The organism is Stenotrophomonas sp. 01N47 (assembly GCF_056399165.1).
Genome location: NZ_JBFTQU010000017.1, coordinates 1 through 57,671, shown reverse-complemented (window position 1 = coordinate 57,671; position 57,671 = coordinate 1). Strand labels below are relative to the sequence as shown.

The following is a 57,671-nucleotide window of genomic DNA, read 5'->3' as shown; positions in this document are numbered from 1 at the left end:
GCCCGGCAGACACCTTGTGATACACGCTTTTCTGGCGTCAAAAATCCAACTTTTTCAACGAGATGCGCATTCATCTTCGCTTTGTTTGTGCACAGGCGAAAAGCGGCGCTAGAATCATCCCCAGCAGTCGCGCACGGGTTCCAACCGATGAAAAAGAACAGCCTGCGTCGTCCGATCCGTTCGGCGGCCACCGGTTTGCTGGGCATGTTGATGCCCCTTGCCTTGTCCACCACCGCGCAGACCCCGCCGGCGTTGCCGCCGATGCCGACCAACATCGAAACCGCCGCCGGTGGCGCCGTCGCCCACACCCAGCCTGCGGCCTACCGAACCGGGCTGGTGCCGCAGGTGCAGTTGCCCGCTGCCGGTTTCAACGTCGCCAACATCGAGTCGATGGCGCAGCAGCTCACCTATGGCGAGCGCGTGCCGGGCATGGCAGTGGCCATCGTGCAGGGCGGCCGCGTGCTCAGCGCGCGCGGCTACGGTGTCACCGACGTCAACAACCCGTTGCCGGTCGATGCCCACACCGTGTTTCGCCTGGCGTCGCTGTCCAAGGCCTTCGCCGGCACCATGGCCGGCCTGCTGGTCAACGATGGCACCCTGCGCTGGGACAGCAAGGTCACCGACTATGTGCCGGGCTTCCGCCTGAACTCGCCGGAGGCCACCGACCGCCTGACCGTGGCCGATGTACTCAGCCACCGCGTCGGTCTGCCGTACAACGCCTACGACCGCGACATCGAAGGCAACGCCGAGTACTACGCGCTGACCCAGAAATTGGCCAACACCGGCCTGAAGTGCCTGCCGGGCGACTGCTACGCCTACCAGAACGTGGCCTTCAGCCTGATCGGCGACGTCGTGTATGCCGCCTCCGGCAGCTTCTACGAGCAGTCGGTCGAACGCCGCATCTTCAAGCCGCTGGGCATGAACGATGCCAGCCTCGGTCTGGCCGGTATCCAGGCCAGCTCGCGCTGGGCGCGCCCTCACGTGCGCAGCCGCAACGGCTGGGTGTCGCTGACGCCGAAGCCGACCTATTACCGCGTGGCCCCGGCTGCAGGCGTCAACGCCAGTGCCAGTGACATGGCGCAGTGGTTGCTGGCCCATACCGGCCACCGTCCGGACGTGCTGCCGGCGCCGCTGCTGGCCACGCTGCACTCCAGCCTGATCAACACACCGGGCGAGATGCGTTCGGGCTGGCGCCGCGAACGCCTGCACTCGGCCGGCTACGCGCTGGGCTGGCGCACCTTCGACTACGCCGGTCACGATGTCGTGTTCCATGCCGGCGCGGTGCAGGGCTACCGTGGCCTTGTTGCACTGGTGCCTGAGCGCGACCTCGGCATCGCCATCATGTGGAACGGCGAAAGCGGCCTGCCCAGCGGCCTGCTGCCGACCGTGCTCGACGCAGCCCTCGGCCTGCCGTCGCAGCGTTGGCTGGACGTGGACACCGACTTCGGCAGCGACAACCTGATGGCCGAGGGCGCCGCCCCGGCGCAGCAGGACAAGCGCAAGGGCAAGGGTGCCTCGGGCAACCGCGCGGTGGCCTCGCCGCGCTGAGCTGGCGAGCTCGACGTGAGCGGAAGGGCGGCCCTGGGGTCGCCCTTTTCGTATGCGCCTGCGCGTCCTCCACGTGGCGCCACGCCCTGACCGATCGTGCCGGAGGCTAGTGGGCGAAGTAGTGCATTCCCCCATCCACCGGAATCACCGCCCCGGTGATGTACCCCGCCAACGGCGACGCCAGGAAGGCAACCAGGTGCGCCACCTCCTCCGGTTCGCCGAAACGCCCCATCGGGATGTTGCGGGCGATGAACTCACGTCGGCTCTCTTCGGTGGGATGCAGCCGATCCCGGATCTGCGCGCTGTTGATCCGCCCCGGCGCGATCGAATTGACGGTGATGCCCTCGCCCGCTACGTCGCAGGATAATCCCTTGCTCCACAGATGCAGCGCCGCCTTCGCCGGGCTCGCGGCATTCACCGCACGCGGCTCCATCGACCCGCTGAGGTTGATCACACGCCCCCAGCCATTGGCCCGCATCGACGGCAGCAACGCCTGCGTCAGCCGTCGTGCCGCCGAGAAGTTCAGTGCCATCGCCTCGTCCCACACCTCGTCTGCTGCGGCCACCCCGGCCAACCGTGCGCCACCAGCCGCGTTGACCAGGATGTCCACGTGCTGCAGCGCCTGCAGCGAAGCGCTGGCGATGCGCTGCACATCGTCGGCGTCGGTCAGATCGCCCATCAACACGACGGGTACCGGTCCACCCGCCGCCTCGATTGCGGCCGCCACCGATTTCAACGGCGCCTGCCGCCGCGCGGTGATCGCCACGCGCACACCCTGCGTCGCCAGTAACCGCGCAACACCTGCGCCGATGCCACTGCCTGCGCCGGTGACCAGCGCGGTACGTCCTTCAAGATCCAGTTTCATGTGTTGCCCTGCCAGGTTCTGCCGGCCCATCTGGCCGTGCGGACATGCTCTTTGAACACCCTCGATTGATAAACTCCGGCGAGGTTTCAACATTCAGAACCCGGGGTGTCAGATGAACCTGTTGGAGAGCATGCAGGTCTATGTGCTGGCCGTGGAAAAGGGCAGCCTCAGTGCCGCGGCATCGGCGCTGGACATCTCCGCAACGATGGCCGGCAAGCACTTGCGCGCCCTGGAGGGACGGCTGGGCATGCAGCTGTTGAGCCGCACGACCCGTCGGCAGCACATGACCGCTTTCGGTGAGGCCTACTACGGTCGCTGCAAAGAGATCCTGCGTCTGGTGGAGGAAACCGATGCGCAGGCACAGCATCACCATCTGGCACCGGCGGGCAAGCTGCGGATCAGTGCACCGGTGATCTTCGGCACGCATGCGCTGGTGCCGGCACTGTCGACCTACATGGACCGCTACCCCGAGGTCAGTGTCGAACTGGTCCTGACCGATCGCGTGGTCGAACTGGCCGATGAAGGATTCGAGGCCGCCATCCGCATCGGCACGCTGGCCGACGCCACGCATCTCGTAGCGCGTCCGCTCAGCGCCTACCGGCTGACCCTGTGTGCATCACCGGCCTATCTCACACGGCATGGCACGCCGCACAACGCGCAGGAGCTGCAGCAGCATCAATGCCTGTCGCTGGATCCGGCTGCGCTGTCGCACTGGCTGGGCAACGAAGCGGCATTGCCAGCGCCGCCTTCGGGACGGTTGCAGATCAACAACGGCGAAGCGTTGCGACTGGCCGCGCTGCAAGGCCAGGGCATCATCCTGCAGTCGAGCCTGCTGCTGGCAGCAGACATCGATGCGGGTAGCCTGGTCCCGTTGCTGCCGGAACATGGCCGGCACGGTCGGCCCATGCACGTGGTCTATGCGCACGACCGCTATCACTCGACCCGGCTGCGCAGCTTCGTGGATTTCCTGGTCGAGCGGTTTCCCTGTGAAGCAGCTGACCATCGCAGCTGGCCAGGCGCAGACGGCCCATAAAAAAACCCCCTCCCCGCTGGGCAGTCGGGGAAGGGGTCTCAGGGTGCGGCTATCGGGAAGTACTTAGATCAGCGGTGCCGGAGTTGCCGGAAGGGCCACCGGAGCGGCCTTCTTCTTGCGGGCGGCCGGCTTGCGCTTGGCAACCTTCTTGGCAGCCTTCTTCGGGGCAGCCTTCTTGGTCGCCTTCTTCGCAGTCTTCTTCACTGCCTTCTTGGCGGTCTTCTTTGTCGCCTTCTTCACTGCCTTCTTGGCGACCTTCTTGGCCGGCTTGCGGGCAGTGGTCTTCTTGGCGGCTTTCTTGGCAGTCTTCTTGGTGGCCTTCTTGGCTACCTTCTTGACGGCCTTCTTCGCGGTCTTCTTGACGGCCTTCTTGGCAGCGGACTTCTTGGCTACCTTCTTGGCCGCCTTCTTCACTGTCTTCTTCGCCGTGGCCTTCTTGGCGACCTTCTTGGCAGCCTTCTTCACTGCCTTCTTGGCGGTCGCCTTCTTCGCGACCTTCTTCACTGCCTTCTTGGCAGCGGCCTTCTTGGCGACTTTCTTCACCGCTTTCTTGGCGGCGGGCTTTTTCTTCGCAGCTTTCTTGGTTGCCATGGTGATGGCTCCTCGTCAGTGATAGGGAGTTGAAACGCCCAGGTGGATCAAACCCGCCCATGCTGCGTGCGGGGACCGCCGGCGCGTCGGGCGCGCCGTTACGGATGCGGTGATGCCCGCCACGATCGGCGGAGCAGGCATCGGAACAGGGGTCGCCTTGCATTTCTCCGGGGGAAGCGGAGCCATGTCCACCGTCTTGAGGATCGCGGTGGTCTTCGAGGGGCTGCTTCGCATCGGACGATTGATTCTGCGCACTCGGTTTGGCAGGCAAGGTCTGCTGAGGCGAAACCTAATCACGGTTTTTTTTACTGTCAACAACCCCCGCGAAAAATTTTCACATCCGCCGCGTCCCGGAAGCCCTTCCCGCGCCTGCCGATGTTCCTCCGCGAGCGCCGGCAAACACTGCATCGCGCATCGTCGCTGCCATCAACTGCGCACGAACAGCGAAGAAAAAACACTTGAAATAAGCACTCTGCGTCATGTAGGGGCCTGAAGCGGAACGCTACGCGGCGGCGCAGCCATGCATGGCAACGCACGCGCCAACGCCACCACAACGGACCTGCAACAAGGCCAAAAACTTTTCACATCCGGGCGCGCCGCCGCGGGGGTGGAAACGCGGATTTGCGCAAAACTGCGCACGCCTTTTGGCCGCGCTCAACACCGACTGATGCCATGGCGATGACATGCGGCGAACCGGCCGGCATAAGTTCGAAGCCTCCCCCAAAACGAAAACGGCCACCCGAGGGTGGCCGTTTTCGTTTTGGGGAAACGACGACTCAGTGCTCTTCGTCTTCCAGGCCTTCGGCGTACGCGTCCGGGTCCAGCAGCTCGTTGAGCTCGTCGCTGTTGGACACTTCGACGACGAACATCCAGCCATCGCCGTAGGCGTCTTCGTTGATGGTTTCCGGCTTGTCGGCCAGTGCCGAGTTGACCTCGACGATGGTGCCGCTGATCGGGCTGTAGACGTCGGAGGCGGCCTTCACCGACTCGACGACCGCGATCTGCTCGTTGGCCTTGGCGGTCGCGCCGACTTCGGGCAGCTCGACGTAGACCAGGTCACCCAGCAGGCCCTGGGCGTGGTCGGAAATACCGACGGTCACGCGGCCATTGCCTTCGACACGGGCCCACTCATGGGACTTGAGGAACTTGAGGTCGCCGGGGATCTCGCTCATGGGACTGCTCCAGAGATATGCAGGGGGTGGAAAAAACGGGGCTAGTGTAACCAACCGGCCGCCACTGCTGGCAGTGACGACCGGCATGATTGGATCAGGCGTCGCCAAGCACGCCGGGCTGGGCCTGGCCTTCGCGCACGAACGGGAACTTGACCACCCGCACCGGCACCTGACGTCCGCGGATGTCGACGGTGACCTGACCGAGTTCACCGGCCGGCACGCGCGCGAATGCGATGCCCTTGGCCAGGGTCGGCGAGAAGGTGCCGGACAGGATCTCGCCCTGGCCGCCGGCAGTGGTGACCGCCTGGCCATGGCGCAGCACGCCCTTCTCATCCATCACCAGGCCGATCATCTGACGCGCGTTGCCAGCCGCCTTCTGCGCCTCCAGCACGTCGCGGCCGATGAAGTCGCGACCTTCGTCCAGCGACACCGTCCAGGCCAGCGCCGCTTCGTAGGGGCTGATCGCTTCGTCCATGTCCTGGCCGTACAGATTCATGCCGGCTTCCAGGCGCAAGGTATCGCGCGCGCCGAGACCGGCCGGCTTCACGCCGGCAGCAAGCAGGCGGTTCCAGAACGCGACCACGGCATCCTGCGGCAGCAGGATCTCGAAACCGTCTTCGCCGGTGTAGCCGGTGCGGGCGACGAACAGTTCAACGCCGTCGTCGGACTGCACCTGCAGCGCGGCGAAACGGCCGAGCTTGCCAAGCGACTCACGGTCGGCTTCGCGGGCCAGGCCGATGACGATGTCGCGCGCCTGCGGCCCCTGCACGGCGAGGATCGCCAGGTCCGGACGCTGCTCGACCGAGACGTTGAACGGCGCAGCCTGCTCGCGCAGCCACGCCAGATCCTTCTCGCGGGTGGAGGCGTTGACCACCATGCGGAAGAAGTCCTCGCCCAGGTAATAGACGATCAGGTCGTCGATGACGCCGCCCTGCGGATTCAGCATGCACGAGTACAACGCCTTGCCGGTGGCCTTGAGCTTGTCGACCGAGTTGGCCAGCAGACGGCGCAGGAACGGCTTGACCTGGTCGCCGCGCAGGTCGACCACGGTCATGTGGCTGACGTCGAACACGCCCGACTCACGACGCACCAGGTGGTGCTCGTCCAGCTGCGAGCCGTAGTGGATGGGCATGTCCCAACCCCCGAAATCGACCATCTTGGCGCCAAGGGCGCGGTGGGTATCGTTGAGCAGCGTCTTCTGGGTCATGACCGGGTCCGGCAGCAGAGGAAACAAGAACGCGCATTATCCCAGATCGGTCGGCCGCAGGTCGCGCCGCAGCGCAGCGGGGGGATGTTGGCCGGCCTGCGGCCGGCGGGCGCTTTCTACAAGCCAGGGCGCAAAGCGCAAAGCCGAAGCGTGTCGGCTCTGGGTTCTCTCGGCTTGGTCGGAGCAGCGTGGGCACGCGGGGGACGCCGTAAACCCATCCCTGGGGGCTTGGCCGCCGCATCCATGCGGCGGACACCCCCGCGCGCCCACGCTGCCCCTCCCTTCCGGAGTTCCCGGTGACGGGACGGAAGGCAAGAGCGGTTGTGGATGTCGATACATATATGGAGAGAAGGGTCGGAGCCCTTTCCTGCGGAAAGGGATCCGACCCCGGGCACACAGAGCGCAGCGACCGGCGTTTGCTTCCCGCTTTTGATTTCTTTTCCGTGGTCTGGACGCGCACGGAAACTGTCGGGGGTCGGGCGGGTTGGGTTCGCGGGGGTGTCCGCGGCATGGATGCCGCGGCCAAGCCCCCAGGGATGGGTTCACGGCGTCCCCCGCGAACCCAACCCGTCCGACCCAACAAACAGACCCCGACGCATCAAGCGGCCAATCCACGAGGGGCTGCGCCGTTGGCTGGAAACCCTAGGCGACCGCCTCGACCACCAGCGCACTGCCCTGCACCGCCACCACCCGCACCAGCGTGCCGGCCGGCAGCTCCGGCCCACTCACCTGCCACGACGCGTCGTCGATGCTGACCCTGCCCTGCCCGCCAACGATGGCCTGCTGCAAGGGCACCACCCGCCCGACCAGTTGTTCAGCGCGGCGGTTCAGCAGCGGCGCGTCACTCTGCCGCGCGCGCGGCTTGCCCCAGTGCCGGTAGCACTGGATCGACAGCACGCTCAGCACCACGAAAGCGACCACCTGCCACAGCACCGGGATATCGGCGAACACCGCTACCAGCGCGAACACCGCCGCCGCACCGATGCCGATCCACAGCATGAACGCGCCGGGCGCCAGCGCTTCGGCGGCGAACAGCAGCAAGGCCAACGCACCCCAGGCAACGACTTCCCAGCGCATGTCAGCCTCCGATCGGTGGCGGCCGCCTTGCCGGCGGCCGGGTTTCCTGGTTGGACAGGGCCTGCTTGGCCAGCTCGGCCACGCCGGCGATCGAACCAATCACTCCGCTGGCCTCCATCGGCATCAGCACCAGCTTCTGGTTCGGCGACGTGGCCAGTTCCTTGAACGCTTCCACATACTTCTGGGCGATGAAGTAGTTGATGGCCTGGACGTCGCCGTCGGCGATCGCCGCCGACACCACCTGGGTCGCCTTGGCTTCGGCTTCGGCCAGGCGCTCGCGCGCTTCGGCGTCGCGGAATGCGGCCTCGCGCCGCCCCTCCGCCTCCAGCACCGTAGCCTGCTTCTCGCCTTCGGCACGCAGGATCTCAGACTGCCGCGAACCTTCCGCCTCGAGGATCTGCGCGCGCTTCTCGCGCTCGGCCTTCATCTGCCGTGCCATCGCATCGAGCAGGTCGCGCGGCGGCTGGATGTCGCGGATCTCGATGCGGTTGACCTTCACGCCCCACGGGTTGGTCGCATGATCGACCACGCTGAGCAGCTTGGCGTTGATCACCTCGCGCTGGCTGAGCGATTCATCCAGGTCCATCGAGCCGATCACGGTACGGATGTTGGTCTGCACCAGGGCGATCATCGCCACTTCCAGCACCGATACCTCGTAGGCGGCCTTGGCCGCGTCCAGTACCTGGAAGAACACCACGCCATCGACGCGCACGGCGGCGTTGTCCTTGGTGATCACTTCCTGGCCGGGCACGTCCAGCACCTGCTCCATCATGTTCACCTTGCGCCCCACCCCGTAGACGATCGGGATCAGGAAATGCAGGCCGGGCGACATGGTGTGGGTGTAACGGCCGAACCGCTCGACGGTCCATTCATAGCCCTGTGGCACCATCCGCACTGCCTTGAACAGGATGACCACGGCCACGAAGGCCAGCACCGCGCTGAAGAACATGGTCGGGAACATCGCGCTTTCCTTATGGGAGACGTCCGGAGCCCAGCATAGCGCGTGGATGCAGGCGATGCGGGTACCGCACGTTCCAGCCGAAAGCAGCCGAGCATGGCCCGGCACCGCAGGATGAACCCGGTCAGATCCGGGTCGTGGCCAGGAAGCGCTCGCGGTCCTGCTGGGTCTGCCGGCGGATCTCGGCCAGCGCCTGGCTTTCGGTCGCCTCCAGCATCGCCTCGAACAGGCGCTGGAAGTGATGGCGCATCGCATTGCGTGCAGCGACGGGATCGCGCGCGCGCAGCCCCTCGAAGATCGCCATGTGCTCGTCGGCGCGGCTGGCACCATCGTCATGGCACACCCGGGCATAGACCTCGGTCACCCGCGGCAGCTCGCTGCGCATGCGCCAGATCTGCTGCACGAAATACTCGACCACCGGGTTGCCTGACAGGCGGGCGATGGCCAAGTGGAAGCGGCGGTCGTAGTCGCCGGCCTCTTCATCGGTAAGGTCACGCCGGCACAGCGCTTCAGCCAGTACCTGCAGCTCGGCGATGCCGGCCTCATCGATATTGCTTGCCGCCAGCGCTGCAGCTTCCGCCTCGAACACGGCACGCGCCGCGGTCAGGTCGAAGGCGCTGATATCGGGCAGCCCGCCGGCAGCCTGGGCCGGGCGCGGCTTCACATAGACGCCCGAACCGATACGGATCGCGATCCAGCCCTGCGCTTCCAGGGCGATTTCCGCCTCACGGATGGTGACCCGGCTGACGCCGAAGCGCTCGGCAAGTTCACGTTCGCCCGGCAGGCGCGAACCCGACGGATATTCGCCATCCTCGATCAGCTTGCGGAGCTTGGCGGCGATGGTCTGGTAGAGACGGTTGGCGGACATGCGGCTGACCCTTGGCGGTTCCCTCCGGGCCCGTCCCCGGCCACCGGGCACGGTGCGGGTCCGGTTGGAGCGACGGCGCGACCATTGGCCGCGCCGCCCTGTTCAGAACTTGTATCGTACACCGAAATACGCGCGCCGCCCGTAGCTCACCACCTCGCGGAAATTCCCGTAAAGCGGCTGGTACGCCACGCGTGGCTCGTCGGTCAGGTTCATCAGTTCCAGCGACAGCGACAGCTGCTTGTTCACCCGGTAACGCAGGCGCAGGTCGACGCTGGTGTTGTCATCGTAGTAGCGGTTCTGCTGCGCCGTGTTGCCGGTGAAGTCCTGGTAATAGTGCGAACGGAACTTGCCGATGGCCTGGATGTTGAAGCGGCCCACATCCCAGTAGAGGGAACCGGACAGCACATGCCGCGAGAAGCCGCTCAGGCCGGCCGGCGGAACGATGGCCGGAATGATCGATCCATCGGCGGCCAACTGCTCGCCCAACCGCGAATCCTGCGTCTGGTAGTCGGCGTCGGCATAGTTGTAGCTGACCTTGAAGCCGAGGCCATCGAACGGCTTGGGCAGGTACGAGAACCGGTGGGTGGCACTGAGCTCGATACCGGTCAGGGTGCTGTCTTCATCGGTGGTCACCTGCTGGCGCACCGGCACGGTCACCGTCTGTCCGTTGAGGGTGTAGGTCTCCGGCACCAGCGCGGTGGCGGTGCCACCGTTGAACTGCTTCCAGTACACCGCACCGGCCAGCAGCGTATCCGGGTTCGCATACCACTCAAGCGAGACATCGCCGTTCCAGGACATCAGCGGCTGTGCAGCCGGATTGCCGCTGGCACTGATGTCGTCCAGCGCGTCGGCCAGGCCGGTATAGGTGGCATCGCTGCTGACATTGATGGTTCGCCCGGCACCGAGTGCGGCGATGTCCGGGCGTGACATCGCCCGGTACGCGCCCACCCGCAGCAACAGGTCCGGCTTCAGCTCGAACGCGGCATTCAGGCTTGGCAGCAGCTTGTCGTTGCCCGCCTTGAACACCTGGGTGGTGAAATCACCAGTGGGTTGCAGGCGGATCGTGCCGTCGCCGTTGTCGATGACCGCCAGGTCGGTGCGCACGCCTTCCGAACGCACGTCGGTCTTGACCCAGCGCAGGCCGACATTGCCGGTGACCGGCAGGCCGAACAGCGTGCTGCTGAATTCACCCATCAGGTACAGCGCGCGGGTTTTCTCGGTCACATCGACGTTGTTCGGGTCCTGGAAGTCCGGGTCCAGGCCACTGTCGCTGGTGCCGCGGAAGGACGCGTAGAGGCAGCTGGGATCGAAGTACGCCCACGAGGAGATCGTATTGCCGCTGGCCGCATCCATGAAGTCGTCCTGCGGGAACGGTGCACGGCAGGCACGGTTGGCGGCAATGATCTTCGCCTTGTCGGCCGCTACGCGCTGGTCGTAGTCGGTCACCAGGGTGTTGTCGCGCAGGCGGTAGTCGGCCTGGCTGGCGCGCACGCCGCCCTTGATGCGGGTGAAGAAACCGGACTCGGGCATGAAGCTGGCATCGAAGCGGCCGGCCTTGATCTTGTGGTCGTTCTCGGTCGCGCTGGAGGTCACCCGCGCCGCGCCGGTGTAGGCGTCCCAGTTGTTCGGGTCGAAGTTCGGCGCCAGCGCGACGCTCGGCACCTCGCCATGCCAGTCCCAGTCGTAGTCGACATAGCCGGTGGCGCCGCTGCTGATACCCGGCACGATGGCGTTGTTGACGTCGCGCTGGTTGGCGCGCAGCCGGGTCATGCGCTCGCTGTCCAGGCGGTTGGTATGCGAATAGGAAAGATCGGTGGACAGCTCCCAGGCCGGGCTCGGACGCAGGATCAGGTTCAGGCCACCACCGGTGTACTCCTCGCCGCGCCAATAGCGGTTGGAGGTTGAATCGATGGAGGTGCTGCCATGCAGGTGACGGACGATGCCGTCCTCGTCCACGTCACGCTGGGTGATGCCGCGACGTGCGTTGGAAAGGCTCAGGTCACTGCGGTCCTCGTCCCAGTTGCGCTCGGTATGTTCGAAATCGAGGTTGACCTCGACCACGTCGTTGGGCCGCCACTGGATCGCCGCGAATTCGCTCTGGCGATCATTGCGCTCCTGCTTCAGGCGATAGATGCGGCTGCTTGGCACCAGATAGTACGGCGCGCCGTTGGCGATGGCCTGGGCGCTGACCTCATTGCAGTTGGCATTGGCCACGTTCTGCCTGCCATCGCAGGCATACCAGGTGGAGCCGCTGGTGATGCTCTCCTCCGGATCGGTGCCCTCCAGCCGCTGGATGCCCAGCGAGATGCCGAGCTTCTGGCCGTTGCCGAATTCGAACTGGTCGATGTAGCTGGCGGTACCGCGATAGCCGATGCCATCGTCGTCGCGGTACTTCTTGTCATACTCGGCCCAGCTGCCACGCAGATCGATCTGCGCCGAGCGCTTGCCGTACTCCAGCGGCTTGACCGTCTCCAGCCCGATGGTGCCAGCGACACCGCCTTCGATGATGTCGGCACGCTGGGTCTTGTAGATCGCCACCGTATTGATCAGCTCGGCCGGGAACATGTTGAAGTTCACCGAGCGGTCGCCGCTGCCGTTGGTGATCTCGCGGCCGTTGAAATTGGTGCTGCTGAGGAAGGCGCCGAGACCGCGGATCGAGATTTCCGATGCGCCGGTCTTGTCGCGGGTCGAGGCGGCACCGGTCAGCGTTTCGATCGCATCGGCCAGTGATGGCGCGGGCAGGTCGCCGATGTCGTCGGCCGACAACACATCGGCGATCACCGTGTCGTCGCGCTTCTTGTTGATCGAGCTCTGCATCGATTCGCGGATGCCGGTGACCTGGACCTGGTCCAAGGTGGTGGCGTCCTGCCCTGAACCGCTACCGGCAGACTGCGCCTGCACGGCCGGTGAAGCCGCCAGCGCAGCGAGCAGTGCCACGATCAGCGGTGTGGGTGACAACGGTGTACGACGTACAACTCCGGCTGGTTGCCGCATGGTTTTCCTCCTCCCAAAGGATCGCCCGGACAGTAGGCGTGGGACGCAGCTTCGACACGCCGACACAGAAATGTCAACCAACTGGACTGGATTTTTCTTAATACCTTTGATTCAGACCGATTGCCCGGCATTTCATGTGCTGATGCAGCATGACTTTGCGCGCAACGTGGCTTACAACACACCTACCAAGTGGTATGCACACCCACTCCGAAACCGCGGCATCGCCGTCTCTGGAAGGACTTCATGCGCATTCAACCGACTTCGCACCGCCTTTCGAAACCCACCCTTGGATATTGCCTGGCAATTGGACTGGCAACATGCCTGACCAGTTTGCCGGCGCATGCTGCAAGCTGGCTGGTCCATGATGCCGCCGAGTTCGCCACCGCCGCTGCCGCGCTGCAAGCCGGCGATGAAATCGTGCTGGCCGATGGCACCTGGATCGATGCGCGCCTGCTGCTGAAGGGCCAGGGCACCGCCGCCGCACCGATCGTGCTGCGCGCGCAGACGCCGGGCAAGGTGATCCTCAGCGGGGGGTCGGACCTGCGCCTGGCCGGCAGCTACCTGCAGGTCTCCAACCTGGTATTCCGCAACGGCTACACCCCGGGCGACGCGGTGGTGGCGTTCCGCGAGTCAAGCAAGGCAGTGGCCAGCCACAGCCGTGTCACCGGCCTGGTCATCGATGACTACAGCAACCCCGATGGCAGCGACCAGGACTACTGGGTGTCGCTGTACGGCAGCAACAACCGCCTCGACCACAGCCAGCTGCGCGGCAAGACCAACGCCGGCCCGACGGTGGTGGTGGTGCGCGATGCCACCCAGGGCCTGGACAACCAGCACCGCATCGACCACAACTGGTTCGGCCCACGGCCGGCGCTGGGCGTCAATGGCGGAGAGACGATCCGCGTCGGCACCAGCGACACCTCGCTGAGCGATTCCAACAGCACGGTGGAGAACAACTGGTTCGAGGGCTGCGATGGCGAGACCGAGATCGTCTCCAACAAGTCCGGCGGCAATACCTTCCGCGGCAACGTGTTCTATCGTTCGGCCGGCGCGCTGACCCTGCGCCATGGCAACGGCAACCGGGTGGTCGACAACCTCTTCCTCGGCGACGACAAGGCCGGCACCGGGGGCGTGCGCATCATCAATGCCGACCAGACCGTCAGCAACAACTACTTCGAACGGCTGGCCGGCTCCAGCAACCGCTCGGCACTGGCGGTGATGGATGCACAGGCCAATCCGCCGTTGTCCGGCTACGCGCCCGTGGTCAACGCGACCATCAGCCGCAACACCTTCGTCGACGTGGCGAAGATCAGCTTCGGTGTGGGCCATGACGAAACCAAGGGCATCGTGGTCGCCGCCAGCAACAGCCACTTCAGCGGCAACCTGATCGTCAACCGCACCAGCAAGAATCCACCGAATGCGGCCAGTTCGCTGGCCGGCATCGCCTTCAGCAACAACGTGCAGTCGCCGCAGGCCAGCAGCGTGTTCCCCGGCGGGGTGAGCAGCGCCAGCATCACCCTGCAGCAGGCCGCCAGCGGCCTGTGGGTGCCGGCAACGCCCCTGCCTACCATCGGCGCCGATCCGGCGCTGGCAATGACCCCGCGCGAACAGACGGGGGTGGACTGGTATCCCAAGGTGGGCGAGGTTGCCCTGTCACGCACCAGCACCGGAGTTGATCGATGAGGTTGCAGCCGCTGTCCCTTTGTTCCCACCGTCTGGCGCTCGCCCTCGCCCTGGCCGCTCCCTTCGCCCTGTTGCCGACGGCACCGCTGCATGCGGCACCTGCTGCAGCTGCGCGACAAGGCGATACCGCGCCGGTACTGGTGACCGCCGCACAGTGGCAGCAGATGGCCAGCGAAGGCAGCCGCTATCCGTGGTTCGCCAAGGAACAGGCGCGTACGGAAAAATCGCTGCAGAAGATGATGAAGGCCGGCATCGACGTGCCGGTGCCGAAGGACAAGGGCGGCGGCCGCACCCATGAGCAGCACAAGCGCAACTACCAGGCACTGCTGGCCGCCGGCACCCTGTATCGGCTGACCGGCGACAAGGCCTATGTCGCCTATTCGCGCGACATGCTGCTGCAGTACGCCAAGCTCTACCCGACCCTCGGCCCGCATCCGGAAGGACGCGGACAGATTCCCGGCCGGGTGTTCTGGCAGGTGCTCAACGATTCGGTCTGGCTGGTCAACGCCATCCAGGGCTACGACGCGATCCGCGATGCCCTGTCGCCGCAGGATCGGCAGATCATCGAGTCGCAGGTGTTCCGGCCGATGGCCGAGTTCCTGGCCAGCGAGCCGAAGAACTACGACCAGATCCACAACCACGCGACCTGGGCGGTGGCCGCCACCGGCATGACCGGCTACGTGCTGCGTGATCGGGAGCTGGTGGAGAAATCGCTGCGCGGCAGCCGCAAGGATGACCAGTTCGGCTTCCTGCGGCAGATCGACCTGCTGTTCTCGCCCGATGGGTATTACGAGGAAGGCCCCTACTACCAGCGCTATGCGCTGGCGCCGTTCCTGCTGTTTGCCAACGCGATCGAACGCAACGAGCCGCAGCGGAAGATCTTCGCGCGCCGCGACGGCGTGCTGCTGAAGGCGGTGGACGTACTGGTGCAGACCAGCTACGACGGCCTGTTCTTCCCGATCAACGATGCGATCCTGGACAAGGGCATCGATACCGAAGAGCTGGTGGCTGGTATCGGCATCGCCTATGCGCAGGCCGGCGATGACCGTCTGCTGTCGGTCGCCCAGCAGCAGAAACGCCTGCTGCTGTCGCCGGAAGGGCTGCAGGTGGCGCAGGCGTTGGCAGCCAACAAAGCCAAACCGTTCGACTACCGCCCGATGCTGCTGCGCGACGGCCCGGACGGTGAACGCGGCGGTCTGGCGATCCTGCGCATGGGCGGTGAACGCGGCCAGGCACTGGTGCAGAAGGACACCATGCAGGGCATGGGCCACGGCCACTTCGACAAGCTCAACTGGCTGTTCTACGACAATGGCAACGCCGTGGTGACCGACTACGGCGCGGCGCGCTTCCTCAACGTGGAAGCCAAGCGCGGTGGCATCTATCTTGCCGAGAACCGCAGCTGGGCCAAGCAGACCGTGGCCCACAACACGCTGGTGGTGAACGAGCAGAGCCACTTCAAGGGCGACTGGAAGCGCGGTGAGGAACTCGCCCCGCAGGTGCGCTTCTTCCAGGCCGACGCAGATACCCAGATCGCCTCGGCGACGATGCGCGATGCCTATCCGGGCGTGGTGTTCACCCGCACCCAGGCACTGCTGCGCCACCCCGAACTGGGCCTGCCGGTGGTGCTGGACCTGCTGCAGGTGCACGGCGACAAGGCTGCACGCTACGACCTGCCACTGCACTTCAACGGCCATATCGTCACCACCGGTTTCGAGGCGGAGCATTTCCCCACCCAGCGCCCGGTACTCGGCAGCGACAACGGCTACCAGCACCTGTGGCTGGACGCACGCAGCAAGGCCGGCAGTGAGCCGCGCACGCTGGCGTGGCTGCTCGACGGACGCTTCTACACCTACCGCTTCGGCAGCAGCGCGCCGGCGCAGGCGTTGCTGGTGGAGAGCGGTGCCAATGATCCCGAGTTCAACCTGCGCCGTGAACCGGCGCTGCTGCAGCGCGTGGAAGGACAGAAGGATGTGACCTTCTTCAGCGTGCTGGAGCCGCATGGCGAGTACAACGGCACCGCCGAGTACGTGCATGGTGCCGACAGCCGCATCAAGCAGATCATCCGCACCCGCGGCAATGATGCCGAGGTGCTCGAGCTGCGCCTGGCCAGCGGCGCCCGCATCGCACTCGGCGTGGCCGACGACAGCGACGCGAAGGGCGAACACAGCGTGACGGTGGATGGCCATGCCTATCGCTGGAGCGGCAGCCATGCGCGCATGGACCGCAGCAAGGGTGATGCACGATGAACGGGCCCTCGGCCGTGGCCACGCTGCGCAAGGTGCCGGTGCGCTCGGCCGTGCGCTGGCTGATCGTCGGCCTGATCGCGGTGGCCACGGTGATCAACTACATCGACCGCAATGCACTGGCGGTGATGTGGCCGGAGATCGCCAGGGAAGTCGGCGCGACCAAGGACGATTACGCACTGCTGGTCACCGTGTTCATGCTGTTCTATGCCGCCGGCCAGTTCCTGTTCGGGCGCCTGTTCGACATGATCGGGACGCGGCTGGGGTTCGCGTTGTCGATCAGTGTGTGGTCGATCTCGATCGCGCTGCATTCGGTCACCCACTCCATGCTCTCCTTCAGCGTGGTGCGGGCGATGCTGGGCATCAGCGAAGCCGGTGCCTGGCCCGGCGCGGTGAAAGCCAATGCCGAGTGGTTCCCCGCGCGTGAGCGTGCCCTCGCACAGGGCATCTTCAACGCGGGCGCGTCCATCGGTGCCATCGTTTCAGCGCCGGCCATCGCCGGCCTGTACCTGTGGCTGGGCTGGCGCGGCACCTTCGTGCTGGTCGGTGCACTTGGTTTCCTGTGGCTGCTGCCATGGCTGTTCGTCTATCGCGCCGGCCCGGACAAGCATCCGTGGGTGAGTGACGCCGAGCGGCGCCTGATCATGGAAGACCAGGCTGGCCAGCAACGCGTGGATGCACCGAAGGTCAGCGTGCGTTCGCTGCTGGCCCACCGGCAGAGCTGGGGCATGCTCGCCTGCCGTTTCCTGCTGGATCCGATCTGGTGGCTGTTCGTATCGTGGCTGCCGATCTATCTGGCCGAGACCTTCGGCTTCGACATCAAGCAGATCGGCCTGTTCGCCTGGGTGCCCTTCGTCGGCGCCATGCTCGGCAGCCTGAGCGGCGGCTGGCTGTCGGGGCGCCTGATCAATGCCGGCCAGAGCGTGGACCGTGCGCGCAAGCTGTCGATTTCGCTGGGCTGCGTGATCATGGCACCGGCCCTGCTGGGCGCGGTACTGGCCAACCAGCCGCTGTTTGCGGTGCTGGCGATTGCAGCAGTGCTGTTCGGTTTCCAGATCGCCATCGGCAACATCCAGACCTTGCCCGGCGATCTGTTCGATGGCCGCTCGGTGGGCACGCTGGCCGGTCTCGGCGGCCTGGCCGCCGTAGCCGGAACGTTGATCACCACCTGGCTGGTGCCGGTGCTGACCCGCCATTCCTATGCACCGATCTTCATCCTCGTCGCCGCACTGGTGCCGCTGTCGCTGGCCGCACTGTGGTGGTGGACCGGACCGATCCACAAGCTCGACCGCACCGACGGTTGAGCCCCCATTCCCTCGCATTCCCCCGCAAACCAAGGAGTTTCCCGCATGTCGTTCCAGGACAAGGTGGCCATCGTCACCGGTGGTGGCCGTGATATCGGCCGTGCCGTCTCGATCAAGCTGGCTGCGGCCGGCGCACGCGTCTGCCTCAACTACGCCAACGACGAAGCCAGCGCGCAGGAAACGCTGGCGCTGATCAAGGCGGCCGGTGGCCAGGCCATCGCCCACCGCGCCGACGTCACCGATCCCGCCGCCGTGGCCGGCCTGGTCGCGGCGACGCAGGCTGCATTCGGCCAGCGCATCGACGTGCTGGTGAACGTGGCCGGCGGCATGGTCGAGCGTCGTCCGCTGGCCGACATCGATCCGGCGTTCTTCCACAAGGTCATCGACCTCAACCTGACCTCCACCTACCTGACCACCCACGCCGTGGTACCGCACATGGGCGAAGGCGCGGCGATCGTGAACTTCGCCTCGCAGGCCGGTCGCGATGGCGGCGGCCCCGGCGCGGCGATCTACGCCACCGCCAAAGCGGGCGTGATGACCTTCACCCGGGCCATGGCCAAGGAGCTGGGGCCGAAGGGTATCCGCGTCAACGCACTGTGCTGCGGCATGATCGCCACCCGCTTCCATGACGAATTCACCAAACCGGAAGTGCGTACGGCGGTGGCCGGCGCGACGCCGCTGCGTCGCCAGGGCCTGCCGGACGAAGCCGCCGATGCAGCGGTGTACCTGGCGTCGGATGCAGCAGCGTTCATCACCGGTGCCAATCTGGACGTCAACGGCGGCACCTACTTCTCCTGACCGGACCGAAGCCCATGCAGCGCTGGATCACCCTGCTTTCCCTGGCCATCGGCACCGCCGTGGCCGCCCCCGTGGCGCTGGCCGCACCGGTCTGGGTCACCGCCTGGACCGCTTCGCCCGCGCCTGACCGCAAGGATGGCAGCGCTGACGCGCCCGTGCAGTTCGCCGCGCAGACCGTGCGCCAGGACATTCGCCTGGGTAGCAAGGGCGATGCGCTGCGACTGCGCATCAGCAACGAACTGGGCACCACGCCGCTGCATGTGGAAGACGTACGGGTGCGCGTGAAGGATGGCGAGGCGGCAGCGCTGCCGGTCACCGTCGATGGACGCACCTCCATCGACGTACCCGTGGGCGCAGCGCTGCTCAGTGATGCACTGCCCTTGCGGGTTACCGCCCTGCAGGAGATCAGCGTAACCGCGTACTTCCCGCAGCCCACCCGCCCCGCGGTGCGCCGTACGGTGGTGCGGGTGGCCGACGGAAAGCAGGACGCGGTGGCCGACAGTGTGCGCGTGGGCTACCAGCAGAACGTGTTCTCTGCGGTACTGGTGCAGCGCGCGGACCGGCCGCAGGTGATCGTGGCCCTGGGTGATTCCATCACCGAGGGCGCGACGGCTTCGCGTGGCTCGTTCAACCAATGGCCCGAGCGCTTGGGCCAGCGCCTGCAGCAGGCCTGCCCGGACCGCTTCGTGGTGCTCAACCAGGGCATCAGCGGCAACAAGCTGCTGGACCACGGCCGCAGCCACAGCGCGCTGTCGCGGCTGGATCGCGACGTGATCGCAGTGGCCGACGCCGACCAGGTGATCCTGTTCGAAGGCATCAATGACATCCGCCACGGTGGCGGTGCACAGCCCCTGCCGGGACGCAGCGCGACGGACATGCTGCTGGGGTACCGTCAGGTGGCCGCGCGGTTGCATGCGCATGGCATCCGCGCTCATCTCGGCACATTGACGCCCTTCGGCGATTCGGAGCGCTACGAGCCGGTATCGGCCGCCACCCGCACCGCGATCAACCAGTGGGCGCGTGGCCAGGACACCGGATTCGATGGCGTGGTGGATTTCGATGCGGCGCTGCGTGATCCGAAACAGCCGGAATCATTGCCGGCGGACATCACCCGCGATCATCTGCACCCGAACGACGAGGGCTACCGGCGCATGGCCGACGCGATCAACCTGGCGGCGCTGGGCTGCAACGCGCGTTGAGTCGTACGGCGCCGGCCGGCGCGCACGGCGAGATCACCACTTCACCCTGCCACGCAGGATGTCGGCGAACATCACCCAGTCACCGATGAACGAATACAGTGGATGACGAAATGTTGCAGGGCGGTTCTTCTCGAAGAAGAAGTGACCGACCCAGGCAAAGCCGTAGCCGCAGGCCAATGCCGCCAACAGCAGCAGCGGCTGCCCTCGCAGCACGGCGATGGCGACCAGCAGCAGTACGCCGCAGCTGCCGATGAAGTGCAGCCGACGCGAGACCGTGTTGCGGTGCTCGCTGAGATAGAACGGGTAGAACTCGCGGAAGCTGGCGAAGCGGGACATGCGCGTGCTCCGTTCGTTGAGGGTGGTACCGAGCCACGCCTGGCTGCTGTTGCCACAACAGCGGCCAAGCATTGCTCGACTCTACACCTGCCCGGTTTACCCCGGCTGCCGCGGCCCGAACATGATCACCGCCATGCCGGCCAGGCAAAGCGCAGCCCCCAGCATGTCCCAGCGGCTGGGACGGATGCCGTCGACCAGCCACAGCCAGAACAGCGCCGTGCCGATGTACACGCCACCGTACGCTGCGTACACGCGCCCGCTGGCGGTCGGGTGCAGGGTCAGCAGCCAGGCGAACAACGCCAGGCTGGCCGCCGCCGGCAACAGCAGCCAGATACTGCCACCCTTGCGCAGCCACAGCCACGGCAGGTAGCAGCCGACGATCTCGGCCAGCGCGGTCAGCAGGAACAGACCGAGCGTTTTCACGCTTTTTCGGTGGCCTTGGCGTGCCGCCAGAGCGCTTCCTGCGCATCCAGATCGAGTGCGGCCAGCGAATCGCCTTGTGCCTCGGCCTGCGCCTCCATCGAACGGAAGCGACGTTCGAACTTGTGGTTGGCCCCACGCAGCGCCGCGCCCAGATCGATGTCCGCATGCCGCGCCAGGTTGGCGCACACAAACAGCAGGTCACCCAGTTCCTCCTGCAGGCGCGCCTTGTTGCCGGCGATATCGCCGCGCTCGAACTCTTCGCGCAGTTCCTGCAGTTCCTCGGCCGCCTTGTCCAGTACCGGCAGCGGACCGGGCCAATCGAATCCGACCTTGGCCGCGCGCGACTGCAGCTTCACCGCCCGCTGCCATTCCGGCAGGCCACGGGAGATCCCGGCCAGTGCCGAGGTGTCCTGATCGCCCTTTGCCGCGCGTTCGGCGCGCTTGATCGCGTCCCAGTTGCGCATCACGCCGTCCGCATCGTCGACGCTGACATCGGCGAACACATGCGGGTGCCGCCGCTGCATCTTGTCGCTGATCGCGCGCGCGACCTCGGCGAAGGCAAACGCGCCCTGCTCTTCGGCCATGCGCGCATGGAACACGACCTGCAGCAGCAGGTCGCCCAGTTCATCGCAGAGGTCGTCGAGGTCGCCCCGATCGATCGCATCGGCCACTTCGTAGGCTTCCTCGATCGTATAAGGGGCGATGGTCGCGAAGTTCTGCTCCAGATCCCAGGGACAGCCCCCCTGCGGGTCACGCAGGCGCGCCATGATGGCCAGCAGGCGCTCCAGCTCCGCGCTGGCGTTGCCGGTGGCAGGGGTTTCGTGCGTGCTCATGCGTTTCTCCTGGATCAATCGGACAACCAGTCCCGCCACGGCAGGCTGGTATCGCCCAGCGCCATGAAATCGCCGTTCAACAGCGTCGGCCGGCGGTTGTAGCGGAACGGCTTGCCGGTCCCGACCGAGAGCACCGCGCCACCGGCCGCGTGCAGCACGCACTGGCCAGCAGCGGTATCCCATTCGGAGGTCGGGCCCAGCCGCGGATAGACATCCAGTCCGCCTTCGGCGATCCGGCAGAATTTCAGCGAAGAGCCCTGGACCACGGTCTCGATGTCTCCCATACGGGCCAGCAAGGCATTGGTCTCCGCTGAACGATGCGAGCGGCTGGCGGCGACGCGAAGGGGCGCAGTCGCGGGTGTACGGGTACGCAGCACGGTGTCATGTACACCCTGCCGGCGATACGCCAGCTCGCCCCGCATCGCGTGCCAGACAATGCCGGTGACCGGCGACTGGACCACGCCGAAGGCCGGGGCGCCCTGGTAGATCAGCGCGATGTTGACGCTGAACTCGCCATTGCGCTTGACGAAATCGCGGGTGCCATCAAGCGGGTCGACCAGCCAGTACGCGCCCCAGTGCTGACGCTGCTCCCAGGGCACCAGCGGCGACTCTTCCGACAGGATCGGCAGGTCCGGGGTCAGCTGGCGCAGCCCCTGCTGGATCACCCGGTCGGCAGCCAGGTCGGCAGCGGTGACCGGGCTGTCGTCGTCCTTGAGTGTCACGTCGAAACCGTTGCTGTAGATCTGCATGATCGCCTGCCCGGCTTCCTGGGCAATGGCGATCGCGGTCTCGCGCAGTTCCGTGGTCAGCTTGATCATCGTGCTCCCTGCAGCCACTGGCGGGCAATGAACAGTGCCGCCAGCGAACGCCCTTCGGAAAAGTCCTCGCGCAGCATCAGCTGGTCCAGATCGGCCAGCTTCCATGGCACCACTTCCAGTTCCTCCGGCTCGTCGCCGGCCAGCTTCTCCGGGTACAGGTCGCGCGCGACCACCAGCCAGGACTGATGGCTCATGTAGGTCGGCGCCAGGGTCATCGCGCGCAGCACGTCGACCTGCCGAGCGCCGTAGCCGGCCTCTTCCTTCAACTCACGGTCGGCGGCCTGCTCCGGCGTTTCGCCGGCATCGATCCGGCCCTTGACCAGGCCAAGCTCGTAACGGTGCATGCCGGCCGCGTATTCACGCACCAGCAGCACGGTTTCATCATCGAGCATCGGCACCACCACCACCGCGCCATGGCCACGGCTGACCAGGCGCTCGAAGCGGCGGCGTTCACCATTTGAGAACTCCAGGTCCAGGTGCTGGCGCTGGAAGGGCCCGTTCTCCTCGTCGGTGATCCGATGGATGATCGGCAGAGGACGCCTGGCGCGGTCATCGTTCATGCGGAATCTCCGTGGCAGCCGGCGCGTGCGCCGAGGCCGATAGAATGTGCAGGCAGCAACATGTTCATGAGCCCGAAATGCTAGCAGACCCAACCCCCTCTCCGCTGGTCCAGCACTGGCGGCAACGCGACCTCAAGGTCCTGTGGCACCCGTGCACGCAGATGCGAGAGCATCCGGACACGTTGCCGCTGGTGCCGATCGCCCGCGGCGAAGGCGCCTGGCTGATCGATCACGACGGCAACCGCTACCTGGATGCGGTCAGCAGCTGGTGGACCAACCTGTTCGGCCATGCCGAGCCGCGCATCGGCGGTGCCATCGCCGCCCAGGCCGGACAGCTGGAACAGGTGATGCTGGCCGGTTTCGGCCACGAGCCCGCGATCACCCTGGCTGAGCGCCTGTTGGCCCTCGCGCCGCGCCAGCCCGGCCGCGCGCCACTGGCCAAGGTGTTCTACGCCGACAACGGGTCGGCCGGCGTCGAAGTGGCGCTGAAGATGGCCTTCCAGTATTTCCAGAACCGCGGTGAGACCCGGCGCACGCGCTTCGTCTCGCTGGAAAACGGCTACCACGGCGAGACGCTGGGCGCCCTCGCACTGGCCGACATTCCGCTGTACCGCCGGGTCTATGCACCGCTGCTGGCCGAGGGCCTGTTTGCGCCCTCGCCCGACGCCTACCTGGCCGAGCCCGGGCAGAGTGCGGCCGACCGCGCACGCCAGGCCGCCGATGGCCTGGCCACGCTGTTCGACCAGCATCCGGGCGAGATCTGCGCCGTGATCCTGGAGCCACGGCTGCAGTGTGCCGGTGGCATGCGCATGCACGATCCGGCCTATCTGCAGCGCGTACGTGAACTGTGCGATGCCCATGGTGCGTTCCTGATCGCCGACGAGATCGCCACCGGCTTCGGCCGCACCGGCACGATGTTCGCCTGCGAGCAGGCCGGGGTGATGCCGGACCTGCTGTGCCTGTCCAAGGGCCTGACCGGTGGCTTCCTGCCCTTGGCTGCGGTGCTGGCCACGCAGGCGCTGTACGACGCCTTCCTTGATGATTCGCGCGAACGTGCCTTCCTGCATTCGCACAGCTACACCGGCAACCCGCTGGCCTGCGCGGCGGCGCTGGCCACGCTGGACATCTTCGGCGAGGACGATGTTATCGCGCGCAACCGCGGCATCGCCTCGGTGATGGGCACCTTGGCCGCACCGTTCGCCGACCATCCGCACGTGGCCGATGTGCGCCAGGCCGGGATGGTGGTGGCCTTCGAACTGACCCGCAACGGCGACAAGCGCACGCCCTTCGATCCGGCGCTGCGGCTGGGGCTGCACGCCTACAAGGTGGCGCTGAAGCGCGGCGTAGTGCTGCGCCCGCTGGGCAACGTGCTGTACTGGATGCCACCGTACTGCGTGGACGACGAACAACTGGAGCTGCTGGCGCATACCACGCTGGCGGCCATCGACGAGGCGATTGCATGCGCGTGACCCGCTGCCCCATCGACCTGGCGCTGCACAGCGGCCAGACCGTGACCCTGCCGGAAGAGACGGCCAACCACTTGGTACGGGTGATGCGCCTGCGCGAGGGTGACACCTGCGTGCTGTTCAACGGCGATGGCCATGACTACACCGCGACGCTGACCATGGCCGGCAAACGCGAGGTACAGGTACGCATCGACGCGGTGCAGCCGATCGCCAACGAATCGCCGCTGACCATCACCCTGCTGCAGGGCATTGCACGCGGCGAAAAGATGGACCTGATCCTGCAGAAAGCCACCGAACTGGGGGTGAGCGCCATCGTGCCGGTGAATGCCGAGCGCACCGAAGTTAAGCTGGATGCAGCACGCGCGGAAAAACGCGTGGCGCACTGGAACAACGTCGTACAGTCGGCCTGCGGGCAGTCCGGTCGTGCGCGCATTCCGCAGGTAGGACCGCCGCAGTCGCTGGCACAGGCCAGCGCGGCGCTGCCAGACCATACGTTGCGGTTGACCCTGGACCCGCTGGGAGCGCACCGGTTGTCGACACTGCAGACGGCACCGGCCGGCGGCGTGGTGATCGCCATCGGGCCGGAAGGCGGCTGGTCACCGCGTGACCGTGAGCAGTTGGCCACCGCAGGCTTCCAGGGCCTGCAGTTGGGCCCCCGCATCCTGCGCACGGAGACCGCAGGCCTGGCCGCGATCGCGGCGTTGCAGGCAAGGCTGGGTGATCTGGGGTAAGCGACGGATCGCGCGACCACTGCGTTGACCGTTGACCGGGCATGGCCCGGCGCCAACGCTCTTGATCCCATGGCTGCCGGCCAGCGGCCGGCACTACCGTTCGGTATTCATGCCGTCACGGCTGCGCGATCTGGGGTAGGGCCTCACTCTGTAACCTCTTGATCCCGTGGCTGCCGGCCAGCGGCCGGCACTACCGATCGGCAGGATTCAGGGCGTCAGCGAATCCAGCGCAGCTTCCAGCGCGTCGAGATTCGGCAACAGCGCGCTCTGTTCACCCAGCAGCACGCGCATGTGCACGATGTCGGGCAGGGTTTCTTCGGACGCGTCGGCCAGCAGGCCGTCGCGCGGAACCGAAATCAGCTGCGGGAAACTCTGCGTCAACAGTGCGTAGTAAGGGCGCTGTGCATTGCCGTTGAGGGTCTTGAGCACCACCACCTTGTTGTGGCCGGCCACCGTCTCTTCGCCCAAGCCGGAGAGCCGTGCGAACGACACCAGGGGCACCTGCCAGCCGTGCCAACCGATCTCACCCACCAGCCAGCGCGGCGCGTCGGCGACCGCCTGCACCGGCACCCGTGACATCATCTCGGCCACGGTTGCATTGGGCAGCAGGACCCGTTCGGCACCGGCCGAGATCAGGACGCCGCGGATCTCATCATTGCTGGCGTAACTCATGCGGCATCTCCGTCGTCATCCAGGCCCCAACGCGCGGCGATCACCTGCGCCAGTTCCTGCGGTTCACCGGCCACCATGCCGGCAGCGACCACGGCCGTCGCCGCAGCCGGGTCGTAGCAGCCTTCGCCCACCTGCCCGGCTACCCAGGCGCCGGCGGCGGCGAGGTCCAACGCCGGGCCCACATGGGCCAGGTCAGCACCGCTGAGCAGCACCAGCGCGCTGTGCTCGGCCGACAACGCGGCAATCGAGATGCCCTGCGCTTCGCTCTGGAAATACAGGCCATCGGCAGCAGCGTGCACGCCGATGTCATCGGCCAGCACGTGCACTTCGCCAGCGGTGGCGCGCTGGCCGGCTTCGGCCAGCTGCACCGGCAGCGGCGATACGCGCGCCATCTGCTTGACCAGGTTGCCGTAGCGGCCGCCGTCCAGGCGCATGTGCACCAGCACCGGCACGGCCAGCCCGCTGGGCAGTGCAGCGAGCAGGCGACGCAACGCATCGGGACCGCCGATACCGGCCAGTACCAGCAGTGCGCCGGAGCGACTGCCTGCAGGCGCGGTAGCGTCCAGGTCGACCAGTGAAAGATGTCCGGTATCGAATGCAGGTTCCGCCGATTCGGTCGAGGTGGCAGCCGATGCAACTGCCGGCGCGTCGCTGGCCTCGTCAACCAGCGACCAGGCCGTGTGGTCGTTGAATACCGACGGCGCAGCTGCCGGTACCGGCGGCGGTTCCGGTGCTGCTTGCACGGGCGCTGCCCTTTCCGGCAGCACCGGCTGCAGCGCAGCCAGCGCCTGCTCCAGCGCAATCGGCTCGTGCAGATGTGTCGGCGGCGAATAGAGGCCATCAGCCGGCACGTCGTCGGCCCACGAACGGGCCTGTTCCAGGTGCGGTTGCAGCGCGGTTTCCTTCGGCACCGGCGGCGTCGACGGCAGGCCCGGCTCCAGCTGCAGTGCCGGTTCGTCCTCGGCGCCGGGCGGCAGCACCTGCTGGTGGCCGTGCAGCTTGGCGGCAAGGTGACGGCCCCAGCGCTGCGCTTCCCAACCATCGCGACGCGCGGCCAGTTCAGCCTCATCGAACACCAGGGTCAAGCCGGGCGCCGACAGCGCCGGTTCCAGGCGCTCCAGCGCGTCTTCAATGGCCGCTTCCAGCGCGATCACCACGAACTGCGGGCGCGCATCATGCAGCGCCTGCGGTTCCAGCGTCATGGGATCGTCTTCCAGCACGATCTGCACGTCGGCATGGGCCAACGCCTCGCGCAGGCGCTCACGCGCCGCACCCGGGCGGGCCAGCAGGGCTACGGCCGGAACCGGATCGAGGTCACTCACGGACACGGGCAATCCCCAGCAAGTCGTACACGTTGCGCATCAGGTCCAGCTCCTGGTACGGCTTGCCCAGGTAGCGCTGCACACCGATTTCGAAGGCGCGCTGGCGGTGCTTGTCGCCGCTGCGCGAGGTGATCATCACGATCGGCACGTCCTTGTAGCGCGGGTCGGCACGCATCGCGGTGGCCAGCTCGTAACCGTCCATCCGCGGCATTTCGATGTCCAGCAGCATCAGGTCCGGCACGCGTTCTTCCAGCTGTTCCAAGGCTTCGACGCCATCGCGGGCGACGCTCACCTCGAAGTTGTGACGCTCCAGGATGCGGCCGGTGACCTTGCGCATGGTCAGCGAATCGTCCACCACCATCACCAAGGGCACCTGCCGTTCCTGGCGCGGTGCATTGATCAGCACTGGCGCGGTCGGGTTGGCCAGGAAGCGGCGCACCAGCGGGGCCACGTCCAGGATCACCACCACGCGGCCATCGCCGGTGATGGTGGCACCGTAGATGCCCGGTACCGAGGCGATCTGCAGGCCCACCGGCTTGACCACGACTTCGCGGTTGCCCAGCACCTGATCAATCGCAACGGCGGCGCGCAGGTCACCGGCGCGGACCAGCAGCAGCGGCACCTGGGCCTGGCCGTCTGCGCGCGCCGGGGCCTGGCCGACCAGACTGCCGAGGTCATACAGCGGATAGTCTTCGCCGCCGTAGCGGTAGCTGCTGTCGGCCGCTTCGAAGCGTTCGTGCGACAGCCGTCCAATACCGCTGACCGACGCCACCGGTACTGCGAAGGTGGTTTCGCCGATCTGCACGAACACCGCCTGGGTGACCGCCAGCGTCTGCGGCAGGCGCAGGGTGAAGCGCACGCCCTGGCCACGCACCGACTGGATGTCGACCGAGCCGCCGAGCTGGCGCACTTCGTTGCCGACCACGTCCATGCCGACGCCCCGGCCCGCCAGCTGGCTGACCTGGTCGGCGGTGGAGAAGCCCGAGGCGAAGATCAGGTTGTCCAGTTCCTGCTCGCTCGGCTGCGCATCGGCAGGCAGCAGGCCGCGCTCGATGGCACGACGTCGGATCGCCTCACGATCCAGGCCAGCGCCATCGTCGGCCACGTCCAGCACGATTTCCGAGCCTTCGCGGTGCAGGCGGATGGCGATTTCACCTTCTTCCGGCTTGCCGGCGGCACGACGCTGCTCCGGTGCTTCCAGACCATGGGCAACCGAGTTGCGCAGCATGTGCTCCAGCGGCGCGACCATGCGATCAAGCACGTTGCGGTCGAGTTCGCCGTGGGTACCTTCCAGGGTCAGGTGGACCTGCTTGCCGGTGTCCATGCCGGCCTGGCGGACCACGCGGCGCAAGCGCGGCACCAGGCCGTCGAACGGCACCATGCGCGCGCGCATCAGGCCATCCTGCAGTTCCGAACTGACACGCGACTGCTGCTGCAGGAGCGAATCGTACTGGCGCGACAGATCATCCAGCACACCCTGCAGGCCACCCAGATCGGCGGCCGACTCGTTCAGCGCGCGGCTGAGCTGCTGCAGGGTGGAGAAACGGTCCAGTTCCAGCGGATCGAACTTCTGGTCGGCCTGATCCTGCTCGCGCTGGTAGCGGGCAACGATCTGCGCCTCGGTTTCCAGGTCCAGGCGACGCAACTGGTCGCGCAGACGCGCGTTGGTGCGCTCCAGCTCGCCCATCGCGCCGCGGAAGGCGCCGAGCTGCTGTTCCAGACGCGAACGGTAGATCGCCACTTCACCGGCGTGGTTGACCAGGCGGTCGAGCAGGTCGGCGCGCACACGCACCTGTTCCTGCTGCGGACGGGCCAGCGGGTCTTCCTCGCTGGAACCTTCCACCGGCAACGGTGCCGACAACGGGGCGTCGACCACGGCCACGGCCGGAGTCGCCTGCGGGGTCTGCTCTGCCACGGCGGCGGCGGCAGCAGCAGCGCCGGCAGCAGCGATGTCGGTTGTGGTGCGTGCTTCAAAGGCATCGAGCAGATCCTGTGCCGGCTCGACAACGCGGTGTTCGCCAGTACGGGTCAGCAGCTGGTGCAGGCGGTCGAAACCGCGTTCCAGCAACTGCACGTCACGACGTTCGATCTCGGTGCGCCCGCCAGCGACGGCCTCCAGCAGCGATTCGATGCTGTGGCCGAGATCGCCGATGGGGTTGATGCCCGCCATGCGCGCGCCGCCCTTGAGCGTATGCAGATCGCGCTGCAGGCCGGCCAGGGCTTCGCGATCCTGCGGCGCTTCGCGCAGTTCGCTGATCAGCCCATCGCAATGATCCAGCAGGTCCTTGCCTTCCTCGACGAAGATGTCGACCAGCTCGCGGTCATAGATGCTGAAGTCGAGCAGGTCGGCGCTGTCTTCGGATTCGGATTCGGATTCGGATTCGGATTCGGTCTCAGCACCGAGCAGAACCGCATCCGCCGGCACCACCGCATCGGCGCTGTCGACAGCAACAGGTTCGGCGTTGATTGCCGCTGCCTCCGCCGCGATCGGCACCACGATCATGCCGCTGTCCGCCGCGGCATCCTGGCCCGGAGCATCTTCCAGTTCGAAGAAACGCGAGGGCGAAATGGCGTCCTGCGCCGTCTCCACGGGCCCGACGTCTTCCACCGTCGCCGGGGACGGCTGGTCGGTGCTCTCTCCTTCACCGACCGCCGCCTCCCCGCCGACGTCCGCATCCTCGGCAAAGGCTTCCGCCTCGCCAGGCGCGAGTTCGCTGGCCTGCAGGCCGAGCACGGGCCATTGCCCGTCTTCGTCCTGGCCCTGCTCCTCGTCGATCACGTGCAGGCCGGCCTCGAGCGCGGCTTCCAGCGTGACCGGGTCTGCGAAGCCCGGCACAGCCATTTCATCCTGCAGGCTGGACAGCTCGCTGTCGAGCGGCACTGCAGCAGCGTCATCATCCACCGCCGTTTCAGATGTAAACGGCAGCGACGTATTCAGGTCGTTTGCGACATCCAGATCGCGGTCGTCAACCGGCAGTGCGCTGGCATCCAGATACGGCGACAGATCATCCACCGCAGTCAGCGCGGCGTCTTCCAATGCGGTGTCTTCCGATGTCGCCACCGCCTGTCCGGCTTCAATCTCCTCGGCAACGATCGTGGAAGCAGCCACTTCCAACGTCGACTCCGGCGCCGGGGCGTCCGGCATCGAAGGCCACCCTGCATCGAAGTAGCGCGACAGATCATCGCTGCCCGTCAATTCAGCGGACTCCAGGCCCGCATCGCTCAACGCGTCCTCGCTGAGCTGCAGCGCCTCCAGCACCTCGGCATCGGTGACATCGGCGCCATCGGTGTCACGGCCGGCTTCCGGCTCGATCTCAAGCCCATGGGGCGACTCGACCACGTCGGCATCGGCGACCAGCGAAAGCAGCTGATCGTCTTCGTCTTCATCGAGTTCCAGCCCGGCCATCGGCCAGCGTGCTTCCGGCAGTTCACCGGCCAGCGCCTGCAGGCGCTGCGCCAGTTCAGCCTGCGGCGCAATCCGCGGCTGTTCGGCCTGCAGCGCGTCCATGGTCGCGTTGATCGCCTGTGCGGTCTCGTCCAGTGCCGCCACGGCGTCATCACCGGGCACCACCTCGGCGGCCAGGGCGCGCTTGATGTACGACTCGGCGCCGCCCGTAACGGCGGTGATTTCCGGCACTTCGGTCATCGCGAAGGCGCCATTCATGGTGTGCACCGCACGCAGCAACGCGTCGCTGACCGGCTGTGGCGCCTGCTGCGCCGAGCGCAACCAGCCCTGCAGGGTGGCCTGGTGCAGTTCCACCTCGGCCTCCAGGATTTCGCGCAGCACGCTGTCGATGTTGGCCGGAGTACCTGCCACTTCGACAGCGCTCTCTGCCGGCACATCGACAAGCGGCTCAGTGCTGCCCAGCGGTTCGACCGCATCGGCCGGCGCCACGGCCATCGGCGCAGTGGCGCCCGGCAACGCAACGTAGAACGTCTCTTCGCCTGCAGCCACGCGATCGGCGATGGCCTGCATCGCCTGCAGGTCGACGCTGACCCGCTGGCCATCGCGCAGTGCCGCGTTCAACTGCGGCAGTGCCGCATATGCGTGATCGACCATCGCCAGCACCGCCGGCGTGGGGGCACGGCTGCCGTCGAGCACGCGATTGAGCATGCCCTCGATCTTCCACGCGAACTCACCCAGGGTACGTGCGCCAACCAGGCGGCCACTGCCCTTCAGTGTGTGGAAAATGCGCCGGATCGGCCGCAGCCGGTCCATGTTGTCCGGTTGCATGCGCCATGCCGGCAGCAGCGTGCCGAGATTGCCCAGTTCGTCGTCAAATTCCTCCAGGAACACCTCGCGGATGTCCTGGTCGATGTTTTCGGCATCGTCGTCGAAACCCGCATCGAACCCGCCCTCGGCCACGGTCGGCGGCACGGTTTCACTCGCCACGACGGTGGCCGGCATGGCCTGGGGATTGAAGCCGGCGGCGGCAGCATTCAGCTCTGCGAAGAACTGCGCATCGGCTTCGCTGAAGTCGATCGGCGCGATGGTATCCACATCGACCAGGGCCACGGTCGGCACAGCCGCCGATGCCGGCAGGTCTTCGGACGCGCGCAGATCAGCGGTCGGCGCGACGTAAGCGTCAGCATCGGTCCCAGCGCTGGCGTCGGTCAGCTCTGCGATGGCCAGGCCATCGTCGGCCTGGGACACCGCAACTGCGTCAATGAGCTCCACCGCCGCAGGCGACTCCTGTTCATCGTCCAGCGACAGGGTCTCCATTGCCTCCAGCGACAACACGTCATCGGCGTTGTGCAACAGGCTGCTGTCGAAACGGAACACCACGTCGTCGCTCAGCGACGTCTGGCCGTCCTGCTCGGCGGCAACCGGATCGAATGCCGGTGAAACGACTGCATCCAGCGGCGCGGCAAACGTCGACTCATCCAACGACGTCGCCAGCAGGGCGTCATCGTTGCCGTCTACGGCGGCTAGCTGGGTGTCGCCCTCATCCAGCACCGGCGCTTCGGACAACATCCAGGCAGCAGCGTCGGACTGTTCGGCTGACACAGGGTCGAAACTGACCGGATCGAAGCTGTCGAACGTCGGCGCACGCTCGTCGCGGCGTTCGGCAGCACTCCCTGCCGGCGCGTCGAATCCACCCAGTTCCCACTGCGGCACTTCCGGCGCGGGGGCGCTGGAGGCAGCGAACAACAGGGGCGGCGGGGTGCCGTGCGGTTCGGCCGACAACGCTGGCGTACCCAGCGATCCGAACATCAGGCCGTTGTCGGCGGGCGTAGCCTCCGGCAGCGGGTCGAAGGTGAAATCGGGCAGCGGCGCCGGCACGTCACCCGGTGCCGGCGCGGAGGCCTGCACGTCGATATCCAGCGGTTCGATCTGCAGTGGCGCGGCCGGCACGGCCACGGCCTCACGCACGACCGGCTGCACGGCTTCGGCAGTGACCACGTCACGCTCGGGCAGCGGCCAGTAGCGCAGGGCCTCCAGGCTGCTGCGGGTGATGTCGAGGATGTCCTCGCGACCCGGACGGCGGTCACGCAGGGCCTCCAGGTAGTACTCCAGGCTGGCCATGGCGTCGGCCAGGGTGTCCAGCTGGCGTCCACTGGGCACGCGCTGGCGGCCGATCAGCTCAGCTTCGATGTACTGCTGCACGCCACGCAGATAGTCTGCTGCGGTGCCCAGGTCGAGCATGCGCAATGCGCCGGAGACATCGCCGAGCAGGCGTGGCACGTCCTGCAGTTCGGCGTGGTTCCAGCTGGTTTCGATGAAAGCGACGAAATGCTCGCGGGCGGCGGCGAAATTGGCGATCGCCTCGTGCGCCAGCACTTCCACCGTGCGCCGGTTCTCCACCGCGCTCGGATCATCCTGGCCACTGCCACTGGCACCCAGGTGTGCAACCTGGTCGTCCAGCGATGCATCGACATAGAGCAGCGCACCGGCGATATCCAGCAGCATGTCTTCGTCGATCTGCTGGCGGCCTTCGACGACTCCGCGCAGCGCGTCGCGCTGCTGCACGACCACGCCCCGCGCAGCGCCCAGGCCGAGCATGCCCAGCGTATCGGCCACCGAACCCAGCTTGGTCACCTGCTCCTGCAGCTGCTGCGGCGAACCGTCGGTACGCAGGTGCAGGTCCAGCGCGTCCTTGACCTGCAGCAGTTCTTCCTTGACCGCGTTGCCAACGGTGTCCAGCAGCTCGCGGTTGCGGCCGCTGAGGCTGCCGCGTGCATGGTCCAGTTCCGCTTCGGTGGCGGTCACCGAATCGGGCGCGAACGCGAACAGCACACTGTCGTTGATCAGCGCTTCGCCACGGGCGGCGCGGATCTCGTTGAGCAGCGGCTGCAGCACGATCGGGATGTCACGGTGTCCGTTCTGCAGGCGCTCCAGGTAATCGGGCAGCAGCACGCTGCCGCGCATCAGGGTGGCACAGGCCTCGTCGCGCTCGGCGACCTCGCCCTTGCCGACGGCGATGGCGAGCTGTTCCAGCTCCTCGGCCACCATCGCCGGTGCATACAGTTCGACCATGCGCAGCGTGCCCTGCACCTGGTGCAGGTAGCCGGCGCAGATGCGCATGCGGCTGCTGTCGGCCGGATCTTCGGCGAAGTACTCGACCTCGTTGCGCACCAGGCGCAGGGTCTCGTCCAGCTCGGGCTTGACCCAGCCCAGGGCTGCGTGGCTCATCGCATCGCGCAGGCTGCTCATGGATGCGCTCCGGTCGCCGCCGCGCGACGGTCGCGCGGATCCTGGCGTGGGGAATGGAAATGCTTCATCGACTGGTTCCTTGCTCGCCGCCCTGCCCGTGTCACGCCGGCAGCTTGAAGTCGGCGACCGAACGACGCAGGTCGGCCGCCAGCTGCGCCAGGTGGCCGATCGACTCGGCGGTCTGCCCGGCACCCTGCGAGGTCTGGCCGGTGATCTGGCGGATCACGCCCATCGTGCGGGTGATGTCCGATGCCGCCGACGACTGCTGCTGGGCGGCGATGGAGATGTTCTTGATGAGCGTATTGAGTGCGTTGGACACGCGCTCGATCTCGGTCAGCGCGGTGCCGGCGTCCTCGGCCAGGCGTGCACCGGACACCACTTCGGCGGTGGTCTGTTCCATCGAGGTGACCGCTTCGTTGGTGTCGGCCTGGATGGCCTGCACCAGGTTCTCGATGCGTCGGGTCGCGCCGGAGGTGCGCTCTGCCAGGCGCTGCACTTCGTCGGCCACGACCGCGAAACCACGACCGGCTTCACCGGCCGAAGCCGCCTGCACGGCCGCGTTCAATGCCAGGATGTTGGTCTGCTCGGAAATGTCGTTGATCAGTTCCACGATCGAGCCGATCTCCTGCGAGGATTCGCCCAGTCGCTTGATGCGCTTGGAGGTCTCCTGGATCTGGTCGCGGATCTGGTCCATGCCCTGGATGGTCTCGCGGACCACGCCGGCACCTTCGGCGGCGATCACCACCGAACGCTGTGCCACGTCGGCCGACTCGGCCGAGTTGCGCGATACCTGTTCGATGCTGGCGGCGATTTCGCCGATCCGGTCCGATGCCGAGGTGATCTGGTTGGCCTGGTGGCCGGCCGCTTCGGCCAGCTGCATCGCGGTGGCCTGCGTTTCCTGGGTCGACAGCGCGACCTTGGCCGAGGTGTCGTTGATGGTGGTCACCAGGTGGCGCAGTTCATCCACCGCGTAGTTGATGGCGTCCGCGATCGCGCCGGTCATATCCTCGGTCACCGAGGCCTTCACCGTCAGATCGCCCTCACCGAGCGAGGAGATTTCATCCAGCAGCCGCATGATCGCCTGCTGGTTGCGGCTGTTGAACTCCACCTGGGTCTGGTAGCGCAGTTCCTGCTCGCGCGAGCGGCTGCGCACGTTGGTGGAGACGAAACCGATGATCGCGATCAGCGACAGCGCACCGGACACCACGCCGATCCAGAAGTTCGGGAACAGGCGGGTGTCGGACACCGAACCGAACGAGGAGAAGGCTTCGAACAGCTTGCGGCTGTCGGTCAGCATCTTCGCCGAACCCTGGCCCAGTGCGGAGGCAGCGGACTGCGCGGCGAACAGCTGGCGCGAGCTGGCCAGGATCGCGTCGGCGTCCTGCTTCATCGCCTGCCACTTCTGCTGCGACTGCTCCAGCGCAGCGACGGCGGCAGCGCCGCGCACGGCGGTGATGCCCAGGTCCTCGTTGCCATTGCGCAGCGCATCGAGCACCTGCGAGAACACGGTGATGTCGCGGGCCAGCGCGTCACCGGCAGCGGCCGCAGCCGTGCCGCCGGCGCGGATTTCAGTCACGCGACGCGCCATCGAACCGGCGACCACCACCTGCTGCAGGGCGCTGTAGACCTGCGACGCCGGGGCGCCGGAGGCGGACATCGCACGCACCAGTTCGTTCAACTGGGCCTGCAGGCCCGGCACCGCACCGGAGAAGTTGTTGGCGTTGCCGGCCAGGGCCAGCACTGCCGGTTCACTGGCCACCAGCTGGCCTGCCTGCTTGCCCAGCGGCGTCCAGGTGTCGGCCAGGGTCGAGATCGCCCGGGAGACGCCCGGCTCGTTGCCGTAGCGGCCCTGCAGGGTCGACACGTTCTGCTCGATCGCGTTGCGGGTGGCCTTGAAGGCGGTGAAGGCCTGCGCGTTGCCGCCGACCGCGTCACGGCCCTGGTTGGCCAGCTGCTGCGACAGCACCTGCAGGTCCGCGGCCTTGGAACCGGCATCGGCCAGGCGGCTGCCCTGCCAGGTGGACACGCCGGTGTTCACACCGAACAGGATCATCGACAGGGCCAGCAGCGCCAGCCAGAGGTTGCTGCCGCCCAGCCGCAGCTTGCCGGACTTGGTGGCATCCGAAGCAGTACTCATCGTTCAACCTCGATTTTCAATGCAGGGGGCGATGCCCGGCCTCAGGCCGCGGCTTGCCGGAATTCAGGGGTACGCGACAGCAGCGAGAGCGAGAACACGCCCCAATTGTTGCCATCGGCATGGAAAGCGCGATCGACGAAGTGGCCGTAGCGTCCCTCGGCCAGTGAACCGGCCTCGATCTGCTGGGTCAGCTCGAAGCTGCGCTGGCCGAACAGTTCATCGATGGTCAGGGCGACGTCGCCACCGGCCTGGCGCATGATCAGCACGCGCTGGCCTTCCTGCTGGACGGTGCGCGCCCCTTCCAGGAAGTACTTCAGGTCGACCACCGGGAACAGGTTGCCGCGCAGGTTGCCCACGCCCAGCAGCCACGGCTGCGCGCATGGCACCGGGGTCACCGGCGGCATCGGCACGATCTCCACCACTTCGCGGAAATCGGACACCAGCCGACGCTGGCCAACACGGAAACCGACGCCACGCCACAGGTCCTGGGCGAACTGCCGCCCGGGCAGCTGCACCGCGTGGGCCAGGCTGCGCCGTTCGTAGGCTTCAAGAATGTCGAAGGGCGAGCGCATCAGGCCACCAGCTCGTTGATCCGGGCGATGAGTTCTTCCTCGCGCGGCGGCTTGACGATGTAGTCGGCGGCACCCTGGCGCAGCCCCCAGGCCTTGTCGGTTTCCATCGCCTTGGTGCTGACGATGATGACCGGGATGTGCTTGATCGCTGCGTCGCGGGCCATCGCCCGGGTCGCCTGGAATCCGCTCATGCCCGGCAGCACCACGTCCATCAGGACCAGTTGCGGCACCTGGTCGCGGACCAGCTGCAGGCCATCTTCGGCATTGTCCGCTTCCAGCACCTCATGGCCGGCACGGCGCAGCCATTGGGTGAACACCGCGCGGTCGGTCGGTGAATCCTCGATCAGGACGATACGAGCCATTGTGCCTTTCCCCCTGGTCAGGCGTTGACGTACGTGCGGATGGCACCCAGCAGTTCTTCGCGCGTGAATGGCTTGGTCAGGTATTGCTCCGAGCCGACGATGCGCCCCCGCGCCTTGTCGAACAGACCATCCTTGGACGACAGCATGATCACCGGGGTCGCCTTGAACAGCTGGTTTCCCTTGATCAGTGCGCAGGTCTGGTAGCCATCCAGGCGCGGCATCATGATGTCGACGAAGATGATCTGCGGCTGCTGGTCGGCAATCTTGGCCAACGCCTCGAAACCGTCCGTCGCGGTCACTACTTCGCAGCCTTCGCGCTTCAGCAGTGTTTCCGCAGTCCTGCGGATGGTCTTCGAGTCATCGATGACCATCACCCGGAGTCCTGCGAGCTCCCCGCCCGCAGTCGTGTTTTCAGTCATTGCCATTCCCCAAGCGCACGGCCCAATCTTTGGCGGGAGCCGCTGCGAAAGCGTATCTATATCGCACTTCCCGCGCCCGCTTCAAGGGCGGTCCGTGGCGCGGGGCGTGGCGCCTGGCTGAACGTGACCGGATTGGCAATCACTGCGCAGCCCGGCAAGGGACGCTGCGTTGCACATCGCCGGGGAGGCGCACGGCCGGCGTTGCCGCTACCATCAACGCCTTGCCTGACAGGTGCACCCATGCCGTTGAACGTCATCGTGGTGATGGACCCCATCGCCCACATCAAGATCGCCAAGGACACCACGTTCGCCATGCTGCTGGAAGCCCAGCGCCGCGGCCATGCCCTGCACTACGTGCGCCCGGGCGGGCTGGCGCTGGAAGGCGGGGTGGCCGTGGCCTGGACCGCCCCCCTGCAGGTGCGCGACGACCCGGCCGGCTGGTACGAGCTGGGCCCATTCAGCCGGACTGAATTCGGCCCCGGCCAGATCGTGCTGATGCGCAAGGACCCACCGGTGGACGCCGAGTACGTCTACGACACCCAGGTGCTGGATGTCGCTGCCGCCGCCGGTGCGTGCGTGGTCAACAACCCGCAGGGCCTCCGCGACTACAACGAGAAGCTGGCCGCGCTGCTGTTCCCGCAGTGCTGCCCACCGACCCTGGTCAGCCGCGACGCCAAGGCACTGAAGGCCTTCGCACTGGAACACGGCCAGGCGGTACTGAAGCCGCTGGATGGCATGGGCGGCCGCTCGATCTTCCGCAGCGGCCAGGGCGACCCCAACCTGAACGTGATCCTGGAAACGCTGACCGACGGCGGCCGCAAGCTCGCCTTGGCCCAGAAGTTCATTCCCGACATCACCGCCGGCGACAAGCGCATCCTGCTGGTCGATGGCGAGCCGGTCGATTACTGCCTGGCGCGCATTCCGCAGGGCGATGAGTTCCGCGGCAACCTGGCCGCCGGTGGCCGCGGCGAAGGCCGTCCGCTGAGCGAACGCGACCGCTGGATCGCCGCCCAGGTCGGCCCGGAAATGAAGCGTCGCGGCATGCGTTTCGTCGGCCTGGACGTCATCGGCGACTACCTGACCGAGGTCAACGTGACCAGCCCGACCTGCGTGCGCGAGCTGGACGCGCAGTACGGCCTGAACATCGCCGGCACCCTGTTCGACGCGATCGAGGCCGATCTGCACTGATGGATGCCGCACCTGCCGTCCTCGCCCCGCCGCCGCGCGAAGCGCAGCGGCTGGGCGCCACCATCGCCCTGTCGGTGCTGGTGCACGCCCTGCTGATCCTCGGGGTCGGCTTTGCCGTGAAAGGCGACGCGCCCCTGGTGCCGACCCTGGAAGTGATCTTCAGCCAGACCCGCACCGCGCTGACCCCGAAGCAGGCCGATTTCCTGGCTGCCGCCAGCCAGGAAGGCGGTGGCGAGCACGATCGTGCGCAGCGCCCCCGCGACAACCAGGCCGGCATCGTGCCGCAGGCCCAGTCCGGCATCAGTCCGGTACCCCAGCAGCAACAGTCGGCAGCACCAGTGCCACCACCGCAGGCGCGGGTGGTCAGCAGCCGCAATGGCCAGGACACCGTGGCCGTGGCGCAGTCGCGCCCTACCCCGCTGGAACCAACACCGGATGCACCGATGACCGCGCGCGAACAGCGCGATGCCGAGATGGCTCGGCTGGCGGCGGAAGTGCACCTGCGCTCGGCGCAGTACGCCAAGCGCCCGAACCGGAAATTCGTTTCGGCCAGTACGCGCGAATACGCCTACGCCAATTACCTTCGCGCGTGGGTGGACCGCGCAGAGCAGGTCGGCAACCTGAACTACCCCGACGAAGCGCGGCAGCGCCGGCTGGGCGGGCAGGTCGTGATCAGCGTGGGGGTGCGCCGCGATGGCAGCGTGGAAAGCAGCCGCATCCTGCGCTCCAGCGGCACGCCACTGCTGGATGAGGCGGCGCTGCGGGTGATCCAGCTGGCGCAACCGTTCCCGCCGTTGCCCGACAGCGAAGACCAGATCGACATCCTGCAGGTCACCCGCACGTGGGTGTTCCTGCCCGGTGGCGAACTGCGCGACGACCGGTAAGGTTTTCTGCCCGGGCCTGCGGCCCGGGACCCGCTGCAATCAACAGCAACGGCAACGGCAACTGCAACGGCAAGATCAAGAGCGGCGGTTGGGCTGGTCGGTTTGGCGGGACGGTGTGGGCTTGCAGGACACGCCGTAAACCCATCCATGGGGGCTCGATGGCGCCATCCATGGCGCCAACGGTCCTGCAAGCCCACACCGCCCCACCCCTGACAGATCGCGGCGCATCTTTGCTGTTGGTAGCTGTCGACCTTGGTCGACACGATGCATCCACGCCATGCCTGCACGGTAGATCCACGCCATGCGTGGATGCGAGCGAAGCGACCGGCTTTTGAATTTGATTTTTTTTGATTTTCCGTGGCGAACGCGCACGGAAACTGTCCGTGGCCGGGCGGGTGGGCTGTGCAGGGGCGTAATCGCCACGGATGGCGCGCCCGAGCCTACATGGACGTATTCACGGCGTCCCCTGCGCAGCCCACCCGCCCGGCCAACCCACGGCTTTTGATTTACGCGACCAACCCAACCACGAGGGGCTCAGCCGTTGGCTTTCGCCTTCGCGTCCCGCGCAGCCTGCTGCTCGACCAGCGTCAGCGCCACGTTGTCACGCAGGTACGCCGGCTCGACCTTCTCCGCAGCAATGCCTTCGCCGAGTGCGAACGCCGGCACCGCCAGTGCCAGCACATCCGCTGCATGCGGCAGCGCCGTCGCATCGAAGCGGCGCAGACCCGCACCCAGCTGCGCGACCAGCGCGCCCTCCGCCGCGGCAAAACCGGTGCCGACGCCGTAGACGGATGCGTCTTCCGGCAACGACACCGCCGTCGGTACGCACACGCGCTCGGCATCACGCGCCACCGGCAGTCCATCCACGCGCTCGAAACGTGCCACGTACAACTCGCCCATCCGCGCATCGATCGCCGACAGGATCTGCTTCTCTTCCATCGGCGCGCGCAGTGCCAGCACCTGCAGCGTCGACACCGGCAGCAACGGGCGATCCAGCGCCAGCGCGATGCCCTGCGCCAAGGCGATCGCCAGGCGCACGCCGGTGAACGCACCGGGACCACGACTGAGTGCGATGCCGTCCAGCTGGCGGCGGCTGATGCCGGCCTCGGCCAGCAGCTCCTCCGCCCACGGCAGACTCAGTTCGGCATGCCGGCGGGGGGCGATCTCGAAGCGTTCCAGTACCTGCCCATCGACATGCAGGGCTACGGAACAGGCTTCGGTGGCGGTTTCAAAGGCGAGCAGTTTCATCGGATCGGGTCAGAACAGGGGGAACGTGGCACCGGGGGCCGGCTCCGGGCCCGCCACGGCGGCGGTCGGGGCTGCGGCATCTGCCACGGGGGCCCATTGTGGCGCAAAGAAGGCCTGCACATCGGCCAGTGCCCGGGTTCGCCGGAACGGCGGCAGCGACTGCAGGAAGACCTTGCCATAGCCACGGTTGAGCAGACGCGGGTCGCACAGCACCAGCACGCCGCGGTCGGTCTCGCTGCGGATCAGCCGGCCAACCCCCTGTTTCAGGGCAATGACCGCCTGCGGCAACTGCTCGTCGCGGAACGGATTGCCGCCCTGGGTACGGATTGCTTCCAGCCGCGCTTCATACACTGGATCATCGGGCGTAGCGAAGGGCAGCTTGTCGATCACCACCACGCTCAATGCCTCGCCAACCACATCCACACCCTCGCGGAAGCTGGCCGATCCCAGCAGCACGCCATTGCCGGATTCGCGGAAACGCTGCAGCAGGGTCGCGCGCGGCGCTTCGCCCTGCACGAACAGCGGCCAGGGTCCATCACGCAATGCCTCGGCTGCTTCGCGCAGCGCACGATGCGAAGCAAACAACAGGAACGCCCTGCCCTGCGACGCCTGCAGCACCGGACGCAGCACCTGGATCAATGCGGTTCCGAAACCGCGTGCGGCCGGATCGGGCAGACCCTCAGGCAGATAGCACAGTGCCTGCTCGGGCCAGTTGAACGGGCTGGGCTGTACCAGCGTCTGTGGATCGTCCAGGCCCAGGCGCGTGGCGATGTGCTCGAAGCCGCCGCCAACGGTCAGCGTGGCCGAGGTGAAAATCCATGCAGCATGACTGCGCTCGCGATGTTCGCGCAGCGGCGCGGACACATCCATCGGCGTGCGCTGGCAGCGGAAACCACGCGGGGTCAACTCGTACCAGAGCACGTCGCCGGCGGCGGCGCTCGTTTCGGCGGGATCGGCATCGAAGTCGAGTGCGGGCTCTTCATCGCCGAGCCAACGGCCCAGCCGCGAGATCGCCTCACGCGCACGCGCATGGCAGGCATCCAGGCCGGCAGCGGCTTCGCGCAACGGTTGCAGTGCCTGCTCCAGCACCACCAGGCTGGACATCACCGCATCGAAACCCTCGCGCACCTGCGGCATTGCCAACGCCCGCCACTGCGTACCGCGCGCGGGCAAGCCCTCCATCGCAGCACGCAGCGCAGACAAGGCCTGCTGCAGATGATCGACCGGTTCCTGCAATGCCGACTGCGCGCCACCCACGCCGCGCGCTTCAACCAGACAGTCACGGCCCAGCTCCTGCCAGGGGCGCATGCCGAAGCCCTCGCCGAAGAACTGCGCGGCCAGCTCGGGCAACTGATGGGCCTCGTCGATGACGAAGGCCTGCGCGCCGGGCAACAGCTCACCGAAGCCCTCCTGCTTCAGCGCGAGATCGGCGAGCAGTAGATGGTGGTTGACCACGACCAGGTCGGCGGCCTGAGCACGCTGGCGGGCACGCACGACGAAGCAGTCATCCCAGAAGGGACACTCGTTGCCCAGACAGTTGTCGACGGTGGAGGTGACGATCGGCAGCAGCGGCGAGTCATCGGCCAGGCCATCGAGTTCAGCGATATCGCCCGAATCCGAGCGGCCGGACCAGGCCAGGATGCGCTGGAACTGTGCCGCCTGTTCGGGGCTGGAGAATCGCGGTTCACCGCGTGCCTGCTGCAGGCGATAGCGGCACAGGTAGTTGCTGCGTCCCTTCAGCAACGCGCTACGCAGGCCGACGCCCAGCGCCTGGCGCACGCGCGGCAGGTCACGGTGATAGAGCTGGTCCTGCAGCGCGCGGGTACCGGTGGAAATGATGGTGCGCATTCCGGACAGCAGCACCGGCACCAGATAGGCAAAGGTCTTGCCGGTGCCGGTACCGGCTTCGGCGAGCAGCAGGTCGCGCTGCTGCATCGACGCGGCAATGGCCTCGGTCAGGCGCAGCTGCGCAGGACGCGGAACGAATGCATCCAGATGGGAGGCGAGCGCGCCGCCTTCGCTGAGGGCTTCGCGGCTGGCATGGACAAGGTCGGACATCAGGGAAAGGATACCCGGCCGGGCGCTGCCCGGCACCCGTTTCAGGCCAGAGCACAAGCAAAGCAACGGCAACAGCGTTTGTTCATGGCTCTGGGTTGTACTGAGGGCTGGCGGGGGGCTGTGGGTTTGCGGGGACGCCGTAAACCCATCCCTGGGGGCTTGGCCGCGGCATCCATGCCGCGGACACCCCGCAAACCCACAGCCCCCCGCCTTCGACAGTTTCCCGGTGACGGAATGCAAAGGCAGAGCGGAAGCGGTTGGTGTAACGGAGAAAGTAGAAGGGGTCGGATCCGTTTTCCTGCGGAAAACGGATCCGACCCCTGCGAGTGCGCGCAGCGCGCGACCCGCTATTGATTTTCTTTTTCTTTTCCGTGGCTGACCGCACACGGAAACTGTCAGAGGCCGGGCAGGTTGGGTTCGCGGGGGTGTCCGCGGCATGGATGCCGCGGCCAAGCCCCCAGGGATGGGTTCACGGCGTCCCCCGCGAATCCAACCTGCCCGGCCCAGCGCGGCTTTTGCCTTACGCGACCAGGCAGCCAGCCACGAGGGGCTGCGCCGTTGGCTGGAAACTCAGTACCGCTTGATCCCCGGCACCGTGCAGCCTTCAATCTGCGCGTGCGCGGACACCGCATTCTCCTTCTCGCCCCGCGCCAGGCGCGCCTGCTCGATCGTCGCCCAGTGCCGGCGGCACAACGGCCCCGTCTTCGAGCCAAGGTCCACAGCCTTGCGTGCGAACGTTTCCGCCTCCGCCCACTGGCCCTGCAGCAGCGCCAGTTCCGCGCGTTCCTGCAATACCGACGGATCACCGGCCACGATCTGCAACGCCTGGTCCAGGCTGCCGGCCGCGCCAGCCAGATCATTGCCCTTGCGCTGGGTCAGCGCCGTCTGCCGCAGATCCTCAACCTGGGAATCGCGCAGTGGCTGCACCGACAGTTCCTTGTCATCCGGCCCGGCTGCGGCTTCCACGGCTGCCAGCCGCTGTGCGGGCGTAGTGGTGTCCACCGGCTTGACCACCTGCGGCGCGCTGCTCACGCAGGCCGCCAGGGCCAGGCTGAGGCCACTCAGGACCAGGGGCTGGAACAGCGAACGGATAGTCATCGGCATCATCGGCTTGGGGGAGGAGTCGCTGCAGCGGGTGCTGCGGCAGGTTCAGCGGCGGGTTCCGGTTTACGGTCAAGGCCGAACCAGCTGCGCCAGCCGCCGCCCTCGCCTTCGGCACCACCCTGCGCGTCCGGCACGGCGGCCGGTGCACACGGCTCGTAAGCAGGCGCGTAGCCCACCACGAACGGGAATCGCCGCGCGCCCGGGCAGCCTTCGTCAGTGCTGTTGGTCCCGGTCGCTGCGACCGGTTGCCAGTCGAGGCCCTTGTTGCTGACTTTCAGCGGCGCGGTCGGCAGGCGCTGGAAGATGCCTGACCAGACGCGCATCGCGCCGGTGGCGCCGTACAGGCCGGCCTGTTCGTTCTGGTCGTTGCCCATCCAGATCACCGCCAGATGATCGCCGGTGTAACCGGCATACCAGCTGTCGCGGCCATCGTTGGTGGTGCCGGTCTTGCCGGCCGGCTGCAGGCGGCCCAGGCCGTCGGCATTCAAACGCTGCGCGGTACCACTGGCCACCACCTGCTGCAGGCCGATGCTGATCAGGTTGGCGGCAATCGAGTCACCTTCCTGTGCCGGTGCAGGGGTCTTGTCGTAGCGCTTGAGCAGCTTGCCCTGCGGATCAAGGACGCCACGCACCGCGTGCAGCGGCTGGATCTCGCCGCCCGATGCCAGGAACTGGTACAGCTGCGCCATCGCGTACGGGCTCTGGTCGGTCGAGCCGAGGATCACCGCCGGGTTCGCCTCGGCCTTGATGCCGGCCAGCACGTGGATCAGCTGCGTCACCCGTTCCGGGCCGACCTGCATGCCCACCCGTACCGTCGCCTGGTTGTAGGAGTGGGCGAGCGCATCGATCAGGCGCACGGTGCCGTGGCTGCGGTTGTCCGCATTGCCGGGGTTCCAGTTGCGGCCGCGGCTGAGCTGCACGGTCACCGGTGAATCATCGACCCAGCTGGCCAGCGAATAGCGGTCCGGCTGCGCGAGCGCGAGCAGGTACACGAACGGCTTGAGCAGCGAGCCGACCGGGCGCTGCGCCTCGATGGCACGGTTGAAGCCGACCTCGGACACTTCGCGGCTGCCGATCACCGCCACCACGTCACCGTTGTGCACGTCGGTCATCACCAGGCCGGCCTGCAGCTCGGGGCGACGCTTGCTTTCCAGCGACTTGATGGTGCGCGTGACCGCGCCTTCGGCATAGGCCTGCGCGGACGGCGACATACCACTCATCACGCTCAGGCCGGCGCCCTGCAGGGCCGATTCCGGATAGTCGTGGGCAAGCTGGCGACGCACCAGGTCGACGTAGGCCGGGAAGCGGTTGGCCGCCACCAGGCCCGGGGTCTTGGGCACACCCAGCGGCGCCTTCAACGCACGCTGGTACTCGGCATCATCGATCAAGGTCGCCTCGTGCAGTTTGCCCAGCACGAAGTTGCGACGGTCCAGCGCCCGCTCGGGATTACGCCGCGGGTCGTAGTAGGACGGCCCCTTGACCAGGCCGATCAACAGCGCGATCTGCTCGGTTTCCAGCGAGGAGAGATCGCGGCCGAACCAGAACTCGGCACCGGAGGACATGCCGTGGATCGCCTGGCTGCCGCGCTGGCCCAGATACACCTGGTTGAGGTACGCCTCGAAGATGGTGCGCTTGTCATAGCGCGCTTCCATGATCAACGCATACAGCACCTCGTTGAACTTGCGGGTGACGGTCTGTTCCTTGCCGATTCCCAGCAGGCCGCTGCGGGCCAGCTGCTGGGTCAGGGTGGAGGCACCCTGGCGGCTCTGCCCACCGGAGCGAACCGTGACCCAGACCGCGCGCGCGATACCGGACAGATCGATGCCGTGATGGCGGTTGAAGTCCTTGTCCTCGACCGCCTGCAGGCCAGTGACCAACAGGTCCGGGGCCTCGTTCATGCGGATCAGGCGGCGTTCTTCCTGCTTCTGCCCATACAGCGTGGCGATGCGCGCAGGATCCATGCGGGCTGCCTTCAGCGCCTTGCGGCTGTCGGCGTCGCGCAGCGAGGCGATGCTGCCGCCGGACAGCGACAGCTCGACCCGGCGCGCAGCAACGTGGCCATCGACATCGTTGTAACCGCGGCTGGAGATGACGAAGCGCCCGCCCTGCACCGCATAGGTTGCCGGATCCTTGCCCTGGCCATCATCGCGATAGGCCGAGGCGGCCAGTTCGGTCTTCAGGGTTGCCGCATCCATCGCCTTGCCGGGCAGCAGCACCAGCGGGCGTGCATAGACCCGCGTCGGGATCTGCCAGCGCAGTTCACCGAAGCGCTGCGTCACCTGTTGGTTCAGGTACAGCGTATAGGGGATCAGGAAACCCAATCCCAACGCGACCGCCGCCATGCTCCAGGTGATCAGCCGGCGGCGCCAGAGCGGACCGGTGTCCTGCTGGTCGTCGTCGTCGAAATCGTCGATATCGTCTGAATCGTAGCGTCGGGGCACGGGAATGCGACAATGTAGGGTCTGGCGAGTCTACCCCAGCCGCTGCGGCAGGCGAATTCTCCCGGCCCCCCTGCTTAAGCTGGAGTTGCAACCGGATGGCGATGTCCCTGGCCGAAATCCGCTACCTGATCAATCGCCTGACCGGCCTGGCCCGCCGCAGCCTGGCCAGCCTGCGCACCCGCGGCTGGCGGGCCACATGGCAGCGGATCCGGGTCCACGCCCAGCGCGCGGTGCCGGCACCGCGCAAGCCGCTCTACCTGGCACCGGCACAGCCGTTCGCTCCCTTTGCGGTGCCCACCAGCGATACCCCGGACGTCAGCATCGTCATTCCGGTGTACAACCACGTCGACCATACCCTGGCCTGCCTGCGCGCCCTGGCCGCGCACCCGCCGTCGGTGGCCTGCGAAATCCTGGTGGTGGACGACGGCAGCAGCGACGCAACGGTGCAGTGGATGCCGCAGATCAGTGGCCTGCGCTACGAAGTCCGCGAGCACAACGGTGGTTTCATCGAGGCCTGCAACGATGGCGTGTCGCGCACGCGCGGCCGCTATGTGGTGCTGCTCAACAACGATACCGTGCCGCAGCCGGGCTGGCTGGAGGCATTGCTGGACACCTTTGCGACCGTCGCCGATGCCGGTCTGGTCGGCAGCCAGCTGCTGTACCCCGACGGCCGCCTGCAGGAATCGGGCGGGGTGATCTTCAGCGATGGCAGCGGCTGGAGCTACGGCCGTTTCGAAGCCGCCGATGATCCCCGCTTCGCCAGCCTGCGCGACGTCGATTACTGCTCCGGCGCCGCGCTGATGCTGCCGCGTGCCCTGTGGCAGCAGCTGGGCGGTTTCGACACCCGCTACAAGCCCGCCTACTACGAAGATACCGACCTGGCCTTCCGCGTGCGGGCACAGGGCCTGCGCGTGCTGGTGCAACCGGCCAGCCGGGTGATCCACGATGAAGGCACCAGCAACGGCACCGATACCGGCAGCGGCGTGAAGGCCTACCAGGTACGCAACCAAGGTGTTTTCGCAGCCAGATGGGCCGCTGAACTGGCCTCCCATCCGAAGCTCGGCGAGGTACCCTCGCCGGCGCTGCTGCTGCGCGGCCGTCGCCAGGTGTTGATCCTGGATGAGGAAGTGCCGCGCCCGGAGCGCGACTCCGGCTCGCTGCGGCAGGTCAACCTGATCCGCCTGCTGCTGCAGGGCGGCGCCCACGTGGTATTCGTGCCCACCCGGCGCGAACACGGCGGCGTGGCGACCGAAGCCCTGCAGCGGATGGGCGTGGAAGTCTGGTATACGCCCTTCCTGGACGGTGTTGCAGGCTGGCTGCGCAGCCACGGTACCCGCTTCAACGTGGTGATGATGGTGCGCCACCACGTCGCCAATGAATGCCTGCCGCTGCTTGAGCGCTATGCGCCGCAGGCGCGCACCGTGTTCGACACCGTCGACCTGCACTACCTGCGCGAACGCAGGGGTGCGGAAGTGGCGGGCGATGCTGGCCTGCTGCGCAACGCCGAACGCACCCGCGCCAGCGAACTGGCAGTGATGGACCGGTGCGACATCACCGTGCTGGTCAGCGCCGCCGAGCGCGAACAGCTGCAGGCCGATGCGCCCCAGGTCCGGGTGGAGCTGATCTCCAACCTGCATGAGGTCGCCGGCACGGGTGCACCGTTCGCGCAGCGCCACGACCTGGTGTTCGTCGGCGGCTTCCGCCATCCGCCGAACCTGGATGCGATGGAGTGGTTCATCGGCGATGTGTTCCCGCACGTCCGCGCGGCGCTGCCGCAGGTGCGCCTGCATTGCATCGGTGCCGGTGCACCGGACACGCTGCTTGCCCTGGCAGCCAACCAGCCGGGCGTAGTGATGCATGGCTTCGTCGAAGACATCGTTCCGTACATGGACGGTGCCCGGATCGCCATCGCGCCGCTGCGTTTCGGCGCCGGCGTGAAGGGCAAGATCAACCTGAGCATGGCCCATGGCCAGCCCGTGGTCGGCACCACCTGCGCGGTGGAAGGCATGCACCTGCGTGCCGGCCAGGACGTGCTGGTGGCCGACGATGCAGCGGGCTTTGCCGATGCGGTGGTCCGCCTGTACCAGGACCCTGTGCTCTGGCAGCAGCTGGCCGCCGCTGGCTTGGCCAACGTGGCCGAACATTTCTCGCTGGATGCCGCATCGGCAACCGTGCAGCGGGTGTTCTTCGACTAGTCGATGTGGCCGCCTGCGTGCCGCAGGCGGTCCTCGAACGCGGCAAGCTCGGCCAGATCCGGCTGCAACCGCCGCACCTGCTCCACGGCCGAGGCGGCAAATTCCACATCACCGCGACCCAGCCGTTCGCTGCCGATCGCCAGCCAGCGCTGGGCCAGGCGGGAACGCGCATCGGGCAATCCTGCGGCCGTCGGCGCCAGGGTCTGCCACGCTTGCAGGCAGGCACCTGCGGCCTGCACCCGGTTCTGTCGCAGGTTGTCATCGAAACAGGACCTGCTGGCGGGCAGCAGGCGCGCTGCCGCCGCCTTGACCCGGCTGTCGCGCGGTGCCAGTGCCTGCGCTTCGCGCAGCGCATCGAAGGCGCTGTGCCCGGGGGGGCTGATCCACTGCCCGGCACGCTCGGCGCGATCGATCTGGCGCAACCGATCACGCAGCTGGCGCTCACGCTGGGCAGCGCTGATGCCAGGCTGCTGCAACGACTGGCGTGCCTGCCGCGCACGCTGCAGGCGCTGTGCAAGCTGCTGCTGCGCCGCTTGCGAGGCACCCAGACCTGCCGCCAGCGCAGCATCCTTGTCGGCCGCCTCGAACTGGAAATCGTCGGCCCGCTTCTGGCTGCGCGCCAGCAATGCCTGCACGGTCTGCTCGCGCCCACGCAGTGCAGTGGGATCATCGGACGTGACCGCCAGCACGGCCTGGAAACTATCCGCAGCCGTCTCAAGCTGCTGCCGTTTTAGCGCACGCTGACCCTGCTGCAGCCGTTGATCGACGGCCTGGGAGAGCGCCTCCTGGCTGGCAGGAAGCTCGGAATGACCTGCATCGAACTGACGTGCGCGCTGCAGGATCGCAGCCGCCGTGGCCAATTCGCCGCGCGCGGCCTGTGCACGCGCCTGCTGCAGCAGATCGCTCAATGCATCCTCGCGACCTTCCAGCGCAGGCAGGTTGTCCGGCTGCAGCGTCAGCACCCGCTGGAACAACGGCAACGCACTGCTGTCGCCGTCGTCCAGCCGCCCCGCTGCAAAGGCATTGCGGGCCTGCGCAAGCAAGGCGCCGATGCCAGCCCCGGCACGACGACGCGCCTGCAGTTGCTGGGCCACCGCGTCTGCCTCGGCACGCGGCACCTGCAGCTCACGCGCCAGCGCCAGCGCCTGCGCGCAGCCGTCCAGGTCGCCCGCCTGCAGCCGCTCGCGTGAGTGCTGCAGCGCTGCCGCACCGGTGCGGGCCAAGCCCTGTCGTGCCTGCGGACGGTCGCCATCCAGGGCCAGTACCGCCTGATAGCGTTCTCGCGCGCCGCTGCCGTCGCCCGCGGTCAAGCGACCTTCTGCCAGCGCACGATCGCCCTCGGCCAGCAGTTGCTCTATCTGTGGCTCATCCCAGAACCAGTCCGCCAGCGGTTTGCGCACCAGCACCAGCAGCACGAACACGGCTGCAGCCGTCAACAGCGCCCAACGCCACACCCGGCGTGCATGGCGCGCCTGCAGCCACCACCAGCGGCTTTCACGGCGAACGCGATCGAGCGCCGGATGTGCGGCGCTATGTGAGCGATGCGGGGGCTCGCGTTCCATGCGTGCAGGGTAGCCGGGGCAGCGTGAAGCTCAGCCCAGACGACGCGCCTCGCTGACGCCCGGCAACGCATCGAGCTTGCCCAGCAGATTCGACAACTGGCCGTAGTCGCTGACCTTCAGCCGCAGGCGCAGATGCGCGCGGCCACTGTTGCGGACGTTGTCGCTGTGGATGTCCAGCACGTAGGCGTCTTCCTGTGCGATCAGATTGGTGATGTCCTTCAGCAACCAGCGGCGGTCGACCGCATCGACCACCACGTCCACTTCATAGCCACCGCCGGCCTGGCCCCATTCCACCGGCAGGATCCGCTGCGGACTGGACGCAGCCAGCCGTGCCAGTGCCACGCAGTCTGCACGATGTACCGTGACACCACGGCTACGGGTGAGGTAGCCGACGATCGGTTCGCCCGCCACCGGCTGGCAGCAGCGCGCCAGCTGCACCAGCAGATTGCCCACGCCCTGTACGGTGAACTTGGACTTGCCCAGGTTCTCGCGGCGCGCGGTCGGCCGCGGCAATGCCGACGTCGGCGCCGGCTGGCTGGCCGCACGCTCGGCTTCCAGCAGCGAACGGCTGACCTGGTTGGGGCCGGTATCACCCAGGGCGACCTGGATGTAGAGGTCGTCGACACTGTCGGCATGGAACTTCTTCGCCGCCGCGGACAGGTCCGAATGCTGCAGGCCCAGCCGCTTCAGTTCGCGCTCCAGCAGCTCGCGCCCTGCCTGCACGTTGCGCGCACGGTCCAGCTTGTGGAACCAGCTGCGCACCTTCTCGCGCGAGCGGTTGCTGGCCAGGAAGCCGTTGGCCGGCATCAGCCAGTCGCGGCGCGGGTCGGCCTCCTTGCCGGTGAGGATCTCGACGCGATCCCCGCTGCGCAGACGGTAGGTCAAGGGCACGATGCGGCCGTTGACCTTGGCCCCACGGCAGCGGTGCCCGACCATGGTGTGCACCTGGTAGGCAAAATCCAGCGGCGTTGCGCCCTGCGGCAGGTCCAGCACCTCGTCCTTCGGGGTCAGCGCGTAGACCCGGTCTTCGGTCAGCTCGGCATCAAGCGCCCCGGCCAGTTCATTGCCCTGCCCGTCCTGCGCCTGCTCCAGCAGCTGCCGCATCCAGGTGATCTTGCGATCGAACGACTTCTCCGCGCCCTTGCCGCCTTCCTTGTACTTCCAGTGCGCGGCCACGCCCAGCTCGGCCTGCGCGTGCATGTCGTGGGTGCGGATCTGCACTTCGATGGTGCGCCCTTCCGGGCCAACCACCGCCGTGTGCAGCGAGCGGTAATCGTTGGCCTTGGGCCGGGCGATGTAATCGTCGAACTCGCTCGGCACCGGCGCCCACAGCGCATGCACCACGCCGAGCGCGGCGTAACAGGCGGCCACGTCGTCGACCATCACTCGTACCGCACGGATGTCATACAGCTGGTCGAAAGCCAGGCGCTTCTTCTGCATCTTCCGCCAGATGCTGTAGATGTGCTTGGGCCGGCCGCTGACCTCGGCGCGGATGCCCTGCACGCCCAGTTCGCGCGACAGCACCTTTTTCACATTCTCGACGTAGCGCTCGCGGGCGATGCGGGTTTCGTCGACCTCACGCGCGATGCGCCGGTAGGTTTCCGGCTCCAGGTGACGGAAGGCCAGGTCTTCCAGCTCCCACTTCAACTGCCAGATGCCGAGCCGGTTGGCCAGCGGCGCATGGATGTCGCGGGTCAACTGGGCCAGCGCGCGGCGCTGCTCCTCATCGAGCTTGTCGGCCGCGCGCATGCGCGCCAGCTGCCGGGCCAGCAGGATCGGTACCACCCGCAGGTCGCGGATGATGGCCAGCAGCAACCGGCGCAGGCCTTCGCTGTTGCGGCCGGCCTCGCGACCGGCATGCAGTGCCCAGACGGGATCGGCCGCATCCTGTCCATCGAGCAGGCCGATCACCGCCGCTTTGTGGCTGCCCAGCGGCAGTGCATCGAGATGGACGCGCAGGCCCGGCAGATCGAACAGCAGGGCCGCCACCACGGCACCCTCGTCTGCCGAGAGCATCGCCAGCGCGTCCAGGGTATCGCCCAGCACCGACCAGCTGGCACGCATCTGCGGGTCGCAGTCGGGCGCTTCCCAATGCCCGCGCAGGGCCTGGCGCAGCGGAGCCGGCAGCACGGCTGCCGAGGGGCGGTTCAACAAGGCATCCAGGCCGGGGACGGAAGCGCGGTTCACAGCATCGAGCAGGCAAGACAGAAGCCCCTACACTAGCGCCGCAGCCGTTCAGGAACAATCGCCGCGGCCAGCATCGCCGGGAATGTGGACATGCCGCTACACTCGCCGACATCCACGGGAGAGTTCCGCCATGCCTTCGATCACCCTGTCTTTCCGCCCTCGCCTTCTGGCCTGTGCCGCCGTGCTGCTGTCCCTGTCGGCACCCGCGCTGGCCCAGCGCGTGGTGCAGGGCGACCTGCAGCAGCAGATGTCGCCGGCCGAATTCAAGGCCGCAGGCCTGGACAAGCTCAATGCCGCCGAGCTGGCCACGCTCAACCGCTGGCTGCAGGGCAAGGTTGAAGCTGCCACCACCGAGGCGGTCGCTGCGGTGCGCGAAGAAGCGCGCGAGGAAGGCCGCCAGGAAGTGATCGTGAAGAACCGCGGCTTCTTCGACTTCGGCAGCAGCGAGCCGATCAGCGGCGTGCTGCAGGGCGAGTTCCGCGGTTTCGGCAAGGGCCGGATCTACGTGCTGGAAAATGGCCAGCAGTGGGAACAGACCGATGCCACCTCGATTTCCGGCGTACGCAAGCAGTCGCCGAAGGTCAGCATCAGCCCCGGAGTGATGGGCGTGTGGTACCTGAAGGTCGAAGGCGTGAACACCCAGCCCAAGGTGCGCCGCACCAAGTAACGACGCTGTCAGCCGGTACCGCCGAGACCATGCTCGGCGGCAACCTGCTGCGCCACGTCCCGCAGTAGATCCACGCCATGCGTGGATGCCATTCCGCTTGACCCCGCCAGCCAGTACCCGGCGGGGTCAGCCCAGGGGTTACGAGGCCTGGCGCAGTGCGGTCACCCGCTGTGCCAGTTTCTTCGCCGAAACGCCGGTGCGTGCGCCCAGTTCCTGGGCGAACAGCGATACCCTCAGCTCTTCCAGGTCCCAGCGTAATGCCTGCCACTGCGGCCGTTCGCGCAGGCCCTGCTGCTCGCCCACCTGCAACGCCTCCAGGAACGGGTGCAGTTCCAGCATGCGCGCCTGGTCACGCGGGGGATCGCGCTTGGCACGCTCGGTACGCAGGATCATCGCTTTGAGGTAGCGCGGGTACTGCGCCAGGACATCAGCCGGCGTGTCGCGCAGGAAACCCGGATGGATCAGCCCAACCAGCTGCGCTTCCATGTCATCCAGATTGCCGCGCGCCCAGCCCATCAACGGCGCCTCCAGCATCGGCTTCAACTCGGCCACCAGGGCAAGGATCGACTCGGCCAGCTTCAACCGCTGCATGGCTTCGCCGAACAGCGTTTTTGCGGCGTGTTCGCGACGCTGCTCGAACGCCGCCGCATCGCGGATATCGCTCAGGCCGTCGGCCAGCACGGCATTCAGCGCCGCATCGACCAGATCGCCACGCAGGCGTTCCTGGGTTTCGATCGAGGCGTACAACAGGCCGGTTTTCGCTGCTACCGGCAACTGCTTGCGTGCCTGTTTGATCTTCTCGCCCAGGCCGATCTCCAGCAGTCGACGCACGCCCAGCGGGTGTGCTTCCTCGGCCTGTTGGCGATCAGCAAAGATGCGTAGTGCAACGCTGTCACCCTCATCCTTCAGCGCGGGATAGGCCGGCACGCCGGCCTCGCCCGGTACCTGCAGCGGAATCGGCGAGGCCGGGAACGTGCGCAGGCCATCGGCCGCCATCTCGCGCCCGGCACGTGCCGCGAACGCATCGCCGGCACGGCCACCGAACTTCGCACGCAGCACATCGAGGTCGCGCGAGGTTGCCAGCACCTTGCCCTGCTCATCGCGCAGGCGCAGGTTCATGTGCAGGTGCGGCTCGATTGAACCGGGCTCGAAATCGATCGCGGCCACCGTTGCCCCGGTTGCCCGTGACAGGAAGCGCGCCAGCTCACCGGTGATCGCATCGGCACTGGGCTGCGGGAACGCTTCGTAGAACGCGCGCGCGAAATCCGGCGCCGGCACGTAGTTGCGCCGCATCGCCTTGGGCAGGCTGCGGATCAGCGCGGCCGCCTTGTCGGCAACGAAACCGGGCGCCAACCATCCCAACTGCACCGCATCCAATGCATTGAGCAGGTGCAGCGGGACGTCCAGTGTCACGCCGTCATCTTCGGCCCCGGGTTCGAAGCGGTAGTGCAGCGGCAACCGCGCCTGGCCCAACGCCAGGTACTTCGGGTAGCGCTCCTGCTCGCTGCCTTCGCCCGGCAGCAGATCCATCAACGACCAGTGCAGGCCCTTGCGCTGTTCCGGCGGCAACGCCTTCCACCACGCATCCAGCCCTGACGCGGAGTGGATCTGCGGCGGCACCCGGTCCAGGTACCAGCGTGCCTGCCAGTCCTCGTCGGCAACGATGCCGGCACGGCGCAGCTTGGCTTCTTCCTCGCGTGCCTGCTCCAGCACCTTCTGGTTGTCGGCCACGAAGCTGGCACGGGTGTTGATCTCACCGGTCACCAGTGCCTGGCGCACGAAGATGTCATGCGCCTCGCCGGCGTTGATGCGGCCGTAATGCACCGGCTTCTTCGGCGCCAGCACCAGCCCGAACAGGCTGATCTGCTCGGAGGCCAGCACCTGGCCCTGCGCACGCGACCAATGCGGGTCGAAGTGCTTGCGCAGCAGCAGGTGCGGCAGTTCGGCGATCACCCAGTCCGGCTCGATCGCCGCCAGGGTCATGCCCCACACCTTCTGCGTATCCAGCAGGTTGGCGGCCAGCAGCCACGGTGGCGGCCGCTTGGACAGCGTCGAACCGGGGAACGGCAGGAAACGGCGTTGGCGCGGCGCCTGGAAATCACCCTTCTCGCTGCGATGGCCGATCTGCGTGGGCAGGCCCGCCACCAAGGCCCGATGCAGGGTCTGGTAAGCCGTGGCGCGAACGCGTTCGCTGTAACCACCGCCGTCGGGCGCCTGGTCCTTCTGCGCACGGGCAGCGACCGGCGCGGGCGCCGTTTCGGCCTTGCCCTCGCGGGCCAGGCGCGCAGCACGGTGCAGCTGGCCACGGGTCGCCTTCACCGCAGCAGCATCATCGCGCGCCGGAGCCGGCGCACTGCTGCCGGCCAGCAGCGGTGCCATCGATGCCTCGTTGGCCTCTTCCTTCCAGCCCAGTTCCTCGCACAACAGGCGCAGCTGCCGATGCAGCTCGCGCCATTCACGCATGCGCAGGAAGCCGAGGAAGTGGCGGCCGCACCAGTCGCGCAGCTTGGACTGGGTCAGATCCTCATGGGACTGGCGATAGGCGTCCCACAGGCGCAGTACACCGACGAACTCGGAGCGGCCATCGGCGAACTGCGCATGTGCGTTGTCGGCCGCGCCGCGCGCCTCGGGCGGTCGCTCGCGCGGATCCTGGATGCCCAGGAACGAGGCGATCACCAGCATCGGTCGCAGGCAGCCCGCGGCCTGCGCCGCCACCAGCATGCGCGCCAGTTTCACGTCCACCGGCAGGCGCGCCATCTGCTTGCCGATCGCGGTCAAGTGGCGCTCGCTGTCGATCGCCCCCAGCTCGGTCAGATGCTGCCAACCATCGGCGACGGCCCGCTCATCCGGCGCCTCAAGGAACGGGAAGTCCTCGATGCGGCCCAGGCCGAGCTGCAGCATGCGCAGGATCACCCCCGCGAGGCTGGAACGACGGATTTCCGGATCGGTGAACTCCGGCCGCGCCTGGAAATCGGCCTCGGCATACAGGCGATAGCAGATGCCCTCGGCCACGCGGCCACAGCGGCCCTTGCGCTGGTTGGCACTGGCCTGCGAGATCGGCTCGATGTGCAGCCGGTCCAGTTTGTTGCGCGGGCTGTAACGCTTGACGCGGGCGAAACCGGGGTCGACCACATAACGGATGCGCGGCACCGTCAACGAGGTCTCGGCAACGTTGGTGGCCAGCACGATGCGCCGGTTCGGGCCGGGATTGAACACGCGGTCCTGGTCCTGGTTGGACAGCCGCGCGTACAGCGGCAGCACTTCGGTATTGCGGTACTTGCGCCGCTCCAGCGACTGGTGCGCATCGCGGATCTCACGCTCGCCCGGCAGGAAGATCAGCACGTCGCCACGGGAATCCAGGCGGGTGATTTCGTCGATGGCCGCAACGATCGCATCGTTGACCGTGCGTTCGCCCTGGTCTTCGCCCTCGCCTTCCAGCGCGCGATAGCGCACCTCGACCGGATAGGTACGGCCTTCGACGCTGATCACTGGCGCATTGTCGAAATGCTGGGCGAAGCGCTCGGTGTCGATGGTCGCCGAAGTGACGATCAGCTTCAGGTCCGGGCGCTTGCGCAGCAGCTGTTTGAGATAGCCAAGCAGGAAGTCGATGTTGAGGCTGCGTTCGTGCGCTTCGTCGACGATGATCGTGTCGTAGTTCGACAGCCAGCGATCGCTGGCGATCTCGGCCAGCAGGATGCCGTCGGTCATGAACTTGATGCGGGTGTCTTCGCCGACCTTGTCGTTGAAGCGCACCTGGTAGCCCACCAGCTGGCCCAGCTCGCTCTGCAGTTCCTGCGCGACACGGCTGGCCACCGCACGTGCGGCGATCCGGCGCGGCTGTGTGCAGCCGATCATGCCGGCTTGGCCACGGCCGGCGGCCAGGCACAGCTTCGGCAGCTGCGTGGTCTTGCCCGAGCCGGTTTCACCGGCGATCACCACCACCTGGTGGTCGCGGATCAACTGGGTGATGGTCTCGGCTTCACGCGCAATCGGCAGCTGTGGGTCCAGAGTAATGGCCGGCTGTTGTTGCGCCCGCGCCTGCCGGCGCTGCACCGAAACCTGCAAGGCCTGCTCGAAACTGGCGGCCAACGCCGCATCCTGTGGCTTGGCCTGGCAACGCGAGAGCATTCCCAGCAATCGTCCACGGTCGCGGCTCATGGCGCCGTCGATGGCGGCACGCTGTTGGCGCTGGCGGGACTGCGGCATTTTGTCGATAGCGTTCATCAATCGGTTCGTTTAAAACTTTGAATGCGACCAGTCATCACGACTGATTTATTGTGAAGGCCAACGATTCCACAAGGAGGAACCCCATGGCGAAGACCAAGAGCACGACCAAGCCCAAGACCGGCAAGCAGAAGCTTGCGGCTTCCGCGCCGTCGGCCCCCAACATCGATATCGGGATCACCCCAGGCGACCGCAAGAAGATCGCCGACGGATTGGCGCGGTTCCAGGCCGATGCGTTCACGCTCTATCTGAAGACCCACAACTTCCACTGGAATGTCACCGGGTCGATGTTCAACTCGCTGCACACCATGTTCGAGACGCAGTACACCGAGCAGTGGGCGGCACTGGACGATGTGGCCGAGCGCATCCGCGCACTGGGCTTCAATGCCCCGGGCTCCTACCGGGAATTTGCTGCGCTGACCTCGATCGTCGAGGAGCCGGGCCTGACCGACAGTGCGGACTGGCGTGAAATGGTACGCCAGTTGGTGGTCGCCAACGAAGCGGTATGCCGTACGGCACGTGAAGTGCTGGATGTGGCCGACGATGCTGACGACGCCCCGACCGAGGATCTGATGACCCAGCGCCTGCAGACCCACGAGAAGTACGCGTGGATGCTGCGCTCGCTGCTCCAGTAAAGGTTTTGGGTGGTTCGGCAGGGCTGCGCCCTGCACCTGCAGAGGCCTTGAAGCCAAGGCCAGAGCCAGAGCAAAAGCTGGCTTCCTGTGGGTAGGCGGGGTCGGTCCGGTTGCGGGGGACGCCGTGAATACGTCCCTGTAGGCTCGGTCGCGCCATCCATGGCGCTTACGCCCCCGCAACCGGACCCACCCCGCCTTCGACAGTCTTCCGCAATCTGTCGGGCCAACTCTTAAAGCTTGGGGTCGGATCCGTTTTCCGCAGGAAAACGGATCCGACCCCATTTTATTTGTCGATATCTGACAGATTTCATCCACGCATGGCGTGGATCTACCAACCGTCACCGGAAATCTGTCGGGGGTGGGGCGGTGTGGGCTTGCAGGACCGTTGGCGCCATGGATGGCGCCATCGAGCCCCCATGGACGGGTTTACGG

Annotated in this window: 41 protein-coding genes and 2 pseudogenes; 15 read left to right on the top strand and 28 right to left on the bottom strand. The window is 66.9% G+C overall.

Annotation, left to right across the window (positions count from 1 at the left end; genetic code table 11):
• The first annotated feature begins 147 nt into the window (after positions 1–147).
• The gene (locus AC1DKR_RS20675) at positions 148–1,548 is read left to right on the top strand and encodes a serine hydrolase domain-containing protein (protein ID WP_223496209.1); all 1,401 of its coding nucleotides are present in this window, start codon (positions 148–150) and stop codon (positions 1,546–1,548) included.
• 106 nt (positions 1,549–1,654) lie between these two features.
• Here the strand turns inward: AC1DKR_RS20675 and AC1DKR_RS20670 are convergent, their stop codons facing one another.
• Positions 1,655–2,413, bottom strand: a complete 759-nt coding sequence (locus AC1DKR_RS20670; protein ID WP_442244896.1) for an SDR family NAD(P)-dependent oxidoreductase — start codon at positions 2,411–2,413, stop codon at positions 1,655–1,657.
• A 112-nt stretch (positions 2,414–2,525) separates the two neighbouring features.
• On the opposite strand from AC1DKR_RS20670, the gene AC1DKR_RS20665 reads away from it, so the two are divergent.
• Entirely contained in the window at positions 2,526–3,446 is a 921-nt protein-coding gene (locus tag AC1DKR_RS20665; RefSeq protein WP_442244895.1) for a LysR family transcriptional regulator, read from the top strand.
• Positions 3,447–3,509: 63 nt separating this feature from the next.
• Here the strand turns inward: AC1DKR_RS20665 and AC1DKR_RS20660 are convergent, their stop codons facing one another.
• The gene (locus AC1DKR_RS20660) at positions 3,510–4,037 is read right to left on the bottom strand and encodes a hypothetical protein (RefSeq protein ID WP_025877789.1); all 528 of its coding nucleotides are present in this window, start codon (positions 4,035–4,037) and stop codon (positions 3,510–3,512) included.
• A 112-nt stretch (positions 4,038–4,149) separates the two neighbouring features.
• On the opposite strand from AC1DKR_RS20660, the gene AC1DKR_RS20655 reads away from it, so the two are divergent.
• Positions 4,150–4,530, top strand: a complete 381-nt coding sequence (locus AC1DKR_RS20655) for a hypothetical protein (protein WP_133119355.1) — start codon at positions 4,150–4,152, stop codon at positions 4,528–4,530.
• 283 nt (positions 4,531–4,813) lie between these two features.
• Here the strand turns inward: AC1DKR_RS20655 and gcvH are convergent, their stop codons facing one another.
• From gcvH to AC1DKR_RS20625, 6 genes are all read right to left on the bottom strand, one after another.
• A complete protein-coding gene (gene gcvH / locus AC1DKR_RS20650; RefSeq protein WP_025877788.1) occupies positions 4,814–5,209 on the bottom strand; it encodes a glycine cleavage system protein GcvH in 396 nt (131 codons plus the stop codon).
• A 94-nt stretch (positions 5,210–5,303) separates the two neighbouring features.
• Positions 5,304–6,416, bottom strand: coding sequence for a glycine cleavage system aminomethyltransferase GcvT (gene gcvT, locus AC1DKR_RS20645; protein WP_025877786.1), 1,113 nt, complete (start codon positions 6,414–6,416; stop codon positions 5,304–5,306).
• A gap of 642 nt (positions 6,417–7,058) precedes the next feature.
• Positions 7,059–7,493, bottom strand: coding sequence for an NfeD family protein (locus AC1DKR_RS20640; protein ID WP_105164521.1), 435 nt, complete (start codon positions 7,491–7,493; stop codon positions 7,059–7,061).
• A gap of 1 nt (position 7,494) precedes the next feature.
• Positions 7,495–8,454 carry an SPFH domain-containing protein gene (locus tag AC1DKR_RS20635; RefSeq protein ID WP_313113754.1) on the bottom strand — a complete coding sequence of 320 codons (960 nt, stop codon included), beginning with the start codon at positions 8,452–8,454 and terminating at the stop codon, positions 7,495–7,497.
• Between the two features lie 121 nt (positions 8,455–8,575).
• Positions 8,576–9,319, bottom strand: a complete 744-nt coding sequence (locus AC1DKR_RS20630; RefSeq protein ID WP_025877780.1) for a FadR/GntR family transcriptional regulator — start codon at positions 9,317–9,319, stop codon at positions 8,576–8,578.
• Between the two features lie 102 nt (positions 9,320–9,421).
• Positions 9,422–12,313 (bottom strand): TonB-dependent receptor, encoded by a 2,892-nt coding sequence (locus tag AC1DKR_RS20625; RefSeq protein WP_442245012.1) that lies wholly within the window; start codon positions 12,311–12,313, stop codon positions 9,422–9,424.
• A gap of 330 nt (positions 12,314–12,643) precedes the next feature.
• On the opposite strand from AC1DKR_RS20625, the gene AC1DKR_RS20620 reads away from it, so the two are divergent.
• The 5 genes from AC1DKR_RS20620 to AC1DKR_RS20600 are packed head-to-tail and all read left to right on the top strand — an operon-like array spanning position 12,644 to position 19,540.
• The gene (locus AC1DKR_RS20620) at positions 12,644–13,996 is read left to right on the top strand and encodes a polysaccharide lyase 6 family protein (RefSeq protein ID WP_478034955.1); all 1,353 of its coding nucleotides are present in this window, start codon (positions 12,644–12,646) and stop codon (positions 13,994–13,996) included.
• Complete coding sequence (locus AC1DKR_RS20615) at positions 13,993–16,242, top strand: oligoalginate lyase (RefSeq protein ID WP_394198493.1); 2,250 nt, start codon at positions 13,993–13,995, stop codon at positions 16,240–16,242. The genes AC1DKR_RS20620 and AC1DKR_RS20615 overlap by 4 nt, the downstream gene beginning before the upstream one ends.
• Positions 16,239–17,543 (top strand): MFS transporter, encoded by a 1,305-nt coding sequence (locus tag AC1DKR_RS20610; RefSeq protein ID WP_033831792.1) that lies wholly within the window; start codon positions 16,239–16,241, stop codon positions 17,541–17,543. The genes AC1DKR_RS20615 and AC1DKR_RS20610 overlap by 4 nt, the downstream gene beginning before the upstream one ends.
• Positions 17,544–17,588: 45 nt before the next feature.
• Entirely contained in the window at positions 17,589–18,341 is a 753-nt protein-coding gene (locus tag AC1DKR_RS20605; RefSeq protein ID WP_117311095.1) for an SDR family NAD(P)-dependent oxidoreductase, read from the top strand.
• A gap of 14 nt (positions 18,342–18,355) precedes the next feature.
• Positions 18,356–19,540, top strand: a complete 1,185-nt coding sequence (locus tag AC1DKR_RS20600; RefSeq protein ID WP_394198489.1) for a GDSL-type esterase/lipase family protein — start codon at positions 18,356–18,358, stop codon at positions 19,538–19,540.
• A gap of 33 nt (positions 19,541–19,573) precedes the next feature.
• Here the strand turns inward: AC1DKR_RS20600 and AC1DKR_RS20595 are convergent, their stop codons facing one another.
• From AC1DKR_RS20595 to nudE, 5 genes are all read right to left on the bottom strand, one after another.
• Positions 19,574–19,876 carry an Mpo1-like protein gene (locus AC1DKR_RS20595; protein WP_363732067.1) on the bottom strand — a complete coding sequence of 101 codons (303 nt, stop codon included), beginning with the start codon at positions 19,874–19,876 and terminating at the stop codon, positions 19,574–19,576.
• Positions 19,877–19,972: 96 nt separating this feature from the next.
• A complete protein-coding gene (locus tag AC1DKR_RS20590; RefSeq protein WP_089236521.1) occupies positions 19,973–20,299 on the bottom strand; it encodes a YnfA family protein in 327 nt (108 codons plus the stop codon).
• On the bottom strand, positions 20,296–21,132 hold the full coding sequence (gene mazG, locus AC1DKR_RS20585; RefSeq protein WP_478034945.1) for a nucleoside triphosphate pyrophosphohydrolase: 837 nt from the start codon (positions 21,130–21,132) through the stop codon (positions 20,296–20,298). The genes AC1DKR_RS20590 and mazG overlap by 4 nt, the downstream gene beginning before the upstream one ends.
• 14 nt (positions 21,133–21,146) lie before the next feature.
• Positions 21,147–21,950: a 3'(2'),5'-bisphosphate nucleotidase CysQ gene (cysQ, locus tag AC1DKR_RS20580; RefSeq protein WP_478034943.1), complete on the bottom strand. Its 804-nt coding sequence runs from the start codon at positions 21,948–21,950 to the stop codon at positions 21,147–21,149.
• A complete protein-coding gene (gene nudE, locus AC1DKR_RS20575) occupies positions 21,947–22,510 on the bottom strand; it encodes an ADP compounds hydrolase NudE (RefSeq protein WP_088100969.1) in 564 nt (187 codons plus the stop codon). The genes cysQ and nudE overlap by 4 nt, the downstream gene beginning before the upstream one ends.
• A gap of 77 nt (positions 22,511–22,587) precedes the next feature.
• Here nudE and bioA point away from each other — a divergent pair, with 77 nt between their 5' ends.
• Both bioA and AC1DKR_RS20565 read left to right on the top strand, forming a co-directional pair.
• Positions 22,588–23,979 carry an adenosylmethionine--8-amino-7-oxononanoate transaminase gene (gene bioA, locus AC1DKR_RS20570; RefSeq protein ID WP_363732059.1) on the top strand — a complete coding sequence of 464 codons (1,392 nt, stop codon included), beginning with the start codon at positions 22,588–22,590 and terminating at the stop codon, positions 23,977–23,979.
• The gene (locus AC1DKR_RS20565) at positions 23,970–24,707 is read left to right on the top strand and encodes a 16S rRNA (uracil(1498)-N(3))-methyltransferase (RefSeq protein ID WP_363732056.1); all 738 of its coding nucleotides are present in this window, start codon (positions 23,970–23,972) and stop codon (positions 24,705–24,707) included. The genes bioA and AC1DKR_RS20565 overlap by 10 nt, the downstream gene beginning before the upstream one ends.
• 207 nt (positions 24,708–24,914) lie before the next feature.
• On the opposite strand, the gene AC1DKR_RS20560 is transcribed toward AC1DKR_RS20565, so the two are convergent.
• The 8 genes and pseudogenes from AC1DKR_RS20560 to pilG all read right to left on the bottom strand — a co-directional run bounded on the left by AC1DKR_RS20560 (position 24,915) and on the right by pilG (position 36,846).
• On the bottom strand, positions 24,915–25,379 hold the full coding sequence (locus AC1DKR_RS20560; RefSeq protein WP_312109829.1) for a chemotaxis protein CheW: 465 nt from the start codon (positions 25,377–25,379) through the stop codon (positions 24,915–24,917).
• Positions 25,376–26,707: a chemotaxis protein CheB gene (locus AC1DKR_RS20555; RefSeq protein ID WP_394198481.1), complete on the bottom strand. Its 1,332-nt coding sequence runs from the start codon at positions 26,705–26,707 to the stop codon at positions 25,376–25,378. Before AC1DKR_RS20555 ends, AC1DKR_RS20560 begins: the two co-directional genes overlap by 4 nt.
• Positions 26,694–31,208: pseudogene (locus tag AC1DKR_RS20550) on the bottom strand (Hpt domain-containing protein); the annotation flags it as partial. The gene AC1DKR_RS20555 and the pseudogene AC1DKR_RS20550, both read right to left, overlap by 14 nt.
• 762 nt (positions 31,209–31,970) lie before the next feature.
• A pseudogene (locus AC1DKR_RS20545) lies at positions 31,971–33,356 on the bottom strand (Hpt domain-containing protein); the annotation flags it as partial.
• Positions 33,357–33,456: 100 nt separating this feature from the next.
• Entirely contained in the window at positions 33,457–35,493 is a 2,037-nt protein-coding gene (locus AC1DKR_RS20540; RefSeq protein ID WP_033831799.1) for a methyl-accepting chemotaxis protein, read from the bottom strand.
• A gap of 41 nt (positions 35,494–35,534) precedes the next feature.
• Positions 35,535–36,065 (bottom strand): chemotaxis protein CheW, encoded by a 531-nt coding sequence (locus tag AC1DKR_RS20535; RefSeq protein ID WP_312108307.1) that lies wholly within the window; start codon positions 36,063–36,065, stop codon positions 35,535–35,537.
• Positions 36,065–36,427 (bottom strand): response regulator, encoded by a 363-nt coding sequence (locus AC1DKR_RS20530; protein ID WP_025877749.1) that lies wholly within the window; start codon positions 36,425–36,427, stop codon positions 36,065–36,067. Before AC1DKR_RS20530 ends, AC1DKR_RS20535 begins: the two co-directional genes overlap by 1 nt.
• A gap of 17 nt (positions 36,428–36,444) precedes the next feature.
• Positions 36,445–36,846, bottom strand: a complete 402-nt coding sequence (gene pilG, locus AC1DKR_RS20525) for a twitching motility response regulator PilG (protein ID WP_005418455.1) — start codon at positions 36,844–36,846, stop codon at positions 36,445–36,447.
• A 240-nt stretch (positions 36,847–37,086) separates the two neighbouring features.
• Between pilG and gshB the strand changes: the two genes are divergently transcribed.
• Together gshB and AC1DKR_RS20515 are read left to right on the top strand one after the other, a co-directional pair.
• The gene (gene gshB, locus AC1DKR_RS20520) at positions 37,087–38,034 is read left to right on the top strand and encodes a glutathione synthase (RefSeq protein ID WP_447945465.1); all 948 of its coding nucleotides are present in this window, start codon (positions 37,087–37,089) and stop codon (positions 38,032–38,034) included.
• Positions 38,034–38,918: an energy transducer TonB family protein gene (locus tag AC1DKR_RS20515; protein ID WP_478034925.1), complete on the top strand. Its 885-nt coding sequence runs from the start codon at positions 38,034–38,036 to the stop codon at positions 38,916–38,918. Before gshB ends, AC1DKR_RS20515 begins: the two co-directional genes overlap by 1 nt.
• Positions 38,919–39,452: 534 nt before the next feature.
• Here the strand turns inward: AC1DKR_RS20515 and tsaB are convergent.
• The 4 genes from tsaB to mrcB all read right to left on the bottom strand — a co-directional run bounded on the left by tsaB (position 39,453) and on the right by mrcB (position 45,769).
• Positions 39,453–40,166, bottom strand: a complete 714-nt coding sequence (tsaB, locus tag AC1DKR_RS20510; RefSeq protein WP_478034923.1) for a tRNA (adenosine(37)-N6)-threonylcarbamoyltransferase complex dimerization subunit type 1 TsaB — start codon at positions 40,164–40,166, stop codon at positions 39,453–39,455.
• Positions 40,167–40,175: 9 nt separating this feature from the next.
• Complete coding sequence (locus AC1DKR_RS20505; RefSeq protein ID WP_346560172.1) at positions 40,176–42,224, bottom strand: DNA repair helicase YoaA; 2,049 nt, start codon at positions 42,222–42,224, stop codon at positions 40,176–40,178.
• A gap of 570 nt (positions 42,225–42,794) precedes the next feature.
• On the bottom strand, positions 42,795–43,331 hold the full coding sequence (locus tag AC1DKR_RS20500; RefSeq protein WP_478034920.1) for a hypothetical protein: 537 nt from the start codon (positions 43,329–43,331) through the stop codon (positions 42,795–42,797).
• Positions 43,328–45,769: a penicillin-binding protein 1B gene (mrcB, locus tag AC1DKR_RS20495; RefSeq protein WP_478034918.1), complete on the bottom strand. Its 2,442-nt coding sequence runs from the start codon at positions 45,767–45,769 to the stop codon at positions 43,328–43,330. Before mrcB ends, AC1DKR_RS20500 begins: the two co-directional genes overlap by 4 nt.
• 95 nt (positions 45,770–45,864) lie before the next feature.
• Between mrcB and AC1DKR_RS20490 the strand changes: the two genes are divergently transcribed.
• Positions 45,865–47,964 carry a glycosyltransferase gene (locus AC1DKR_RS20490; protein WP_478034903.1) on the top strand — a complete coding sequence of 700 codons (2,100 nt, stop codon included), beginning with the start codon at positions 45,865–45,867 and terminating at the stop codon, positions 47,962–47,964.
• Here AC1DKR_RS20490 and AC1DKR_RS20485 read toward each other — a convergent pair.
• Together AC1DKR_RS20485 and AC1DKR_RS20480 are read right to left on the bottom strand one after the other, a co-directional pair.
• Complete coding sequence (locus tag AC1DKR_RS20485; protein ID WP_363732029.1) at positions 47,961–49,526, bottom strand: hypothetical protein; 1,566 nt, start codon at positions 49,524–49,526, stop codon at positions 47,961–47,963. The genes AC1DKR_RS20490 and AC1DKR_RS20485 overlap by 4 nt on opposite strands.
• Positions 49,527–49,556: 30 nt before the next feature.
• On the bottom strand, positions 49,557–51,713 hold the full coding sequence (locus AC1DKR_RS20480) for a bifunctional (p)ppGpp synthetase/guanosine-3',5'-bis(diphosphate) 3'-pyrophosphohydrolase (RefSeq protein WP_223496236.1): 2,157 nt from the start codon (positions 51,711–51,713) through the stop codon (positions 49,557–49,559).
• Positions 51,714–51,843: 130 nt separating this feature from the next.
• On the opposite strand from AC1DKR_RS20480, the gene AC1DKR_RS20475 reads away from it, so the two are divergent.
• On the top strand, positions 51,844–52,380 hold the full coding sequence (locus AC1DKR_RS20475; protein ID WP_478034895.1) for a hypothetical protein: 537 nt from the start codon (positions 51,844–51,846) through the stop codon (positions 52,378–52,380).
• A gap of 138 nt (positions 52,381–52,518) precedes the next feature.
• Here the strand turns inward: AC1DKR_RS20475 and hrpA are convergent, their stop codons facing one another.
• A complete protein-coding gene (hrpA, locus tag AC1DKR_RS20470; RefSeq protein ID WP_478034893.1) occupies positions 52,519–56,604 on the bottom strand; it encodes an ATP-dependent RNA helicase HrpA in 4,086 nt (1,361 codons plus the stop codon).
• Positions 56,605–56,690: 86 nt separating this feature from the next.
• On the opposite strand from hrpA, the gene AC1DKR_RS20465 reads away from it, so the two are divergent.
• Positions 56,691–57,239, top strand: a complete 549-nt coding sequence (locus AC1DKR_RS20465) for a Dps family protein (protein WP_478034891.1) — start codon at positions 56,691–56,693, stop codon at positions 57,237–57,239.
• Positions 57,240–57,671: the final 432 nt, after the last annotated feature.

Bases quoted from the DNA above. Each gene is read 5' to 3' on its own strand.
- tsaB (WP_478034923.1), bottom strand. From the start codon at position 40,166: ATGAAACTGCTCGCCTTTGAAACCGCCACCGAAGCCTGTTCCGTAGCC.
- AC1DKR_RS20670 (WP_442244896.1), bottom strand. From the start codon at position 2,413: ATGAAACTGGATCTTGAAGGACGTACCGCGCTGGTCACCGGCGCAGGC.
- AC1DKR_RS20635 (WP_313113754.1), bottom strand. From the start codon at position 8,454: ATGTTCCCGACCATGTTCTTCAGCGCGGTGCTGGCCTTCGTGGCCGTG.
- gcvH (WP_025877788.1), bottom strand. From the start codon at position 5,209: ATGAGCGAGATCCCCGGCGACCTCAAGTTCCTCAAGTCCCATGAGTGG.
- AC1DKR_RS20660 (WP_025877789.1), bottom strand. From the start codon at position 4,037: ATGGCAACCAAGAAAGCTGCGAAGAAAAAGCCCGCCGCCAAGAAAGCG.
- AC1DKR_RS20630 (WP_025877780.1), bottom strand. From the start codon at position 9,319: ATGTCCGCCAACCGTCTCTACCAGACCATCGCCGCCAAGCTCCGCAAG.
- AC1DKR_RS20595 (WP_363732067.1), bottom strand. From the start codon at position 19,876: ATGTCCCGCTTCGCCAGCTTCCGCGAGTTCTACCCGTTCTATCTCAGC.
- AC1DKR_RS20610 (WP_033831792.1), top strand. From the start codon at position 16,239: ATGAACGGGCCCTCGGCCGTGGCCACGCTGCGCAAGGTGCCGGTGCGC.
- AC1DKR_RS20655 (WP_133119355.1), top strand. From the start codon at position 4,150: ATGCCCGCCACGATCGGCGGAGCAGGCATCGGAACAGGGGTCGCCTTG.
- mazG (WP_478034945.1), bottom strand. From the start codon at position 21,132: ATGAGCACGCACGAAACCCCTGCCACCGGCAACGCCAGCGCGGAGCTG.
- pilG (WP_005418455.1), bottom strand. From the start codon at position 36,846: ATGACTGAAAACACGACTGCGGGCGGGGAGCTCGCAGGACTCCGGGTG.
- AC1DKR_RS20600 (WP_394198489.1), top strand. From the start codon at position 18,356: ATGCAGCGCTGGATCACCCTGCTTTCCCTGGCCATCGGCACCGCCGTG.
- AC1DKR_RS20565 (WP_363732056.1), top strand. From the start codon at position 23,970: ATGCGCGTGACCCGCTGCCCCATCGACCTGGCGCTGCACAGCGGCCAG.
- AC1DKR_RS20675 (WP_223496209.1), top strand. From the start codon at position 148: ATGAAAAAGAACAGCCTGCGTCGTCCGATCCGTTCGGCGGCCACCGGT.
- AC1DKR_RS20605 (WP_117311095.1), top strand. From the start codon at position 17,589: ATGTCGTTCCAGGACAAGGTGGCCATCGTCACCGGTGGTGGCCGTGAT.
- bioA (WP_363732059.1), top strand. From the start codon at position 22,588: ATGCTAGCAGACCCAACCCCCTCTCCGCTGGTCCAGCACTGGCGGCAA.
- AC1DKR_RS20465 (WP_478034891.1), top strand. From the start codon at position 56,691: ATGGCGAAGACCAAGAGCACGACCAAGCCCAAGACCGGCAAGCAGAAG.
- AC1DKR_RS20475 (WP_478034895.1), top strand. From the start codon at position 51,844: ATGCCTTCGATCACCCTGTCTTTCCGCCCTCGCCTTCTGGCCTGTGCC.
- AC1DKR_RS20485 (WP_363732029.1), bottom strand. From the start codon at position 49,526: ATGGAACGCGAGCCCCCGCATCGCTCACATAGCGCCGCACATCCGGCG.
- cysQ (WP_478034943.1), bottom strand. From the start codon at position 21,950: ATGATCAAGCTGACCACGGAACTGCGCGAGACCGCGATCGCCATTGCC.
- AC1DKR_RS20505 (WP_346560172.1), bottom strand. From the start codon at position 42,224: ATGTCCGACCTTGTCCATGCCAGCCGCGAAGCCCTCAGCGAAGGCGGC.
- hrpA (WP_478034893.1), bottom strand. From the start codon at position 56,604: ATGAACGCTATCGACAAAATGCCGCAGTCCCGCCAGCGCCAACAGCGT.
- AC1DKR_RS20500 (WP_478034920.1), bottom strand. From the start codon at position 43,331: ATGATGCCGATGACTATCCGTTCGCTGTTCCAGCCCCTGGTCCTGAGT.
- AC1DKR_RS20625 (WP_442245012.1), bottom strand. From the start codon at position 12,313: ATGCGGCAACCAGCCGGAGTTGTACGTCGTACACCGTTGTCACCCACA.
- AC1DKR_RS20530 (WP_025877749.1), bottom strand. From the start codon at position 36,427: ATGGCTCGTATCGTCCTGATCGAGGATTCACCGACCGACCGCGCGGTG.
- AC1DKR_RS20490 (WP_478034903.1), top strand. From the start codon at position 45,865: ATGGCGATGTCCCTGGCCGAAATCCGCTACCTGATCAATCGCCTGACC.
- AC1DKR_RS20535 (WP_312108307.1), bottom strand. From the start codon at position 36,065: ATGCGCTCGCCCTTCGACATTCTTGAAGCCTACGAACGGCGCAGCCTG.
- nudE (WP_088100969.1), bottom strand. From the start codon at position 22,510: ATGAACGATGACCGCGCCAGGCGTCCTCTGCCGATCATCCATCGGATC.
- AC1DKR_RS20540 (WP_033831799.1), bottom strand. From the start codon at position 35,493: ATGAGTACTGCTTCGGATGCCACCAAGTCCGGCAAGCTGCGGCTGGGC.
- AC1DKR_RS20615 (WP_394198493.1), top strand. From the start codon at position 13,993: ATGAGGTTGCAGCCGCTGTCCCTTTGTTCCCACCGTCTGGCGCTCGCC.
- AC1DKR_RS20665 (WP_442244895.1), top strand. From the start codon at position 2,526: ATGAACCTGTTGGAGAGCATGCAGGTCTATGTGCTGGCCGTGGAAAAG.
- gcvT (WP_025877786.1), bottom strand. From the start codon at position 6,416: ATGACCCAGAAGACGCTGCTCAACGATACCCACCGCGCCCTTGGCGCC.
- gshB (WP_447945465.1), top strand. From the start codon at position 37,087: ATGCCGTTGAACGTCATCGTGGTGATGGACCCCATCGCCCACATCAAG.
- AC1DKR_RS20640 (WP_105164521.1), bottom strand. From the start codon at position 7,493: ATGCGCTGGGAAGTCGTTGCCTGGGGTGCGTTGGCCTTGCTGCTGTTC.
- AC1DKR_RS20515 (WP_478034925.1), top strand. From the start codon at position 38,034: ATGGATGCCGCACCTGCCGTCCTCGCCCCGCCGCCGCGCGAAGCGCAG.
- AC1DKR_RS20560 (WP_312109829.1), bottom strand. From the start codon at position 25,379: ATGAGTTACGCCAGCAATGATGAGATCCGCGGCGTCCTGATCTCGGCC.